This is a genomic window from Enterobacter sp. CRENT-193 (assembly GCF_002787395.1).
GTDB lineage: Bacteria > Pseudomonadota > Gammaproteobacteria > Enterobacterales > Enterobacteriaceae > Enterobacter > Enterobacter hormaechei_C.
This window is the reverse complement of record NZ_CP024812.1, coordinates 4,737,685-4,795,355: the sequence shown is the minus strand read 5'-3', so window position 1 is coordinate 4,795,355 and position 57,671 is coordinate 4,737,685. Positions and strand designations below refer to the sequence as shown.

General features: G+C 54.5%; 49 protein-coding genes (2 of these 49 only partly in view). 18 read left to right on the top strand and 31 right to left on the bottom strand.

Annotated features, from left to right (window positions below; all coding sequences use genetic code 11):
* Nucleotides 1-365, bottom strand: partial view of a dephospho-CoA kinase gene (gene coaE / locus CU081_RS23845; protein ID WP_022650398.1) — the 5' portion only. 256 nt of this gene lie to the left of the window's left edge; 365 of the gene's 621 nt are visible here — the first part of the coding sequence; its start codon is at nt 363-365; its stop codon lies off the left edge, out of view.
* Nucleotides 366-593: 228 nt separating this feature from the next.
* On the opposite strand from coaE, the gene CU081_RS23840 reads away from it, so the two are divergent.
* Nucleotides 594-1,637 carry a GMP reductase gene (locus CU081_RS23840; protein WP_003856327.1) on the top strand — a complete coding sequence of 348 codons (1,044 nt, stop codon included), beginning with the start codon at nt 594-596 and terminating at the stop codon, nt 1,635-1,637.
* Between the two features lie 33 nt (nt 1,638-1,670).
* Here CU081_RS23840 and hofC read toward each other — a convergent pair whose 3' ends face one another.
* From hofC to nadC, 4 genes are all read right to left on the bottom strand, one after another.
* A complete protein-coding gene (gene hofC / locus CU081_RS23835) occupies nt 1,671-2,855 on the bottom strand; it encodes a protein transport protein HofC (RefSeq protein ID WP_022650399.1) in 1,185 nt (394 codons plus the stop codon).
* Nucleotides 2,845-4,224, bottom strand: a complete 1,380-nt coding sequence (gene gspE, locus CU081_RS23830) for a type II secretion system protein GspE (RefSeq protein ID WP_003856325.1) — start codon at nt 4,222-4,224, stop codon at nt 2,845-2,847. Before gspE ends, hofC begins: the two co-directional genes overlap by 11 nt.
* 12 nt (nt 4,225-4,236) lie before the next feature.
* Nucleotides 4,237-4,674 carry a prepilin peptidase-dependent pilin gene (gene ppdD / locus CU081_RS23825; RefSeq protein ID WP_003856324.1) on the bottom strand — a complete coding sequence of 146 codons (438 nt, stop codon included), beginning with the start codon at nt 4,672-4,674 and terminating at the stop codon, nt 4,237-4,239.
* Nucleotides 4,675-4,847: 173 nt separating this feature from the next.
* Nucleotides 4,848-5,741, bottom strand: coding sequence for a carboxylating nicotinate-nucleotide diphosphorylase (gene nadC, locus CU081_RS23820; protein ID WP_022650401.1), 894 nt, complete (start codon nt 5,739-5,741; stop codon nt 4,848-4,850).
* Nucleotides 5,742-5,828: 87 nt separating this feature from the next.
* Here nadC and ampD point away from each other — a divergent pair, with 87 nt between their 5' ends.
* Together ampD and ampE are read left to right on the top strand one after the other, a co-directional pair.
* Complete coding sequence (gene ampD / locus CU081_RS23815; protein WP_003856321.1) at nt 5,829-6,392, top strand: 1,6-anhydro-N-acetylmuramyl-L-alanine amidase AmpD; 564 nt, start codon at nt 5,829-5,831, stop codon at nt 6,390-6,392.
* Complete coding sequence (gene ampE, locus CU081_RS23810) at nt 6,389-7,243, top strand: beta-lactamase regulator AmpE (protein ID WP_022650402.1); 855 nt, start codon at nt 6,389-6,391, stop codon at nt 7,241-7,243. Before ampD ends, ampE begins: the two co-directional genes overlap by 4 nt.
* An 18-nt stretch (nt 7,244-7,261) precedes the next feature.
* Here the strand turns inward: ampE and CU081_RS23805 are convergent, their stop codons facing one another.
* From CU081_RS23805 to aroP, 3 genes are all read right to left on the bottom strand, one after another.
* Nucleotides 7,262-8,212 (bottom strand): glycoside hydrolase family 43 protein, encoded by a 951-nt coding sequence (locus CU081_RS23805; protein ID WP_003856319.1) that lies wholly within the window; start codon nt 8,210-8,212, stop codon nt 7,262-7,264.
* 10 nt (nt 8,213-8,222) lie between these two features.
* Complete coding sequence (locus CU081_RS23800; RefSeq protein ID WP_003856318.1) at nt 8,223-9,620, bottom strand: glycoside-pentoside-hexuronide (GPH):cation symporter; 1,398 nt, start codon at nt 9,618-9,620, stop codon at nt 8,223-8,225.
* A 164-nt stretch (nt 9,621-9,784) separates the two neighbouring features.
* Complete coding sequence (aroP, locus tag CU081_RS23795; RefSeq protein WP_003856317.1) at nt 9,785-11,155, bottom strand: aromatic amino acid transporter AroP; 1,371 nt, start codon at nt 11,153-11,155, stop codon at nt 9,785-9,787.
* 537 nt (nt 11,156-11,692) lie between these two features.
* Here aroP and pdhR point away from each other — a divergent pair.
* The 4 genes from pdhR (at nt 11,693) to lpdA (ending at nt 18,751) form a co-directional block, all read left to right on the top strand.
* Nucleotides 11,693-12,457 (top strand): pyruvate dehydrogenase complex transcriptional repressor PdhR, encoded by a 765-nt coding sequence (gene pdhR / locus CU081_RS23790; RefSeq protein WP_003856316.1) that lies wholly within the window; start codon nt 11,693-11,695, stop codon nt 12,455-12,457.
* 123 nt (nt 12,458-12,580) lie between these two features.
* Nucleotides 12,581-15,244, top strand: coding sequence for a pyruvate dehydrogenase (acetyl-transferring), homodimeric type (gene aceE, locus CU081_RS23785; protein ID WP_003856315.1), 2,664 nt, complete (start codon nt 12,581-12,583; stop codon nt 15,242-15,244).
* Nucleotides 15,245-15,258: 14 nt separating this feature from the next.
* Entirely contained in the window at nt 15,259-17,151 is a 1,893-nt protein-coding gene (gene aceF, locus CU081_RS23780; protein ID WP_003856314.1) for a pyruvate dehydrogenase complex dihydrolipoyllysine-residue acetyltransferase, read from the top strand.
* A gap of 175 nt (nt 17,152-17,326) precedes the next feature.
* Nucleotides 17,327-18,751 carry a dihydrolipoyl dehydrogenase gene (gene lpdA, locus CU081_RS23775; RefSeq protein WP_003856313.1) on the top strand — a complete coding sequence of 475 codons (1,425 nt, stop codon included), beginning with the start codon at nt 17,327-17,329 and terminating at the stop codon, nt 18,749-18,751.
* A gap of 52 nt (nt 18,752-18,803) precedes the next feature.
* Here lpdA and CU081_RS23770 read toward each other — a convergent pair whose 3' ends face one another.
* Nucleotides 18,804-19,595, bottom strand: a complete 792-nt coding sequence (locus tag CU081_RS23770) for a DUF2950 family protein (RefSeq protein ID WP_100185518.1) — start codon at nt 19,593-19,595, stop codon at nt 18,804-18,806.
* 10 nt (nt 19,596-19,605) lie between these two features.
* Nucleotides 19,606-21,102, bottom strand: coding sequence for a DUF3300 domain-containing protein (locus tag CU081_RS23765; protein ID WP_003856311.1), 1,497 nt, complete (start codon nt 21,100-21,102; stop codon nt 19,606-19,608).
* Between the two features lie 449 nt (nt 21,103-21,551).
* Here CU081_RS23765 and acnB point away from each other — a divergent pair, with 449 nt between their 5' ends.
* Both acnB and yacL read left to right on the top strand, forming a co-directional pair.
* Complete coding sequence (acnB, locus tag CU081_RS23755; protein WP_003856310.1) at nt 21,552-24,149, top strand: bifunctional aconitate hydratase 2/2-methylisocitrate dehydratase; 2,598 nt, start codon at nt 21,552-21,554, stop codon at nt 24,147-24,149.
* Nucleotides 24,150-24,338: 189 nt separating this feature from the next.
* The gene (yacL, locus tag CU081_RS23750) at nt 24,339-24,701 is read left to right on the top strand and encodes a protein YacL (RefSeq protein ID WP_003856309.1); all 363 of its coding nucleotides are present in this window, start codon (nt 24,339-24,341) and stop codon (nt 24,699-24,701) included.
* A gap of 31 nt (nt 24,702-24,732) precedes the next feature.
* On the opposite strand, the gene speD is transcribed toward yacL, so the two are convergent.
* The 3 genes from speD to CU081_RS23735 all read right to left on the bottom strand — a co-directional run bounded on the left by speD (nt 24,733) and on the right by CU081_RS23735 (nt 26,846).
* Complete coding sequence (gene speD / locus CU081_RS23745) at nt 24,733-25,527, bottom strand: adenosylmethionine decarboxylase (protein ID WP_003856308.1); 795 nt, start codon at nt 25,525-25,527, stop codon at nt 24,733-24,735.
* On the bottom strand, nt 25,528-26,397 hold the full coding sequence (speE, locus tag CU081_RS23740) for a polyamine aminopropyltransferase (protein WP_003856307.1): 870 nt from the start codon (nt 26,395-26,397) through the stop codon (nt 25,528-25,530).
* Between the two features lie 101 nt (nt 26,398-26,498).
* Nucleotides 26,499-26,846 (bottom strand): YacC family pilotin-like protein, encoded by a 348-nt coding sequence (locus tag CU081_RS23735; RefSeq protein ID WP_003856306.1) that lies wholly within the window; start codon nt 26,844-26,846, stop codon nt 26,499-26,501.
* Between the two features lie 145 nt (nt 26,847-26,991).
* On the opposite strand from CU081_RS23735, the gene cueO reads away from it, so the two are divergent.
* Entirely contained in the window at nt 26,992-28,551 is a 1,560-nt protein-coding gene (gene cueO, locus CU081_RS23730) for a multicopper oxidase CueO (RefSeq protein ID WP_003856305.1), read from the top strand.
* An 86-nt stretch (nt 28,552-28,637) separates the two neighbouring features.
* Here the strand turns inward: cueO and CU081_RS23725 are convergent, their stop codons facing one another.
* On the bottom strand, nt 28,638-31,028 hold the full coding sequence (locus CU081_RS23725; protein WP_003856304.1) for a glucose/quinate/shikimate family membrane-bound PQQ-dependent dehydrogenase: 2,391 nt from the start codon (nt 31,026-31,028) through the stop codon (nt 28,638-28,640).
* Between the two features lie 206 nt (nt 31,029-31,234).
* On the opposite strand from CU081_RS23725, the gene hpt reads away from it, so the two are divergent.
* Nucleotides 31,235-31,771, top strand: coding sequence for a hypoxanthine phosphoribosyltransferase (gene hpt / locus CU081_RS23720; protein WP_003856303.1), 537 nt, complete (start codon nt 31,235-31,237; stop codon nt 31,769-31,771).
* Nucleotides 31,772-31,835: 64 nt separating this feature from the next.
* On the opposite strand, the gene can is transcribed toward hpt, so the two are convergent.
* A complete protein-coding gene (gene can / locus CU081_RS23715) occupies nt 31,836-32,498 on the bottom strand; it encodes a carbonate dehydratase (protein ID WP_003856301.1) in 663 nt (220 codons plus the stop codon).
* Between the two features lie 107 nt (nt 32,499-32,605).
* Between can and CU081_RS23710 the strand changes: the two genes are divergently transcribed.
* From CU081_RS23710 to CU081_RS23695, 4 genes are all read left to right on the top strand, one after another.
* Nucleotides 32,606-33,532 carry an ABC transporter ATP-binding protein gene (locus tag CU081_RS23710; protein WP_003856300.1) on the top strand — a complete coding sequence of 309 codons (927 nt, stop codon included), beginning with the start codon at nt 32,606-32,608 and terminating at the stop codon, nt 33,530-33,532.
* Entirely contained in the window at nt 33,529-34,299 is a 771-nt protein-coding gene (locus CU081_RS23705) for an ABC transporter permease (protein WP_003856297.1), read from the top strand. The genes CU081_RS23710 and CU081_RS23705 overlap by 4 nt, the downstream gene beginning before the upstream one ends.
* Before the next feature lie 112 nt (nt 34,300-34,411).
* The gene (locus CU081_RS23700) at nt 34,412-34,852 is read left to right on the top strand and encodes a PTS sugar transporter subunit IIA (protein WP_003856295.1); all 441 of its coding nucleotides are present in this window, start codon (nt 34,412-34,414) and stop codon (nt 34,850-34,852) included.
* Between the two features lie 63 nt (nt 34,853-34,915).
* The gene (locus CU081_RS23695) at nt 34,916-36,163 is read left to right on the top strand and encodes a polysaccharide deacetylase family protein (protein ID WP_003856293.1); all 1,248 of its coding nucleotides are present in this window, start codon (nt 34,916-34,918) and stop codon (nt 36,161-36,163) included.
* A gap of 1 nt (nt 36,164) precedes the next feature.
* Here the strand turns inward: CU081_RS23695 and CU081_RS23690 are convergent, their stop codons facing one another.
* From CU081_RS23690 to thpR, 16 genes are all read right to left on the bottom strand, one after another.
* Nucleotides 36,165-37,238 (bottom strand): fimbrial protein StkG, encoded by a 1,074-nt coding sequence (locus tag CU081_RS23690; protein ID WP_003856292.1) that lies wholly within the window; start codon nt 37,236-37,238, stop codon nt 36,165-36,167.
* 11 nt (nt 37,239-37,249) lie between these two features.
* Nucleotides 37,250-37,858, bottom strand: a complete 609-nt coding sequence (locus CU081_RS23685) for a fimbrial-like protein (RefSeq protein WP_022650406.1) — start codon at nt 37,856-37,858, stop codon at nt 37,250-37,252.
* 14 nt (nt 37,859-37,872) lie between these two features.
* Nucleotides 37,873-38,436: a hypothetical protein gene (locus CU081_RS23680; RefSeq protein WP_022650407.1), complete on the bottom strand. Its 564-nt coding sequence runs from the start codon at nt 38,434-38,436 to the stop codon at nt 37,873-37,875.
* A gap of 26 nt (nt 38,437-38,462) precedes the next feature.
* The gene (locus CU081_RS23675; protein ID WP_003856288.1) at nt 38,463-39,035 is read right to left on the bottom strand and encodes a fimbrial protein; all 573 of its coding nucleotides are present in this window, start codon (nt 39,033-39,035) and stop codon (nt 38,463-38,465) included.
* 28 nt (nt 39,036-39,063) lie between these two features.
* A complete protein-coding gene (locus CU081_RS23670; protein ID WP_022650408.1) occupies nt 39,064-41,655 on the bottom strand; it encodes an outer membrane usher protein in 2,592 nt (863 codons plus the stop codon).
* Between the two features lie 79 nt (nt 41,656-41,734).
* Nucleotides 41,735-42,478, bottom strand: a complete 744-nt coding sequence (locus CU081_RS23665; RefSeq protein WP_003856286.1) for a fimbrial chaperone — start codon at nt 42,476-42,478, stop codon at nt 41,735-41,737.
* 80 nt (nt 42,479-42,558) lie between these two features.
* Nucleotides 42,559-43,167 carry a fimbrial protein gene (locus CU081_RS23660; protein ID WP_022650409.1) on the bottom strand — a complete coding sequence of 203 codons (609 nt, stop codon included), beginning with the start codon at nt 43,165-43,167 and terminating at the stop codon, nt 42,559-42,561.
* Between the two features lie 276 nt (nt 43,168-43,443).
* Nucleotides 43,444-43,824 carry an aspartate 1-decarboxylase gene (panD, locus tag CU081_RS23655; protein ID WP_003856284.1) on the bottom strand — a complete coding sequence of 127 codons (381 nt, stop codon included), beginning with the start codon at nt 43,822-43,824 and terminating at the stop codon, nt 43,444-43,446.
* A 31-nt stretch (nt 43,825-43,855) separates the two neighbouring features.
* Entirely contained in the window at nt 43,856-44,707 is an 852-nt protein-coding gene (panC, locus tag CU081_RS23650) for a pantoate--beta-alanine ligase (protein WP_003856282.1), read from the bottom strand.
* Nucleotides 44,708-44,718: 11 nt separating this feature from the next.
* Entirely contained in the window at nt 44,719-45,510 is a 792-nt protein-coding gene (gene panB, locus CU081_RS23645; protein ID WP_003856280.1) for a 3-methyl-2-oxobutanoate hydroxymethyltransferase, read from the bottom strand.
* A gap of 123 nt (nt 45,511-45,633) precedes the next feature.
* A complete protein-coding gene (gene folK, locus CU081_RS23640) occupies nt 45,634-46,113 on the bottom strand; it encodes a 2-amino-4-hydroxy-6-hydroxymethyldihydropteridine diphosphokinase (RefSeq protein ID WP_003856278.1) in 480 nt (159 codons plus the stop codon).
* Complete coding sequence (gene pcnB, locus CU081_RS23635; RefSeq protein ID WP_071785222.1) at nt 46,110-47,507, bottom strand: polynucleotide adenylyltransferase PcnB; 1,398 nt, start codon at nt 47,505-47,507, stop codon at nt 46,110-46,112. The genes folK and pcnB overlap by 4 nt, the downstream gene beginning before the upstream one ends.
* 42 nt (nt 47,508-47,549) lie before the next feature.
* The gene (gene gluQRS, locus CU081_RS23630) at nt 47,550-48,440 is read right to left on the bottom strand and encodes a tRNA glutamyl-Q(34) synthetase GluQRS (RefSeq protein ID WP_003856273.1); all 891 of its coding nucleotides are present in this window, start codon (nt 48,438-48,440) and stop codon (nt 47,550-47,552) included.
* A gap of 59 nt (nt 48,441-48,499) precedes the next feature.
* On the bottom strand, nt 48,500-48,955 hold the full coding sequence (gene dksA, locus CU081_RS23625; protein WP_001155232.1) for an RNA polymerase-binding protein DksA: 456 nt from the start codon (nt 48,953-48,955) through the stop codon (nt 48,500-48,502).
* 176 nt (nt 48,956-49,131) lie between these two features.
* Nucleotides 49,132-49,836: a DNA/RNA nuclease SfsA gene (gene sfsA, locus CU081_RS23620; RefSeq protein ID WP_017694492.1), complete on the bottom strand. Its 705-nt coding sequence runs from the start codon at nt 49,834-49,836 to the stop codon at nt 49,132-49,134.
* Nucleotides 49,826-50,380, bottom strand: coding sequence for an RNA 2',3'-cyclic phosphodiesterase (gene thpR, locus CU081_RS23615; RefSeq protein WP_022650410.1), 555 nt, complete (start codon nt 50,378-50,380; stop codon nt 49,826-49,828). The genes sfsA and thpR overlap by 11 nt, the downstream gene beginning before the upstream one ends.
* 73 nt (nt 50,381-50,453) lie before the next feature.
* Here thpR and hrpB point away from each other — a divergent pair, with 73 nt between their 5' ends.
* The 3 genes from hrpB to fhuA form a co-directional block, all read left to right on the top strand.
* Nucleotides 50,454-52,883: an ATP-dependent helicase HrpB gene (gene hrpB / locus CU081_RS23610; protein ID WP_058647445.1), complete on the top strand. Its 2,430-nt coding sequence runs from the start codon at nt 50,454-50,456 to the stop codon at nt 52,881-52,883.
* 144 nt (nt 52,884-53,027) lie between these two features.
* A complete protein-coding gene (mrcB, locus tag CU081_RS23600) occupies nt 53,028-55,553 on the top strand; it encodes a bifunctional glycosyl transferase/transpeptidase (RefSeq protein ID WP_003856245.1) in 2,526 nt (841 codons plus the stop codon).
* A 237-nt stretch (nt 55,554-55,790) separates the two neighbouring features.
* Nucleotides 55,791-57,671: the 5' portion of a ferrichrome porin FhuA gene (fhuA, locus tag CU081_RS23595; protein ID WP_003856244.1), read on the top strand. Its footprint extends 330 nt past the window's final position; only the first 1,881 of its 2,211 coding nucleotides appear in the window; it begins with the start codon at nt 55,791-55,793; the stop codon falls past the right edge of the window.

The following is a 57,671-nucleotide window of genomic DNA, read 5'->3' as shown; positions in this document are numbered from 1 at the left end:
TTCTGAAGCTGATTTTCCACCAGTAACGGGACGACCCACAACACATAGGGCGAACGGGCTGCGGCAATTTGTCGCTGAGTTTCATGGTGGATAATGGGGTGGAGCAGGGCATTAAGCCAGGCTTTTTCCGCTGGATCGGAAAATATGCACTCACGCAGCTGCCGACGATTCAGGGTGCCGTCAGCCTGTATCACACGGCGACCAAAATGCGCTTCGATGGCGTTTAAGGCGGGTGTATTGGGTTCTACCACATGACGGGCAATGATATCGGCGTCGATAATCGTGATGCCGAGACGAGCAAACGCGTGCGCAACGGTGCTTTTACCACTACCGATGCCGCCGGTTAATGCGACGATATACCCCATTAAATCAGATCCTGGGAATTATTCAGTTTTAAAATCAGTTGCTTAAAATTCAAACTTACAACAGCCAATGTTTAGCTCTCTTTACCCGCTTTTTACCAGGTAAATTTATAGGATTGTAGCGTAAAAAAAGAGAATTTCGCAGTCTTGCGGAGCAGGTATTAGTGCGTATGATAGCGTCACTGGAGTTGTGCTTTTAATATATTTGCCTCTAACCCCAGGAATCCGCACATGCGTATCGAAGAAGATCTGAAGTTAGGTTTCAAAGACGTTCTTATCCGCCCTAAACGCTCTACACTGAAAAGTCGCTCAGACGTTGAACTCGAACGTCAATTCACCTTTAAGCATTCCGGTCAGACGTGGTCTGGCGTGCCGATTATCGCGGCCAACATGGACACCGTCGGGACCTTCGAGATGGCGACCGCACTGGCGCAATTCGACATCCTTACTGCGGTACACAAACACTACAGCGCTGAAGAGTGGGATGCGTTTGTCGCCTCCGCCTCGGCTGAAGTGGTGAAGCATGTGATGGTCTCGACCGGTACGTCTGATGCAGATTTCGAGAAAACCAAACAGATCCTGAACGCCAATCCGGCGCTGAATTTTGTCTGCATTGACGTGGCAAATGGTTATTCCGAACATTTCGTCCAGTTCGTCAGCAAGGCGCGTGAAGCCTGGCCAACCAAAACCATCATCGCGGGCAACGTGGTGACCGGTGAAATGTGTGAAGAGCTGATCCTCTCCGGAGCCGACATTGTGAAAGTAGGCATTGGCCCGGGCTCCGTTTGCACCACGCGCGTGAAAACCGGTGTGGGTTATCCGCAGCTGTCTGCGGTAATTGAATGCGCTGACGCTGCGCACGGTCTGGGCGGCCAGATCATCAGCGACGGTGGCTGCACCATGCCAGGCGATGTCGCGAAAGCCTTCGGCGGCGGCGCGGATTTCGTGATGCTCGGCGGCATGCTGGCAGGCCACGAAGAGAGCGGCGGTACCGTGGTGGAAGAGAACGGCGAGAAATTCATGCTATTCTACGGAATGAGCTCTGAATCCGCGATGACCCGTCACGTGGGTGGTGTCGCGAAATACCGTGCGGCGGAAGGCAAAACCGTTAAGCTACCACTGCGTGGTCCGGTCGAAAACACGGCGCGCGATATCCTCGGCGGACTGCGTTCTGCCTGCACCTACGTTGGGGCTTCCCGCCTGAAAGAGCTGACTAAACGCACGACGTTTATCCGCGTTCAGGAGCAGGAAAACCGCGTTTTCAATAGCCTCTGACGGCTACGGCTGGCGCGCGTCCGTGCGCCAGCGTTACCCCGCGCTCATTGCATCCCCCAGATGGAAAATCGGCAGATACATTGCCACCACCAGCGTGCCAATAATCAGACCTGTCACGACCAGTAGCAAAGGCTCAAGAAGCGCCGCCAGATTGTCTGCCTGCTGAAATGTCTGTTCCGTATGATGGCGGGCCAGATTCATCAGCATGACATCCAGTGAACCCGACACTTCTCCGGTGCGAATGAGCTGAATACACAGTGGCGTAAAAACAGAGGCCTTCTGGAAGGAGGACCACACGGGCATCCCCTGTTCGATATCGCTGCGTATCTCACGGAGTTTCTCCTGCCAGTAGCCACACTCAACGGTCTCCTCCACACTCTCCAGTCCTTGTAAAAAGGCAATTCCGGCCTGCTGGGTTAATGACAGCACGGTAAAAATTTGCCCCAGTTTTTGCCCACGCATCAGCGTGCCCATCACCGGTACATGTAACAGGACGTACTGCCAGCGCGGATGCCGCCGCAGCTTACAGGCGATGACAACCATTGCCACGAGCAGGGCCAAAAGGGTGAGGATATGCGCCTGAACCAAGGCCGCCAGCCCCATGACTGCCTGCGTGAGCAAAGGGAGCGGGGTGTTGAACGTTTTGTAGATTGCAGCAAACTCAGGCAAAACCAGCGTGACCATCGCCAGCACCACGAAAACGGCCAGCGTCAGGATGATCAGCGGATAGCGCAGCGCTTTCTTCACCTTTGCACTGAGCTGCTGCTGGGATTTTTGTTGCTGCGCAAGCTGACGGCAGCAGACTTCGAGCTTACCCGTCAGCTCACCCGTCTTCACCATCGAGACATAAAGGGGGCTAAACACCTCTGGCCATTTCTTCATGGCCTCTGACAGAGCGAAACCTTCGCTCAGGTCATCAGCAAGACTGTGCAGCAGCGCCTGCCAGTGCTGCAAAGGATGCTGTTCCGCCAGCATGTGCAGGCTTTGGGACAGCGTGAGTCCGGCCTGTAGCAGCGTGGCGAGCTGGCGAAAAATATCGTAGCAGTGCTGCACCTGCCATCGGTGGCGCTGCTGGCAGCGTTTTAGCGCCAGCGGGTGCAGCTGTTTAAGCACCAGAGCCGTGTAAGCTGCGTTACGGTCGATGGCCCAGAGGGTGCCGGTTTGCACCTCCCCCTCGGTGGTCAGGGCACGCCAGCGCCAGAGCGAATTAGCAGCCATCGGGCATTCCCAGGACGCGCAACAACTCTTCGAGCGTAGTCAGCCCTTGCTCTACGGCCATGCAGCCATGCTCAAACAAAGAGGTCATTCCCGCCTGACGAGCGCTGGACCCAATCACCTCCGTGCTTGCTCCGCTGGCGATGGCCTGCCGCAGCGTGTCGTCGATGACGAGCACTTCAAAAATGGCTACGCGACCATAAAAACCGTGGTAGCAGCGATCGCAGCCGGTGGGTTGCCAGCGAGGAAGCGGCCGGGGCCACAGCGTGCGGGGTAATTCGGTGTGGCGGCTGGCTTCCTGTCGGCAGTACGGGCATAAACGGCGCACCAGCCGCTGGGCAATCACCATCGAGAGCGCCGAAGAGATCATCCAGCGCGCGACGCCCATCTGTTGCAGCCGTACCAGCGTTTCAGTCGTCGAATTAGTATGGAGGGTGGACAGCACCAGATGCCCGGTTTGTGCCGCCTTAATGGCAATTTCTGCCGTTTCGCCGTCACGAATTTCACCTACCATAATGATGTCAGGATCCTGCCTGAGCAGGGCGCGCAGCACGCTCTGGAAGGTCAGCCCCGCACGCGGATTAATCTGCGTCTGGTTTAAGCCTGCAAGCGGGATTTCAACGGGATCTTCCACGCTGCAAATATTAACGTCAGGGGTATTTCGCGCCTGTAACGCGCTGTACAGCGTCACCGTTTTCCCGCTACCGGTCGGGCCGGTGACCAGAATCAACCCCTGAGGGCTGTTAAGCGCCCCGGCAAAACGGGCCTGCTGGTCTGCGCTCATCCCCAGCTGTTCAAGCTCCAGAGCCTGATGTACCTGGTGAAGCAGACGAAGCACGATTTTTTCTCCACCGCTACAGGGAAGGGTTGCGATACGAAAAGAGACGGGGACGCTTGCCAGCTCCACCGTAAACTGACCGTCCTGCGGCAGGCGGCGCTCCGCAATATCCAGTTGACCCAGCACCTTCAGGCGTGCGGCAAGCGTCGTCCCGAGGGCGGCAGAGATCGGCGGTTGAGGGTAGAGAACACCGTCGATTCGCAAACGGATCTGGTAACCGTGCTCCGTCGGTTCAATATGGATGTCAGAAGCCCGCTGGTTTACTGCCTGCTGCAAGGTTGTACTGAGCACGTCAGCGGCTGAGTTTGGCACGATGCCCGGCAGGTGTGATGATGAGAGGGACTGAAGCCGTTTTTCCATCCGTTCAGCCGTCCAGCACTCAATATCAATACGTTTCTGCGTGGCGAAGCGTAACGCTTCCATCAGCTCAGAGGCAGGATTACCCACCACCGCAATGCTGATCATCTCGGTGTCGCTTGCGAGTAGCAGTGCGTGATGGCGCTGACAGAGCGTCATAAGCTGCTCGGTATTCATTGTCCACTCCTGTCAGTTGTTGTCGAAGCGGAAAACATCTTCACAGGCTTGTCTGAGCGCCGTGTCGGACGCAATTTTGCAGTCACGCGTCCAGCCCGTCATACCGTTACCGTCGCTCCAGATCGGTGTCACGAGCACTTCAAGTCCGTTAAGGCTTTCCTGCCCTGTTAACGATACGATCCCCTTCGCCACGCTCATCGCTGAAACGTAACGTGTGGTTGTCGGGGAGGGGATGCCATTGGTGCCTGCGTCGCAGCGATCCACACCACCACGATCCAGGGCGCAAAGCTCAATGGCGGTGCGGTAGGGGATGAACGTTTGCAGCATATCGGTGAGCGCCGCTTTTCGCAGGTAGTTCTGATAGGCCGGGACGCCAATCGCGCTCAGGATGGCAATAATGCCAATGACCACCATTAGCTCAATCAGGGTAAATCCTTGTTGTCTGTTCATGTCTGCTCCTTATGTTAAGTGGCGCTACTGTGGCAGTGACTGCGCGCAGAAACGAGGGGCAAAAGCGTGAACGTGAAGGGGCTTTCAGGGAAATGATTCAGTGTTGCAGAGAAGGACAGCGTAATTGCGAGCGGTTTCGTATTTCCCCTCTCCGGGCGGAGAGGGGGGATAATTTATTTGAAGCGCATCGAGAGGTCGAGGGCGCGGACGTGCTTGGTCAGGGCGCCTACGGAGATGTAATCGACGCCGGTTTCAGCAAATTCGCGGAGGGTGTCGAACGTCACGTTGCCGGACACCTCAAGCTGCGCCTGGCCGTTTGTGCGTTTGACCGCTTCACGCATCTGCTCCGTGTCGAAGTTATCGAGCATGATGATGTCAGCCCCCGCTTTAATGGCCTCGTCCAGCTCCTCCAGCGTTTCCACTTCCACTTCGACGGGCACATCCGGATGCAGCCAGAAGGCTTTTTCCACGGCCTGACGCACCGAGCCAGAGGCAATAATGTGGTTCTCTTTGATCAGGAAGGCATCGGATAGCCCCAGACGATGGTTGGCGCCGCCACCGCAGAGTACCGCGTATTTCAGCGCGGTGCGCAGGCCCGGCAGGGTTTTACGGGTATCCAGCAGCTGCGTGCGGGTGCCTGCCAGCAGGTCAACGTAGCGGCGTACTTCACTGGCAACGCCAGAGAGCGTTTGCACAAAATTGAGCGCGGTGCGTTCACCAGTCAGCAAGACGCGGGACGGGCCGTCCAGTTCGAACAGTGGCTGATTCGCCGTGACCGCATCGCCGTCCTCAACGTGCCATGTTACCTGCACCTCGTCGCCCGCCAGCTGGGTAAAGACCTCCTCAACCCAGCGTTTGCCGCAGAAAACCCCTGCTTCACGGGTGATAACCACCGCATGCGAGCGTGTCTCTTTTGGCAACAATTGGGCGGTAATATCGTTATCGGCGCTGACGTCACCGCCGAGGTCTTCTCTCAGGGCATGGGCAACGCTTGCCGGGATATCACTATTAATACGTTCCAGAAGCGCGTCACGTCGGTGGTCGGGGTTATAGCGGCGAGGCGGCATGATAAAACTCCAAATTGGTAACGAATCATAATATTGAAACATGCTACTCTGAACCGAGTAACAGCACCATAGATAAGGAGTTCCAGCATGTTGTTAGAAAACGGATGGCTGGTGGACGCGCGGCATGTACCGTCGCCGCACCACGACTGCCGCCCGGAGGATGAAAAGCCCACACTGCTGGTGGTTCACAATATTAGTCTCCCGCCGGGTGAGTTTGGCGGTCCGTGGATCGATGCGTTATTCACTGGAACGATAGATCCCGATGCCCACCCCTTCTTTGCTGAGATTGCGCATCTGCGCGTATCGGCGCACTGTCTGATCCGACGTGATGGCGAAGTGGTTCAGTATGTTCCTTTTGATAAGCGTGCCTGGCATGCCGGCGTGTCGAAGTATCAGGGGCGCGAGCGGTGCAATGATTTCTCCATTGGAATTGAACTGGAAGGAACGGACACCACGCCTTACACCGATGCGCAATATGAGAAACTGGTTGCTGTAACGCAAACGTTAATCGGGCGCTATCCCGCCATTGCAGACAATATTACAGGGCACAGCGACATCGCTCCCGAAAGAAAAACCGACCCCGGCCCGGCGTTTGACTGGTCCCGGTTTCACGCCATGCTTACCACGTCGTCAGATAAGGAGATAACATGACGTTGTTTACCATGCTGCTGGTTATGATCGCTGAACGCCTGTTTAAGCTCGGCGAGCACTGGCATCTGGATCATCGGCTGGAGGTGTTATTCCGCCGCATCAGGCATTTTTCCATGCTGCGCACGCTGCTGATGGCGGCAGGCGTGATGGTGATTACGTTCCTGTTGCTGCGCTCGCTTTACGGCCTCTTTTTCAACGTGCCGCTGCTGGTGATGTGGATCCTGCTCGGCGTGTTGTGTATTGGCGCGGGCAAGGTGCGTTTGCACTATCACGCGTATCTGAAAGCCGCTTCCCGGGATGATGCCCACGCGCGCGGCGCGATGGCGAGCGAGCTGACGATGATCCACGGCGTACCGCCGGACTGCGATGAACGCGAGTTTCTGCGGGAGCTGCAAAACGCGCTGCTGTGGATTAACTTCCGTTACTACCTGGCGCCGCTGTTCTGGTTCGTGGTGGGCGGACCCTGGGGGCCGGTACTGCTGATGGGTTACGCGTTCCTGCGCGCCTGGCAGACCTGGCTTGCCCGCTATCTTACGCCGCATGAACGTCTACAGTCCGGCATTGATGCCATCCTGCACGTGCTCGACTGGCTTCCGGTACGTCTGGTAGGCGTGGTCTATGCCCTCATCGGTCACGGTGAAAAGGCGCTGCCCGCGTGGTTTGTCTCCCTTGCTGACCGTCATACCTCGCAGTATCAGGTTTTAACCCGACTGGCACAGTTCTCGCTGGCGCGTGAGCCGCACACGGACAAAGTCGCAACGCCAAAGGCTGCCGTCTCGATGGCGAAGAAAACGTCGTTTGTGGTGGTGGTGATTGTGGCGCTGCTGACGATTTACGGCACGCTGGTTTAAGCCAGCGCGCCGAAGCCGTTACGGTGTATCTGCGGGCGGGATGCCGAATTCAGGCATCCCGTTTTCGTTCCAGCGGATGAGTTTCAGGCGAGTATGGCGATTGGGATCGTAAAGCGGATCGCCTTCAATTTCAGTGTAGTTTCGCGCGTGGTAGACCAGCACATCTTCGCCCTCCGGCGTCTGCGTAAAGCTGTTATGGCCTGGCCCATACTGACGGTTTTCGTAGCTGGTGACGAACACCGGGCGCGGGGATTTATGCCAGTTAGCCGGGTTTTGCGGATCGGCATTCAGGTCTGCCCACAGTAATCCCATGCAGTAGTTCTCGTCGGTGGCGCTGGCGGAATAGCTGATAAACAGCTTATCGCCATGGAACAGCACCGCCGGGCCTTCATTGACCCAGAACCCGCGGCACTCCCAGTCATATTCCGGTTTACTGAGCATCACCGGCTCGCCTTTCAGCGTCCACGGATTTTCCATTTCACACAGGTAAAGATTCGAGTTACCGGAAATATCCGGGGCTTTTTGCGCCCACAGATACCAGCGTTTACCCTGATGAACAAAGGTGGTGGCATCCAGCGCGAAGGTGTCAAACGGGGTTTTGATTTGCCCTTTTTCTACCCACGTACCGGTGAGCGGATCGCGATCTGCGCATTCAATGGCAAACATGCGATGCTGGAACATCCCGAGCTGATCGAGCGCCTGGGTATGCGTGGCGGCAAAATAGATGTACCACCTACCGTCGATATGATGCAGTTCCGGTGCCCAGATCAGCTGGCTCATCGGGCCGGTGTCGGGCTTGCGCCAGACAACCACCTCTTCGGCATTGCGTAAACCTTCCAGCGAGTCCGCGCGGCGGATCGCCAGCCGATCGTACTCCGGTACGGAGGCGATAAAGTAATATTGCCCATCGTGACGCAGGATATACGGGTCGGCGCGTTGTTCAATAAACGGGTTTGGCCAGGTTTGCATTCGGCTTTCCTTATTTAGTCTCAGCGGCTTTGAGTTCCTGATAATCGTTCAGCTCGCGATAGTTGGTGCGACGCTTTTCCAGATCGGACTGGATCTGCTTCATGGTCTCACGGTCCACTTTCAGCAGACGTACTACGCCCGCGGTAATTAAGTATCCAATGCCAGGAATGACGGTAAAGAGCAGCACGATCCCGTTGATGGCATCCGCGCTCTGCGCTTTTGCGCCCGCATCGTAGCCGTACCAGGAGAGCAGGAAACCGACCATTGCCCCGGCAATCGCCAGACCCAGTTTCAGGAAGAAGATGTTGCCGGAGAAGCTGATCCCGGTGATACGTTTCCCGGTTTTCCATTCACCGTAGTCGTCCACGTCGGCCATCAGGGACCAGTGCAGCGGGGATGGGATCTGGTGCAGGATGTTCAGCAGGACGTAAAGCACAACAATGGTTGTCGTCGCTTTCGGGTCGAAGAAGTAGAAGGCGCAGGAGAAAATCGCCAGCGCGATGTTGGTCCAGAAGAAGACCTTCAGCTTGCACCAGCGGTCGGTCAGCACTTTCGCCAGCATACTGCCGAACATCATGCCGACAACGCCCAGGCTGATAAACAGCGTGGCGAAATGGGTGCTTTGCCCCATGACCCAGGTGACGTAATACATGGTGGCCGCCATGCGGATAAAGCCAGGGCAGACGTTGCACAGGGTTAACAGCAGGATCCGCACCCACTGGTCGTTCTTCCACACGTCTTTCAGGTCGTTTTTCAGTTCGTCATGGGTTTGCACCGCCGGACGCACACGCTCGCGCACCGTGGCGAAGCAGAACAGGAACATGCAGGTACCAATCAGCGCCAGCACGGTCATCGCCATCTGGTAGCCTTTGGCTTTGTTATCCCCACCGAACCAGTCGGCCATTGGCAGGAGCGTTAGCGACAGCAGCAGCGTGGCGATACCAACCATAACAAAACGGTAGGACTGGCAGGCAACGCGCTCTTTCGGGTCGTTGGTGATCACGCCGCCGAGCGAGCAGTACGGAATATTGATGGCGGTATAGGTCAGCGACAGCAGGAAGTAGGTGACAAAGGCATAGATAACTTTGCTGTTATAGCTCCACTCTGGCGTGGTGAACATCAGAATGCTGAACAGCGCATAGGGGAAGGCAATCCACAGCAGCCATGGACGAAACCGGCCATATTTGCTGCGGGTACGGTCAGCAATCGCGCCCATGATCGGGTCCGTTACGGCATCAATGACGCGCACGGACAGGAGTAAAACGCCAACCAGTGCAGGAGCCAGACCAAAAATATCCGTATAAAAATAGTTAACAAATAACATGATGGCGCCAAAGATAATGTTGCATCCGGCGTCACCCATGCCATAGCCGATCTTTTCTTTTACTGACAGTTTGTTGTTATTCATCGACAGCTCTCCGGGTTTCGGTATGGAGAGAATTATTCGCTGGCAAACGAATATATGCGTTGCAATATAAAGGCGGTGATATGGAGGATTTTGCTGTTGGCGCGAATTTGTGAGGAAGGTAACAAGACGCTGTACCCGCAACCGCGAGTACAGCGAGAAAACATTTAGTGCGCTTTCACCGTTTTGGCATTTTTCTGTTTCACCATATAACCCACGCCGAGGATCGCAATCCAGACCGGGATCAGGTAGACGGAAATCGCCATGCCTGGGGTGATGAGCATGATGACCAGTACAGCTGCCATGAACAGCAGGCAAACCCAGTTCCCCAGCGGATAGAGCAGGGCAGGGAAGCGCGTGGTTACGCCCTGCTGCTGCTTGGCGCGGCGGAACTTGATGTGCGCGAGGCTAATCATTGCCCAGTTAATCACCAGGGCGGAAACCACCAGCGCCATCAGCAGACCGAAGGCTGATTCCGGGGCCAGGTAGTTAATCAGCACGCACAGCGCCGTCACGACCGCCGACACGATGATGGTATTAACCGGTACGCCACGCTTATCAACGGTGAGCAGCGCTTTCGGTGCGTTGCCCTGTTGCGCCAGGCCGAACAGCATACGGCTGTTGCAGTAAACGCAGCTGTTATAAACGGAAAGCGCAGCGGTCAGCACCACGACGTTGAGCGCGTTCGCCACGAAGGTATCGCCCAGCTCGTGGAAGATGAGCACAAACGGGCTGGTATCCGCCGTGACGCGCGTCCATGGCAGCAGCGAGAGCAGCACCGCCAGGGAGCCCACATAGAAGATCAGGATGCGGTAGATAACCTGATTTGTGGCTTTCGGGATGCTCTGTTCCGGGTTGTCGGCTTCCGCGGCGGTGATGCCCACCAGCTCCAGACCGCCGAAGGAGAACATAATTATCGCCATCATCATCACCAGGCCGGTCATGCCGTGAGGCAAGAACCCGCCTTGCTCCCAAAGGTTGCGCACGGTGGCCTGCGGGCCGCCGTTGCCGCTGAACAGCAGCCAGCCGCCGAAGATGATCATCGCTACAACGGCAATCACTTTGATGATGGCAAACCAGAACTCCATCTCACCGAACACTTTTACGTTGGTGAGGTTAATGGCGTTAATCAGGACGAAGAAGGCCGCCGCAGACGCCCAGGTAGGGATCTCCGGGTACCAGAACTGAATGTATTTCCCGACGGCGGTCAGCTCGGCCATGGCAACCAGAACGTACAGAACCCAGTAGTTCCAGCCCGAGGCGAAACCTGCGAAGCTGCCCCAGTATTTATAGGCGAAGTGGCTGAATGAGCCTGCGACCGGCTCCTCAACAACCATTTCCCCTAACTGACGCATAATCAGAAATGCAATGAAACCCGCTATCGCGTACCCCAAAATAATGCCCGGACCGGCCGACTGGATAACCGATGCACTGCCCAGAAACAGGCCAGTACCAATAGCACCGCCCAGGGCGATGAGCTGTATATGGCGGTTTTTAAGGCCGCGCTTTAGCTGATCGCCATGCTGTTGAGCTTCCATTTGAAACCTCGTGTGTGGTTGTTATGTTCACGCTGTGCGTATGTAATTATGAAAGTCCATATTCTGTATTTATTTCTTTACGGTTAACGATACCGAAAAAAGCGGAGATGGCTTCCGTTAGCGCCAGAATAGTGGTAAGCGCCAGCGAATGCACCTGCTTTATGAAGGGGCGATGACGACTTGAATAAAAAGAAACCAATTGTAAATCGGTACGTTAACCCCTCATACCCCAACCTATAGAATAGAAATTCATCATAAGAGGGCGAATTTTCATTTTTTGCCTTGTTGAATCGCTTCAGATTGCAAAAAACCTCGTTTCATTATGGTTAAAACTGCCTCTTTGGTAGTAACCATTTCATTTGTGCAAAGTTACATTCCTGAAACGTTAGTTCTGTAAGGTTGTTAAAATGTGCCGGGTTTACTGATTTCAATCAAAACCAATATGGACAGAAGGTGAATACTTTGTTACTTTAGCGATACGAACATGAAATTGGTAAGACCAATTGACTCCGGGCAAAAAGGCGTAAGACAGGGAATATGGCCTACAGCAAAATTCGCCAACCAAAACTTTCCGATGTGATTGAGCAGCAGCTGGAGTTTTTAATTCTCGAAGGGACACTGCGCCCGGGCGAGAAGCTCCCGCCAGAACGCGAGCTGGCAAAACAGTTCGACGTTTCACGTCCCTCTCTGCGTGAGGCGATTCAACGTCTCGAAGCAAAGGGCCTGTTGCTCCGTCGCCAGGGTGGCGGAACCTTTGTGCAAAACAGCCTGTGGCAGAGCTTCAGCGACCCGCTGGTAGAACTTCTCTCTGACCACCCAGAATCCCAGTTTGATCTGCTTGAGACCCGTCACGCGCTGGAAGGTATCGCGGCCTATTACGCCGCCCTTCGCAGCACTGATGAAGACCGCATACGTATTCGCGAGCTGCATCAGGCCATTGAACGGGCACAGCAGTCCGGCGATTTAGACGCCGAGTCCAGCGCCGTCGTCCAGTATCAAATTGCCGTCACCGAAGCGGCGCACAACGTGGTGCTCCTCCATCTGCTACGCTGCATGGAGCCGATGCTGGCCCAGAACGTTCGTCAGAATTTTGAATTGTTGTATGCCCGTCGGGAGATGCTCCCGCTGGTAAGCAACCATCGCACCCGAGTATTCGAGGCGATAATAGCCGGGGAACCGGAGCAGGCGCGCGAAGCGTCGCACCGCCATCTGGCTTTCATTGAGGAAATCTTGCTGGACCGCAGCCGTGAACAATCGCGTCGCGAACGTTCATTACGCCGCATACAGCAACGAAAGGATTAAGCGCCAGGTACTTTTAGAGCGCGGCAACTAAACGCAGAACCTGTCTTATTGTGTTTTCTGGCGAAAATACAATGGGACAGGTTCCAGACAAATCAACGTATTAGATAGATAAGGAATACCCCCATGTCAGAACGTCTCCAAAATGACGTGGATCCGATCGAAACTCGCGACTGGCTACAGGCGATCGAATCGGTCATCCGTGAAGAAGGTGTTGAGCGCGCTCAGTATCTGATTGATCAGCTGCTTTCTGAAGCACGCAAAGGCGGCGTGAAAGTGGCTTCAGGTGCAGGGGCTAGCAACTACGTAAACACGATTGCCGTCGAAGACGAACCGGAATACCCGGGCAATCTGGATCTGGAACGCCGTATCCGTTCTGCTATCCGCTGGAACGCCATCATGACCGTTCTGCGCGCATCTAAGAAAGACCTGGAACTGGGTGGCCACATGGCGTCCTTCCAGTCTTCTGCGACCATTTACGAAGTGTGCTTCAACCACTTCTTCCGTGCAGCTAACGAGAAAGACGGCGGCGATCTGGTGTACTTCCAGGGCCACATCTCTCCGGGCATCTATGCACGTGCCTTCCTGGAAGGTCGTCTGACTGAAGAGCAGATGAACAACTTCCGTCAGGAAGTTCACGGTAAGGGTCTGTCTTCTTACCCGCACCCTAAACTGATGCCTGAGTTCTGGCAGTTCCCGACCGTATCTATGGGTCTGGGTCCAATCGGTGCGATCTATCAGGCTAAATTCCTGAAGTACCTGGAACACCGTGGTCTGAAAGACACCTCTGAGCAGACCGTTTACGCCTTCCTGGGCGACGGTGAAATGGATGAGCCAGAATCTAAAGGCGCGATCACCATCGCGACCCGTGAGAAGCTGGACAACCTGTGCTTCATCATCAACTGTAACCTGCAACGTCTGGATGGTCCGGTAACCGGTAACGGCAAGATCATCAACGAACTGGAAGGCATCTTCGCAGGTGCTGGCTGGAACGTGATCAAAGTGATGTGGGGCGGTCGTTGGGATGAACTGCTGCGTAAAGACACCAGCGGTAAACTGATCCAGCTGATGAACGAAACCGTTGACGGCGACTACCAGACCTTCAAATCCAAAGACGGTGCCTACGTTCGTGAGCACTTCTTCGGCAAATATCCTGAAACCGCAGCCCTGGTTGCAGACTGGACTGACGAGCAGATCTGGGCGCTGAACCGCGGTGGTCACGATCCGAAGAAAGTTTACGCTGCACTGAAAAAAGCGCGTGAAACCAAAGGTAAAGCGACTGTGATCCTGGCCCACACCATCAAAGGTTACGGCATGGGTGATACCGCAGAAGGTAAGAACATCGCTCACCAGGTTAAGAAAATGAACATGGACGGCGTGCGTTATATCCGCGACCGTTTCAACGTTCCAGTGACCGATGAGCAGGTAGAAAAACTGTCTTACATCACCTTCCCGGAAGGGTCTGAAGAACACAAGTACCTGCACGAACGTCGTCAGGCGCTGAAAGGCTACCTGCCTGCTCGTCAGCCTAACTTCACCGAGAAGCTGGAACTGCCAGCGCTGGAAGATTTCTCTCAGCTGCTGGAAGAGCAGAACAAAGAGATCTCTACCACTATCGCTTTCGTTCGTGCCCTGAACGTGATGCTGAAGAACAAGTCGATCAAAGATCGTCTGGTTCCAATCATCGCCGACGAAGCGCGTACTTTCGGTATGGAAGGTCTGTTCCGTCAGATCGGTATCTACAGCCCGAACGGCCAGCAGTACACCCCGCAGGACCGTGAGCAGGTTGCATACTACAAAGAAGACGAGAAAGGCCAGATCCTTCAGGAAGGTATCAACGAACTGGGTGCAGGCGCATCCTGGCTGGCCGCTGCGACCTCTTACAGCACCAACAACCTGCCGATGATCCCGTTCTACATTTACTACTCCATGTTCGGGTTCCAGCGTATCGGTGACCTGTGCTGGCAGGCAGGCGACCAGCAGGCTCGCGGCTTCCTGATCGGTGGTACTTCCGGTCGTACGACCCTGAACGGTGAAGGTCTACAGCACGAAGATGGTCATAGCCACATTCAGTCTCTGACTATCCCTAACTGTATCTCTTACGATCCGTCTTACGCGTACGAAGTGGCAGTCATCATGCATGACGGCTTGCAGCGCATGTACGGTGAAGCGCAAGAGAATATTTACTACTACATCACCACCCTGAACGAAAACTACCACATGCCGGCAATGCCAGCAGGTGCCGAGGAAGGTATCCGTAAAGGTATCTACAAACTCGAAACCATCGAAGGTAGCAAAGGTAAAGTTCAGCTGCTGGGCTCCGGTTCTATCCTGCGTCACGTTCGTGAAGCAGCGCAGATCCTGGCGAAAGACTACGGTGTGGGTTCCGATGTGTACTCTGTTACCTCCTTCACTGAACTGGCGCGTGATGGCCAGGATTGTGAGCGCTGGAACATGCTGCACCCAATGGAAACCCCACGCGTTCCGTACATCGCTCAGGTGATGAACGACGCGCCAGCGGTGGCGTCTACTGACTATATGAAACTGTTCGCTGAGCAGGTTCGTACTTACGTTCCAGCTGATGATTATCGCGTACTGGGTACTGACGGCTTCGGTCGTTCTGACAGCCGCGAAAACCTGCGTCACCACTTCGAAGTTGATGCTTCCTACGTGGTTGTAGCAGCACTGGGCGAACTGGCTAAACGTGGCGAAATCGATAAGAAAGTGGTTGCAGACGCAATTACTAAATTCAACATCGATGCAGATAAAGTTAACCCGCGTCTGGCGTAAGAGGTAAAAGAATAATGGCTATCGAAATCAATGTACCGGACATCGGGGCTGATGAAGTTGAAATCACCGAGATCCTGGTCAAAGTGGGCGACAAAGTTGAAGCTGAACAGTCGCTGATCACCGTAGAAGGCGACAAAGCTTCTATGGAAGTCCCGTCTCCTCAGGCTGGCATCGTTAAAGAGATCAAAGTCTCTGTTGGCGATAAAACCGAGACTGGCAAACTGATCATGATTTTCGATTCCGCCGACGGTGCAGCAGCTGCTGCACCTGCGCAGGAAGAGAAGAAAGAAGCCGCTCCTGCTGCTGCTCCAGCGGCGGCCGCGGCAGCGAAAGAAGTGAACGTGCCTGACATCGGCGGTGACGAAGTTGAAGTCACTGAAATCCTGGTGAAAGTGGGCGATACCGTTGCGGCTGAGCAGTCACTGATCACCGTAGAAGGCGATAAAGCCTCTATGGAAGTACCAGCGCCATTCGCCGGTACCGTTAAAGAGATCAAGATCAACACCGGTGACAAAGTGTCTACGGGTTCCCTGATCATGATTTTCGAAGTGGCGGGCTCTGAAGGCGCTGCGGCTCCAGCGAAAGCGGAAGCTGCTCCGGCTCCGGCTGCTGCACCAGCGGCTGCTGGCGGCGTGAAAGACGTTAACGTACCAGACATCGGCGGTGACGAAGTTGAAGTGACCGAAGTGATGGTGAAAGTGGGCGACAAAGTTGCCGCTGAACAGTCACTGATCACCGTTGAAGGCGACAAAGCTTCCATGGAAGTGCCTGCGCCGTTCGCGGGTACCGTTAAAGAGATCAAAATCAGCACCGGCGACAAAGTCTCTACCGGCTCTCTGATCATGGTCTTCGAAGTGGAAGGCGCTGCACCTGCCGCCGCTCCTGCTGCTGCTCCGGCACCGGCTGCTGCACCGGCTCAGGCTGCTAAACCGGCTGCTGCCCCTGCTGCTAAAGCAGAAAAATCTGAGTTCGCTGAAAACGACGCTTATGTCCACGCGACTCCGCTGATCCGTCGCCTGGCGCGCGAATTCGGCGTGAACCTGGCGAAAGTGAAGGGCACCGGCCGTAAAGGTCGTATCCTGCGCGAAGACGTTCAGGCTTACGTGAAAGACGCGGTGAAACGCGCCGAAGCTGCACCTGCGGCAGCCGCTGGCGGCGGTATCCCGGGTATGCTGCCATGGCCGAAAGTGGACTTCAGCAAGTTCGGCGAAATCGAAGAAGTGGAACTGGGCCGTATCCAGAAAATCTCCGGTGCTAACCTGAGCCGTAACTGGGTGATGATCCCGCACGTTACCCACTTCGATAAGACCGATATCACCGATCTGGAAGCGTTCCGTAAACAGCAGAACGCCGAAGCTGAGAAGCGTAAGCTGGACGTGAAGTTCACCCCAGTGGTCTTCATCATGAAAGCGGTTGCGGCGGCGCTGGAACAGATGCCACGCTTCAACAGCTCCCTGTCCGAAGACGGCCAGAAGCTGACGCTGAAGAAATACATCAACATCGGTGTTGCGGTTGATACGCCAAATGGTCTGGTTGTTCCGGTCTTCAAAGACGTGAACAAGAAGAGCGTCACAGAGCTGTCCCGTGAACTGACCACCATCTCCAAGAAAGCGCGTGATGGTAAGCTGACTGCCGGCGAAATGCAGGGCGGCTGCTTCACCATCTCCAGCATCGGCGGCCTGGGTACCACCCACTTCGCGCCGATTGTGAACGCGCCGGAAGTGGCTATCCTCGGTGTGTCCAAGTCCGCGATGGAGCCGGTGTGGAATGGCAAAGAGTTCGTACCGCGTCTGATGATGCCAATCTCTCTGTCCTTCGACCACCGCGTGATCGACGGGGCTGATGGTGCGCGTTTCATCACCATCATTAACAACATGCTGAGCGACATTCGCCGCCTGGTGATGTAATCGAAAAGCCGGCCAATCGGCCGGCTTTTTTCTGATAATCTCATGGGGTTTTTGAGGTTATTGGTGAAAGCGATAATTCGTGAGCCGTTTGTTGTTTCAAAATTGTTAACAATTTTGTAAAATACGGGCGGATAGAACGACCCGGTGGACGACGGGTATACATTAAGAGGTCATGATGAGCACAGAAATCAAAACTCAGGTCGTAGTACTTGGGGCAGGCCCGGCAGGTTACTCCGCAGCATTTCGCGCCGCGGATTTAGGTCTGGAAACCGTCATCGTAGAACGTTACAGCACCCTCGGCGGTGTTTGTCTGAACGTCGGCTGTATCCCTTCTAAAGCGCTGCTGCACGTAGCGAAAGTTATCGAAGAAGCCAAAGCGCTGGCTGAACACGGTATCGTCTTCGGCGAGCCGAAGACCGACATCGACAAAATTCGTACCTGGAAAGAGAAAGTTATCACTCAGCTGACCGGCGGTCTGGCGGGTATGGCCAAAGGCCGTAAAGTGAAAGTGGTAAACGGTCTGGGTAAATTCACCGGTGCGAACACCCTGGAAGTGGAAGGTGAAAACGGTAAAACCGTGATTAACTTCGACAACGCGATCATCGCGGCAGGCTCTCGCCCAATCGAACTGCCATTCATTCCACATGAAGATCCACGCGTGTGGGATTCCACCGATGCGCTGGAGCTGAAAACCGTTCCTAAGCGTCTGCTGGTTATGGGCGGCGGTATCATCGGTCTGGAAATGGGTACCGTGTACCATGCGCTGGGTTCAGAGATCGACGTGGTTGAAATGTTCGACCAGGTTATCCCGGCTGCCGACAAAGACATCGTTAAAGTCTTCACCAAACGCATCAGCAAGAAATTCAACCTGATGCTGGAAACCAAAGTGACTGCCGTTGAAGCGAAAGAAGACGGTATTTACGTTTCCATGGAAGGCAAAAAAGCCCCATCCGAACCACAGCGTTACGACGCCGTACTGGTGGCTATCGGCCGTGTGCCGAACGGTAAAAACCTCGACGCGGGCAAAGCTGGCGTGGAAGTGGACGACCGTGGCTTCATCCGCGTTGACAAACAGCTGCGTACCAACGTGCCGCACATCTTTGCTATCGGCGATATCGTCGGTCAGCCAATGCTGGCGCACAAAGGTGTTCACGAAGGTCACGTTGCCGCTGAAGTTATCGCCGGCATGAAGCACTACTTCGATCCGAAAGTGATCCCATCTATCGCCTACACCGAGCCAGAAGTTGCATGGGTTGGTCTGACTGAGAAAGAAGCGAAAGAGAAAGGCATCAGCTACGAAACCGCCACCTTCCCGTGGGCTGCTTCTGGCCGTGCTATCGCGTCCGACTGCGCAGACGGTATGACCAAACTGATCTTCGACAAAGAAACTCACCGTGTAATCGGTGGTGCGATTGTCGGTACCAACGGCGGCGAGCTGCTGGGTGAAATCGGTCTGGCTATCGAAATGGGCTGTGACGCGGAAGACATCGCGCTGACCATCCACGCTCACCCGACTCTGCACGAGTCCGTGGGCCTGGCGGCAGAAGTGTTTGAAGGTAGCATCACCGACCTGCCAAACGCGAAAGCGAAGAAGAAATAAGTTTCTTCAGATGAAAAAAGCGGCCTCAGGCCGCTTTTTTTATGCACTGCGTTCAGGGGATGACAGGCTGCCAGGTTTTATCCGGGTGGTATGCAGCGAGCGCCTGCGCTTTCTGCGCCGAATCGTTGCCGAGATTTGCCTGATAAACCTTGTCTTCCTGGTTAACGACAAAGCTCATTACCCCCGTCTGACCATAGCTTACGGGCCAGGCAACCATCGCAAAGCCATTTTTATCCGACAGAATGCGGAACCGATAGCCGTGATAGCCCATACCAGGCTCCGGCGGGCTAAAGGCGGGACCCAGCGGGCTTGGCGCTTCGCCCGGCGAGATGGGCCAGTACAGGCCGTCTTTTAGCCCTGGCGTGCTGACAATCTTCTGCGCATAGCGGTGGTTCATGGCGTTGTAGCTCCGCTGTGCGTCGACGTAGGCGTGCAGCGCTTCGATAGCCGCGAGTTCGTTGCGGCCGATTTCGCGGGTCAGGATCTCATCAGCCGCTTTCTGCATATCAAATTGCCAGCCCTCTTTTTTCTTCACTACCGGTATGGGGAGTTGCCAGCCGTTATCGCCAACTGACAGATGGGCAATATCGCCGCTGATTTCGGTACGATGGTTTATCTTCCAGTCACGCAGGAATCGAGCCACCGCCTCCGGATCAACCCCTTCAGGTGGCAGATAGTCGCGCCAGTTATCCCCCAGCAGGTCGGCCATCGCGCTCTCATTCTGCTCGCTGATGGCCTTCGTCAGGGCATTGGCCGCCTGCTCAGGTGTGGAGAAAGATTGCTGGGCGAAGGCGAAGGTGGATACCATCAACAACAGCATTCCACCGATCGGTTTCATGTTCATAGCGGCTCCCTTAACGACGGTGGAATTCATGGTGTTCGGTATGGTGTTCGGACAGCTGCTGGCGGAAGCTGGCACGCTGCTCACTGTTCAGCGACGCGTGCTGGCGGCTTTGCAGCCCGCGCTGGTGCTGGGCCTGCCAGCTGGCCGAACGGCTGTCGTTGCCGCTCAGGGCGTTTGCCCGCAGCGGCTGATGCTGAACCTGCGTCGGGCGTCTGGTTTGCGCAAGAGTATTATTCATCTGTTGTGCGTGGGGCCGCGCGCTGTCGTAGCCGCGATAGTTGCTGCGCTGAGAGAGCTGCTTCAGTTGCTGCGCGGACGCTGAATGTTGCGGGAAATGCGCGTCGCCATGCTGTAGCTGTGTGAGCGTTTTGCCCGTCGACTGCTGTACCTGCGCCATCGCGGCCTGCCGCTGGCTATCGCGGTTGACCGGCTGCTGCCGGGTAGCGCTCAACCCGCCCGGCACTGAAGTCTGATGATAGCGGCTGGCAAGCTGGCTATTGGCGTAGGGCACGCCGTTGCGGTAGGCCGGATTATGCTGCCAGACCTGGTGATTATCGGTACGGTGCTCGCCGGTGATCTTATTGAAGTTATTAACATTAATATTAATGTTATCGCCGTTATGCGAATAACCGCCGTGGTGATCGTCATCATGATCGTGATGATGATCGTCGTCATCGTCCCAGTCGATGTTACTGAACAGCGCATAGGTGGTGGCTACGCCGAGGCTATAGCCAAAGCCTCTGACAAAACTATTGGTAAACTGCTGGCCGGGAGACGGAGGCAGATACACCGGCGGATAGCTGGCATTTGGCCACGTGCCGTAAACGGTGGAAGGGTTGTAGGTAGGGACATAAACCACCTGTGGATCGGCTGGCTCAATTTTAATCACCGTCGGACTAGCCAACGTTGACGTCGCGGCTGTACTGGCGGAGGCTGGCGCAGATTTTTTCACGGTGGTGACGGTCTGCTGCGGGGTGGATTGCAATGTGCCTGTCTGCTGCGCCAGCAGGCGCAGACGCTGCACGGAATCCATCACATCCTTTGGCTGGGCCAGAAAGGCGTCGCCGAGGCTTTGTACCCACGACGGGTTTTCCCCCATCAGCGACATTAACTGCGGAAAGGCGACCAGCGATTTCACGCTGGCATCCCATGGCTGCCCGCTGACCGCCTGAATGGCGGCATCGCCCTGCATTTTAGGGTTGTCCTTTGACCACTGGGCGGCCTGAATCACGCTCGCCGGATAGGTTGAGGCCATCAGAATTTGCGACAGCAGCGCGTCGGGGTAGAGCGCAATGGGCGCGGTCCACTGATCGATCTGCGCGGCGGTATAGGCAGGGGTGGCCACCGGGGCAGGCTGTGCTGCCGGGTCGGGGAGCTGCGGGGCTACCGGCGCAGGTGCGGGAGCGGGTTCCGTTGCGCGGCTTTTAACGAACATGACGCCCGAGGCGGCAAACAGCCCCGCACTGCAAAGCAGAACAAGAAGATGTGGTTTAAAAGGCAACTTCATAGATTGACTCCAACGAGACGAGTGCAGTGCCGTGAGGCGTTGCTGTTGCCGCGAGTATCATTCACCCGTGTTTTACAGTTTTGACTTTTGTTGGGAAAAACTCTGAAGCATCCGGATAAAGAGTGTGAGTATTTATTACACAATTATATCGGATGGCTGAGCAGGCGACGGAAATTCAAAAGGCCGCTCTTGCGAGCGACCAGCAGCGCGTTGCCGGGGGGACGACAGACTTACGGAACTGCTTCCGGGCCCGGTGACGGGGTGCTACATCATGCTTAACGATTCAGCAAATTTTTTAATGTTGCTTTTTTGTAAACAGATTAACACTGTGCAGAAATCCTGCTATGCTGCCCGACGCGGTATCGGGCATTTACCCTACAAACTGCTGTCTCACAGGAGCGTGAAGAGAACGCCCGCCGCATATGACAATGAGAGCGAGGAGAACCGTCGTGCTAGAAGAATACCGTAAGCACGTAGCAGAACGTGCCGCCGAGGGAATTGTACCCAAACCGTTAGATGCAACCCAAATGGCCGCGCTCGTCGAGCTGCTGAAGAACCCGCCTGAGGGCGAAGAAGAATTCCTGTTAGATCTGCTGATCAACCGTGTACCGCCTGGCGTAGATGAAGCTGCCTACGTAAAAGCCGGATTCCTTGCCGCCGTTGCCAAAGGCGAAGCCACCTCCCCACTGGTTACTCCTGAAAAAGCGATTGAACTGCTCGGCACCATGCAGGGTGGCTATAACATTCATCCGCTGATTGACGCGCTGGATAACGACAAGCTGGCACCGATTGCCGCTAAAGCGCTCTCTTCAACGCTGCTGATGTTCGATAACTTCTACGATGTGGAAGAAAAAGCTAAAGCAGGCAACGTCTATGCGAAGCAGGTGATGCAGTCCTGGGCCGATGCCGAATGGTTCCTGAACCGCCCTCAGCTTGCTGAAAAAATTACCGTTACCGTCTTCAAAGTGACCGGTGAAACCAACACCGATGACCTCTCCCCGGCACCGGACGCGTGGTCTCGTCCTGATATCCCTCTGCACGCCCTGGCGATGCTGAAAAACGCCCGTGAAGGCATTGAGCCGGACCAGCCGGGCAGCGTTGGCCCGATCAAACAGATCGAAGCCCTGCAACAAAAAGGTTTCCCGCTGGCTTACGTGGGTGACGTTGTGGGTACCGGCTCTTCCCGTAAGTCCGCCACCAACTCCGTGCTGTGGTTCATGGGCGACGACATTCCGCACGTGCCAAACAAGCGCGGCGGCGGCCTGTGCCTCGGCGGCAAAATTGCACCAATCTTCTTTAACACCATGGAAGATGCTGGCGCGCTGCCGATCGAAGTGGATGTCTCTGACCTGAACATGGGCGACGTGATTGACGTTTACCCGTATAAAGGCGAAGTGCGTAATCACGAAACTAATGAGCTGCTGGCAAGCTTTGAGCTGAAAACCGACGTGCTGATCGACGAAGTACGTGCTGGTGGCCGCATTCCGTTGATCATCGGCCGTGGCCTGACCACCAAAGCGCGTGAAGCGCTGGGTCTGCCGCACAGCGACGTGTTCCGTCAGGCGAAAGACGTGGCGGAAAGCAACCGTGGCTTCTCGCTGGCACAAAAAATGGTCGGTCGCGCCTGCGGCGTCGCTGGTATCCGTCCTGGCGCGTACTGCGAGCCGAAGATGACCTCCGTCGGCTCTCAGGACACCACCGGTCCAATGACCCGTGATGAGCTGAAAGACCTGGCGTGCCTGGGCTTCTCTTCCGATCTGGTGATGCAGTCCTTCTGCCACACTGCGGCGTATCCGAAGCCGGTTGACGTGACCACGCACCACACGCTGCCAGATTTCATCATGAACCGCGGTGGCGTGTCTCTGCGTCCGGGCGACGGCGTTATCCACTCCTGGCTGAACCGCATGCTGCTGCCGGATACCGTCGGTACCGGCGGTGACTCCCATACCCGTTTCCCAATCGGTATCTCCTTCCCGGCGGGCTCCGGTCTGGTGGCGTTTGCTGCCGCGACCGGCGTGATGCCGCTGGATATGCCGGAATCGGTGCTGGTGCGCTTCAAAGGTAAAATGCAGCCGGGTATTACCCTGCGCGACCTGGTTCACGCGATCCCGCTGTATGCCATCAAACAGGGTCTGCTGACCGTTGAGAAGAAAGGGAAGAAAAACATCTTCTCTGGCCGCATTCTGGAAATTGAAGGTCTGCCGGATCTGAAAGTTGAGCAGGCGTTCGAGCTGACCGATGCCTCCGCCGAGCGTTCGGCTGCGGGCTGTACCATCAAGCTGAACAAAGAGCCGATTATTGAGTATCTGAACTCTAACATCGTGCTGCTGAAGTGGATGATTGCAGAAGGCTACGGCGACCGGCGTACGCTGGAGCGTCGTATCCAGGGCATGGAAAAATGGCTGGCCGATCCGCAGCTGCTGGAAGCCGATGCTGACGCAGAGTACGCGGCGGTGATCGACATCGATCTGGCGGATATCAAAGAGCCAATCCTGTGTGCACCGAACGATCCGGACGACGCGCGTCCGCTGTCCGAAGTTCAGGGCGAGAAGATCGACGAAGTGTTCATCGGTTCGTGCATGACCAACATCGGCCACTTCCGTGCAGCCGGCAAGCTGCTGGATACCCACAAAGGCCAGCTGCCAACCCGTCTGTGGGTGGCGCCGCCAACCCGTATGGACGCGGCTCAGCTGACCGAAGAGGGCTACTACAGCGTGTTTGGTAAGAGCGGTGCGCGTATCGAAATTCCTGGCTGTTCCCTGTGTATGGGCAACCAGGCGCGCGTAGCCGACGGCGCGACGGTGGTCTCCACCTCGACCCGTAACTTCCCGAACCGTTTAGGTACCGGTGCGAACGTCTTCCTGGCCTCTGCGGAACTGGCGGCGGTTGCGGCGCTGATTGGCAAACTGCCAACGCCGGAAGAGTACCAGACCTTTGTGGCTCAGGTGGATAAGACGGCGGTGGATACCTATCGCTACCTGAACTTCGACCAGCTCTCTCAGTACACCGAGAAGGCAGACGGGGTGATCTTCCAGACGGCGGTATAAACAGCAAAACCGTCTCTACGAGACGGTTTTTAGTGTTTGCACCCTCTCCCGTGGGAGAGGGACGGGGTGAGGGCATCAGGCCGCAGGTCTTGCTCTCACCTTTTTATTTTCATTCCTCCCACCTCCCACGCTTTTTTTCTTCCTCGCTGCTGCGATAATTACCTTAATGGCTTTGCAGAGGAAAACACTATGGATTACGAATTTCTGCGCGACATCACCGGCGTGGTGAAAGTGCGAATGTCGATGGGGCACGAAGCCGTTGGACACTGGTTTAACGAAGAGGTGAAAGAGAACCTCGCGCTGCTGGATGAAGTTGAGCAGGCGGCGGAAACGGTGAAAGGCAGTGAACGCTCCTGGCAACGCGCCGGGCACGAATACACCCTGTGGATGGATGGCGAAGAGGTGATGGTGCGCGCCAACCAGCTTGAGTTCTCGGGTGATGAAATGGAAGAGGGGATGAGCTACTACGACGAAGAGAGCCTGTCGCTGTGCGGCGTGGAAGACTTCCTGAGCGTGGTGAATGCCTACCGCGACTTTATGAAACAGAAGTAACTTCCCGAAGCGTCCCTGCTCCGGGTCACGTTTACACGGTCGGAATGTTACGGCCGTAGTAAATTTCGCGCATCTCTTTCCAGAGCAGGTCGGTAATGACCTTTCGCTCTTCCTCACTTAAATCTTCCGGCTTCGTGTGGAACATGTAGTGCTTAAGGTCGAATTCCTTAAGTAACATTTTGGTGTGGAAGATATTCTCCTGATAGACGTTCACATCCATCATGTCGTACAGCGACTTCATGTCCTCGGACATGAAGTTCTGAATGGAGTTGATCTCATGATCAATGAAGTGCTTCATGCCGTTGATATCACGGGTAAAACCGCGTACGCGATAATCAATGGTGACGATGTCCGATTCCAGCTGGTGGATTAAATAATTCAACGCATTCAGCGGTGAAATCACGCCGCAGGTGGACACTTCAATATCCGCGCGGAAGGTACACAGCCCGCCTTCCGGGTGGCTTTCCGGGTAGGTGTGCACGCAGATATGGCTTTTATCCAGGTGGGCGACAACCACTTCCGGCAGCGGGCCGGGGTGTTCGGTTTTGTCGATAAGCTGTGGGTCAACCGGCTCTTCACTCACCAGAATGGTGACGCTCGCCCCCTGAGGCTCATAATCCTGGCGCGCGATATTGAGGATGTTCGCGCCGATAATCGAGCAGGTCTCTGTCAGGATCTCGGTCAGACGGTTGGCGTTGTAGAGTTCATCGATATAGGCGATGTAACCATCGCGCTCTTCTGCTGTTTTGGCGTAGCAGATATCGTAAATACAAAAACTCAGGCTTTTGGTCAGATTGTTAAAGCCATGCAGTTTAAGCTTTTTCAATTAGTTCACCTCCTTTGAGGACAGCGCGTCTTGCAGATATTGAGGCAACGCAAAGGCTGCGGTGTGGATCGCCGGGTTGTAGTATCGGCACTGGAGCCCGGCCTGATGGAAGCGGGCCTGGATAATTTCGGTGGAGAGATGGCGCAGGACGTCGTTATCCGTCGCCCAGGCAAAGGTCATGATCCCGCCGTAGTAAGTGGGGATCGCCGCCTGGTAGAAGCTGACGTCAGCAAAATAGGTGCTCAGCTTACGGTGGCTATCAAGCGCTTCATCCTGTTGCAGGAAGCAAACGCCGTTTTGCGCCACAAAAATTCCGCCAGGCTTCAGGCAGCGCTTGCAGCCTTCGTAAAACGACGAGGTAAACAGCGACGCGCCCGGACCGATAGGGTCGGTACAGTCAGAGATAATGACATCAAACGTTTGCGTGGTCTGGTTAACAAAATTGACACCATCGTCGATAACCAGATTAAACCGCGGATCGTCATAGCTGCCGGCATTATGGTTGGGCAGATACTGGCGGCAGAACGACACCACACCGGCGTCGATTTCCACCATGGTAATGGTTTCGACATTCTGATGACGAGAGACTTCACGCAGCATCGCGCCGTCGCCGCCGCCAATAATCAGCACGTCCTTCGCGTGGCCATGGGCCAGCAGCGGGACGTGGGTCATCATTTCGTGATAGATAAACTCGTCGCGCTCGGTGGTTTGCACCACGCCGTCCAGCGCCATCACGCGGCCAAAAGCGGCGTTTTCGAATATTATCAAATCCTGATGATCGGTTTTCTCATGATAGAGCACGTTATCCACGGCAAAATACTGACCAAACTGGTCGTGCAGCGTTTCTTGCCATACCGTTTTTTCGGTCATGGGGAGCACCTCCTTCGTTAACATCCATTACATCCGGCAGATGGGCGCAACACAACACCGCCGTGAGGCGGTTAGCGGGTCAACAAGGGGCGTCGGGAAGGTTACTTCACGTAGGCGAGCAGGCTGAGTGAATCGCGAGCCAGCGCTTTGCATTTTTTAGCAGTGGGAATGCCAATACCGCTTAAATCACGGTAGCTGTCTTCACCGAGCGCCTTCATGTCGAAGCTGTCGTAGTTGCTGAGGTCCCATTGATTCTGCTGGGCAAAAAAGACCAGTGCGCGACGAATTTGCCCATTGGGTAAATTCTGGTAACCACAATCGTTTTTCAGAAAAACAAAAACTGCCGTCAGATCGGCCATATCTTCCGCTTCGTTTTCACTTAGCGCGTAACTGTTCGCACACATCGCCATCAGGCTGGCGAACAAAATTGTTCTGAAAAACGTCTTCATTGCCTTTACCACTGCATCACGGAAAATTAACGTTAGCATACTTGATGCCAGGCCGACGATCTTTATTATTGCCGCCGTGCTTGACCTTCCGGTAAGGGGAGGGTTTATGCTCAAAAGATCGCCTGCTGGAAATAAGGAAATGCACATGCAACGTCGTGATTTTTTAAAATTTTCTGCCGCGCTGGGGGTTGCCAGCGCGATACCTCTCTGGAGCCGCGCCGTTTTTGCCGCCGACAGAACGGCTTTACCCATTCCTGAGTTACTCGCCCCAGATGCCCGCAGCCGCATTCAGCTTGTGGTGCAGGCCGGTAAAACCACGTTCGGTCAGCACGCCGCCACGACGTGGGGGTATAACGGCAATCTGCTCGGCCCGGCGTTGCAGTTACGCAAAGGGAAGGCGGTGACGGTAGACATTCATAACACGCTTGCGGAAGAGACCACGCTGCACTGGCACGGGCTGGAAGTCCCGGGCGAAGTGGATGGGGGGCCTCAGGGCGTCATCAGGCCTGGTGGTAAACGCAGCGTAACCTTTACCCCGGAACAACGCGCGGCGACCTGCTGGTTCCACCCGCATCAGCATGGCAAAACGGGCCATCAGGTGGCGATGGGGCTGGCCGGGCTGGTGCTGATTGAAGACGATGAAAGCCGCCTGCTGCGCCTGCCGAAACAGTGGGGTATCGACGATGTCCCGGTGATTGTGCAGGACAAAAAATTCAGCGCTGACGGGCAAATTGACTATCAGCTGGACGTAATGAGCGCGGCGGTAGGCTGGTTTGGCGATACGCTGCTGACCAACGGCGCGATCTACCCGCAGCATGCCGCGCCAAAAGGCTGGCTGCGCTTACGTCTGCTTAACGGCTGTAACGCCCGCTCCCTGAACTTCGCCACCAGCGATAAACGCCCGCTTTATGTAGTGGCAAGCGACGGCGGCCTGCTGCCGGAGCCGGTGAAGGTGAGCGAGCTGCCGATGCTGATGGGCGAGCGCTTCGAGGTGTTGGTGGATATCAGCGATGGCAAAGCGTTTGACCTGGTGACCCTGCCGGTCAGCCAGATGGGGATGGCCGTCGCGCCGTTTGATAAGCCGCATCCGGTCCTGCGCATTCAGCCGCTACAGATCACCGCCTCCGGTACGCTGCCGGAGACCCTCACCACGCTGCCAGCACTCCCGTCGCTGGACGGGCTTACGCAGCGTAAACTTAAGCTTTCCATGGACCCGATGCTCGACATGATGGGCATGCAGGCGCTGATGAAGAAGTACGGCAATCAGGCCATGGCGGGAATGCATCACGGCCAGATGGTGGGCCATATGAATATGGACCACGGCAATATGGGCGGCATGGATCACGGCGGCCATGGTTTCGATTTCCACAATGCCAACCGCATCAACGGCAAAGCGTTCGATATGAACACGCCCATGTTCGCCGCCACGAAAGGGCAGTTTGAACGCTGGGTGATTTCAGGCGAAGGGGACATGATGCTGCACCCGTTCCATATCCACGGCACGCAGTTCCGTATTCTGTCTGAAAATGGTAAAGCGCCGGAGCCGCATCGCGCGGGCTGGAAAGATACGGTGAGGGTGGAAGGCGGCGTCAGCGAGGTGCTGGTGAAGTTCGACCACGAGGCACCGAAAGAGTTTGCCTATATGGCCCACTGTCATCTGCTGGAGCATGAAGATACGGGGATGATGCTCGGTTTTACCGTATAAAAAAAGCCGGGTGGCGGCTTCGCCTTACCCGGCCTACATATGGAAATCGTAGGCCCGGTAAGCGTTAGCGCCACCGGGCTTTTTCGTTACTTAGCGTCGTCAGGCAGTGCATACGCGACAATATAGTCGCCCATCTTCGTGCCAAACGAACCGTGACCACCCGCGGAGATGACAACATACTGTTTGCCATTCACTTCATAGGTCATCGGCGTTGCCTGTCCACCGGCTGGCAGACGGCCTTGCCACAGTTTTTCACCGTTGGTCATGTTGTACGCGCGCAGGTAGTTATCTGCGGTTGCCGCGATAAACAGCACGTTACCGGCGGTGGAGATTGGGCCACCCAGCATTGGCATACCCATATTGAACGGCACTGGAACAGGCATCGGGAACGGCATGCTGTCCTGTGGCGTACCAATACGTTTTTTCCAGACGATCTTATTGGTCTTCAGATCCAGACCGGAGATATAACCCCAGGCAGGCTGTTTACACGGCAGACCGAACGGAGAAAGGAACGGATTCAGAGTCACACCATAAGGAACGCCATACTGCGGCTGGATACCGGCTTCGGTACCGCTGCCTTTCGCATCTTTCGGCTGCTCCATTGGGTTACCCGGACCGCGTGGGATCAGACGGGAAACGAACGGCAGCGCCATTGGGTTAGCGATGGCGACCTGACGGTTAGGGTCAACGGAGATCCCACCCCACTCGAACATCCCCAGGTTACCCGGGAAGACCAGCGTGCCCTGCTCTGAAGGCGGCGTGAAGATGCCTTCATAGCGCAGTTGATGGAACATCACGCGGCACACCAGCTGGTCAAACATGGTGGCACCCCACATGTCTGCACCGCTGAGATCTTTCTTCGGACGGAAGCTCAGGTCAGAGAACGGCTGCGTTTTGGTGACGTAGTCGCCTTTGGCCGCGCCCTGCGGAACCGGTTTTTCTGGCGCAGGAACAACCAGCTTACCGTTGCTGCGATCCAGCACGAAGATGTTGCCGGTTTTGGCCGGGGCGTAAATCACCGGAACGGTTTTACCGTTAACGGTAATGTCCGCCAGCGTCGGCTGGGACGGCATATCCATATCCCACAGATCGTGGTGAACGGTCTGGTAGCTCCATGCCAGTTTACCGGTCGTTGCGTTCAGCGCCACGATGGAGCTGGCGTAACGTTCCTGCTCCGGCGTGCGGTTACCGCCCCAGATATCCGGCGTGGTCACGCCCATCGGCAGGTAAACCAGGTCCAGCTTCGCGTCATACGCTGCCGGTGCCCAGGAGTTCGGTGAGTTAAAGGTAAAGGTGTGTTCATCGGATGGGATCGCGTTAGGATCTTTCGCGCCCGGGTCGAAGGCCCACAGCAGTTTACCGGTGTTCACGTCGAAACCACGGATAACGCCGGAGGTTTCGCGGGTAGAGAAGTTATCCGTTACCGAACCGGCAATCACGATGGTTTTATCAGTGATGATTGGCGGGGAGGTCGGCTCATACAGACCCGGCGTAGTGTCCGGCATGTTGGTCTGAAGATTCAGAATGCCTTTGTTAGCGAAGGTTTCGCACAGCTTACCGGTCTCAGCGTTGATGGCAAACAGGCGGCCATCGTTCACCGGCAGCATAATGCGGCGAGGACAGTCGGCAATGACTTCCGGGCTGGCATTATCTGCGCGCGCTTCGTGGTAAGAGACGCCGCGGCAGGTGATGTGCTGGAACGACGGGTTGGAGTTCAGCTGTGGATCAAAGTGCCATTTCTCTTTACCGGTGGCCGCGTCGAGCGCGAACAGGCGCTGGTGCGCCGTACACAGGTAGAGCATGTTGCCCACTTTAATCGGGGTCACTTCGTTGGTCAGCTCACCCGGATCGTTTGGCATCTTCAGGTCGCCGGTACGGAATACCCAGGCTTCCTTCAGGTTTTTCACGTTGTCCGCGTTGATCTGCTTCAGCGGGGAGTAGCGTTGACCTTCCTGGTTACGACCATAAGCAGGCCAGTCACCGTCCGCCACCTGCGAAATAGCCGCAGCCGGCGTGGATTCCGCGTTCAGCGTGCCATTGATCTCCTGCGGGTCGTTAAAACCGGCCCAGGTCAGGATGCCGCCACTAATCAGCAGAGCAACGACCAGACCGGCCACGGCGCCACTGGAAGGGACAATCAGACGACGCCAGACAAACGGCAGGATCAGCCAGATACCGAAGAAGACCAGAATGTCGCTGCGCGGCGTCAGCGCCCAGAAGTCGAACCCGACTTCCCAGACGCCCCAGATCATGGTTGCGAGCAGTAACGCTGCGTACAACCACAGAGCAGATTGTTTTCTGCGTAAAAGCAGGACGGTTACGCCAACCATAACCAGACCCGCAATCGGGTAGTACCAGGAGCCGCCAATCGCGACCAGCCATACGCCACCGATTAACAAATACAGCGCGCAGAATGCGGCAAACGCGGCTGTTAATGTCACCAGTAGACGCGGCTGTTTAGTTTTTGTTTCAGCCATAGAAAAGTACTCGTCAGTTTTGTTAATTATTTGCTAGCAATTAATTATAGGTATTAACAACTGTGATCGGAATCACAAATATTGCTTTTTATAACTCATACGCCAGGCTTATCCATTTACTGGTATAATGGCTGGCTTGCGTATCGATGCCGGAGCGAGAGTCATCCGCATTGAGAGATTTTCACTAAAATCATTTGGTTAGTAATATGAAACATACTGTTGAAGTGATGATCCCGGAAGCCGAGATCAAAGCGCGTATCGCCGAACTGGGTCGTCAAATCACCGAACATTACAAGGACAGCGGCAGCGAAATGGTGCTGGTCGGTTTGTTGCGTGGCTCTTTCATGTTCATGGCAGACCTGTGCCGTGAAGTGCAGGTGCCGCACGAGGTCGATTTTATGACCGCCTCCAGTTACGGCAGCGGCATGTCCACAACCCGTGATGTGAAAATCCTGAAAGATCTGGATGAAGATATTCGTGGCAAAGATGTGTTGATTGTTGAGGACATCATCGACTCCGGCAACACGCTCTCTAAAGTGCGTGAGATCCTGAGCCTGCGTGAACCTAAATCACTGGCGATTTGTACTCTGCTGGATAAGCCTGAGCGCCGTGAAGTGCAGGTGCCGGTGGAGTTCGTTGGTTTCTCCATCCCGGATGAGTTCGTGGTGGGTTATGGCATTGATTACGCACAGCGTTATCGCCATCTGCCGTATGTTGGGAAAGTGGTGATTCTGGACGAATAATTGCGGGCTGATGCCCTCACCCCAGCCCTCTCCCACAGGGAGAGGGTGAAAACCCCCGGCTTTGTTATTTATGGTTAACGTGCTTAAGCTTGAGGTTGGCAATTCCCGAGCGGTAACGCTGTTCCAGCGTTTCGCGGTTGGTGGCGGTCACTTCCAGATTGCGCAGTAGGCCGTCGTGAATACCGTACGCCCAGCCGTGGATAGAGACCTTCTGCCCGCGTTTCCAGGCAGACTGCATAATCGTCGAATGGCCCAGGTTATACACCTGCTCCATCACGTTCAGCTCACACAGCGTGTCGAGACGGCGCTCCTGCGGCATTTCGCCCAGCAGTGAGCTATGTTTGAACCAGATATCACGAATGTGCAGCAGCCAGTTATCGATTAACCCCAGCTCTGTATTTTCGACTGCCGCCTGCACGCCGCCGCAGCCGTAGTGACCACAAATAATGATGTGCTCAACCTCAAGAACGTCGACGGCATACTGAACAACCGAAAGGCAGTTGAGATCGGTATGAATAACCAGGTTAGCCACATTGCGGTGAACAAACAGTTCGCCAGGTTCAAGACCAGTCAGACGTTCGGCGGGGACGCGGCTGTCGGAACATCCAATCCAGAGAAAGCGCGGGTTCTGCGCTTGCGCGAGTTTTCCAAAAAATCCGGGGTCTTCCTCCACCAGCATTTTTGACCATAGTGCATTGTTGCTGATGAGTGTATCAATGTCGTTCATGGAGGTTAGCGACCTGTAACCAAGTGATTGCGTTGCGCTACTATAGGGTAACCCGACTTTTAATGAAACCACACAACGTGTGTCAGAACTTAAGGTAAGTTGAATTCATGGCGATTGCACTGGAGCTTGAACAGCTCAAAAAAACCTACCCGGGGGGCGTTCAGGCGCTGCGCGGGATAGATCTTAAAGTCGAAGCGGGAGATTTCTACGCGCTTCTGGGGCCGAACGGGGCAGGGAAATCCACCACCATCGGGATCATCAGTTCACTGGTCAATAAAACCTCGGGCCGCGTCAGCGTGTTTGGCTACGATCTGCAAAAAGATGTGGTCAACGCCAAGCGCCAGTTGGGGCTGGTGCCGCAGGAGTTCAACTTTAACCCGTTTGAGACGGTACAGCAGATTGTTGTTAACCAGGCGGGTTACTATGGCGTGGAGCGCAAAGAGGCGCTTGAGCGCAGCGAAAAGTACCTGAAACAGCTTGATCTGTGGGAGAAACGTAACGAGCGCGCGCGGATGTTGTCCGGAGGGATGAAGCGCCGCCTGATGATTGCCCGCGCGCTGATGCACGAGCCAAAGCTGCTTATCCTTGATGAGCCGACCGCTGGTGTGGATATTGAACTGCGTCGCTCCATGTGGGGTTTCCTGAAAGATCTGAACGACAAAGGCACCACCATCATTCTGACCACGCACTACCTGGAAGAGGCGGAAATGCTGTGCCGCAATATCGGCATCATTCAGCACGGTGAGCTGGTGGAAAACACCTCGATGAAGAATCTGCTCTCCAAGCTCAAATCAGAGACCTTTATCCTCGATCTGGCGGCGAAAAGCGCGCTGCCGAAACTGGAGGGCTACAACTATCGCCTGGTCGATACCTCGACGCTGGAGGTAGAAGTGCTGCGCGAGCAGGGTATTAACAGCGTGTTCTCACAGTTGAGTGCGCAGGGCATTCAGGTATTAAGCATGCGTAACAAAGCAAACCGACTGGAAGAGCTGTTTGTCTCTCTGGTGCACGACAAACAAGGAGACAAGGCATGACGCATCTTTACTGGGTCGCGCTGAAAAGCATCTGGGCGAAAGAGATTAACCGCTTTATGCGTATCTGGGTGCAAACCCTGGTGCCGCCGGTGATCACCATGACGCTCTACTTCATCATTTTCGGCAACCTTATTGGCTCCCGCATTGGTGAGATGCACGGCTTCACCTATATGCAGTTTATCGTGCCGGGCCTGATCATGATGGCGGTGATCACCAACGCCTACGCGAACGTGGCGTCCTCATTCTTCAGCGCCAAGTTCCAGCGCAACATTGAAGAGCTGCTGGTGGCGCCGGTGCCAACGCACGTCATCATCGCCGGTTACGTGGGCGGCGGCGTGGCGCGCGGGCTGTGCGTGGGTATCCTGGTAACGGCCATTTCGCTGTTCTTCGTGCCGTTTCAGGTTCACTCCTGGCTTTTCGTGGCGCTGACGCTGCTGCTCACCGCGATTCTGTTCTCGCTGGCCGGCTTGCTGAATGCGGTGTTCGCTAAAACCTTTGACGACATCAGCCTGATCCCGACCTTTGTGCTGACGCCGCTGACCTATCTGGGCGGGGTGTTTTACTCCCTGACGCTGCTGCCGCCGTTCTGGCAGGCGCTGTCGCACCTGAACCCGATTGTCTATATGATCAGCGGCTTCCGCTTTGGTTTCCTCGGCATCACCGACGTGCCGCTGTTCACCACCGTCGTCGTGCTGGTGGTGTTTATCGTGGCGTTCTACCTGCTGTGTTGGTATTTGATCCAGCGTGGCCGTGGGCTGCGCAGCTAATCCTCTGCCTTCTGCCCGGCGACGTACCGTCTGCCGGGCGCTTTCTTTGACAGTTATCACCGTAAACTAACCTTCACTTCGGTAAACTACTCGCCTGCTAAGGAGAGACGTTATGCTGGGATGGGTGATCACCTGCCACGATGAAGTGGCGCAGGAAATGCTGCTGAAGCTGGAGGCCCGGTTTGGTCCCCTGGCGCAATGCCGTGCTGTAAATTACTGGCGAGGGTTAAGCACCAACATGCTCAGCCGGATGATGTGCGACGCGCTGCATGAAACCGACACCGGTGATGGCGTGATTTTTCTCACCGACAAATCGGGCGCGGCGCCTTACCGTTCAGCGGCGTTAATGAGCCATAAGCATGATAATTGTGAAGTGATCTCCGGTATCAGCCTGCCTTTACTCGAAGCGATGTATCCGCTGCGCGCAACGTTGAGCAGCGCTGAGTTTCGCCACGCCATTGTGGCGCAGGGCTCCCCGGGCGTGAGCAGCCTGTGGCACCAGCAGCAGAAGAACCCGCCTTTCGTTCTGCTTCACGATCTGTATAAGCATTAAACATTGGTATTGATGTCGCTTTTGCTACAATGGCGACTGATTTTCCGTATCGATTTATATCCCATGCTCATGCGCGTTATCTTTATCCTTCTGCTGCTGGTTTCCGGTGGTGCGTCTGCCAGCCTGACCAGTCAGCAAGGCCTTCCTGCCCAATATATGCAAACCACCGAAGATGCGGCCATCTGGGCGCAGGTGGGAAATGCCGTCGTGAATGTAGGGAATGTTCGCGCCGGGCAGATCCTCGCTGTCTTTCCGGCCGCGGCGGATTACTATGAATTTCGTTTCGGATTCGGTACGGGGTTTATTGATAAAGACCACCTTGAAAAAGTTCAGGGCAAACAACGCGTTGAGGATAGCCTGGGTGACTTGAACAAGCCGCTCAGTAATCAAAACCTCATTACCTGGAAAGACACGCCGGTGTATAACGCCCCCAGCAGCGGAAGCGCGCCCTTTGGCACCTTAAGCGCCAATCTTCGCTATCCGATTCTGAATAAGCTGAAAGACCGCCTGAACCAGACATGGTTTCAGATCCGTATCGGTAATCGTCTGGCGTGGATCAGCAGCCTCGATGCACAGGAAGATAACGGGCTACCGGTTCTGACTTACCATCATATTTTGCGTGATGAAGAGAACACCCGTTTTCGACATACCTCCACGACGACCAGCGTACGTGCGTTTAATAATCAGATGGCCTGGTTACGCGATCAAGGCTATACCACGCTGACGATGTACCAGCTTGAAGGGTACGTGCGTAACAAGATGAACCTACCCGCGAAAGCAGTGGTGATCACCTTTGATGATGGTCTCAAATCGGTGAGCCGCTACGCGTACCCTGTTCTGAAAGAATATGGCTTCAACGCGACGGCGTTTATAATTTCATCACGTATCAAAGGCCATCCGCAGAAGTGGGATCCAAAATCGCTACAGTTTATGAGCGTTCAGGAAATCAAGGGCATCCAGGATGTGTTCGACATTCAGTCTCACACCCATTTCCTGCATCGCGTGGATGGCTATAAACACCCCATCCTGTTGAGCCGTAGCTATCACGTGATCCTGTTTGATTTTGAACGATCACGTCGTGCACTGGCGCAGTTCAACCCGCGCGTGTTGTATGTGTCGTATCCGTTTGGCGGCTATGACAATAAAGCGATTAAAGCGGCGAACGATGCGGGGTTTCATCTGGCGGTGACCACGGTGAAAGGGAAGGTGAAGCCGGGGGATAATCCGTTCTTACTGAAACGTCTGTATATTTTAAGAACGGATTCGCTGGAGACCATGTCGCGGCTGATCAGTAATCAGCCGCAGGGGTAGGTTATTCGTACGTGGTCTGAATGGTCACGGTGGTGCCGAAAACACCGACGGTTACCGGATCGCTGCCGATCTTAACCAGTTTGGCCCAAATTGATTTGTCTAAAATACTCACGGGATCGCCGTACACTTCACCCACCGCGATGACGTGCTTGCTGCCATTCGCTGGCACAGGATAATTATCATTCTGGCTATCCAGAATCATAACGCCAACGCCACCTGCCGCAGTCACACCACCTGAACTCTCCACGGTATTGGTAAAATATTTCTTATCTGCGGTGGTGTGCGTGGAGGATAGCGTATAGTAAACGCCGATGGTATTCACGCATGTACCCGTCACATGGAACTCGACTTTGCTGGTATTCCCGCTTTCGACCTCCGCGGGATACCAGTCACCAAGGTTTACCGTTGTGGGCGCACGTAAGGCACAGGTCGGGCGATTTAATGGAATACTGAACGACATCTGAGACATATTCACCAGAGGGCGAGGGTGATCTTCTACTGTCGTTCCATTTGGATTACCGAGGATAATTTGACCGATTGGACCACTGCTTGCGGTCAGGAAGTCTTCGTCGTTGGGAACACCGGTGAATCCGTTTGTCTGCCAGAACTCCATACGAACGTGCCAGGTTTTTCCTTTTACAGCATCTTCGTTATCATGATCGTTACCCGTGAGATAAAACTCATTTGGATTGGGTGGGAACCAGGCCGTTACACCATTGCCATCAGGATAGAATGCCAGCGTGTAAACAATCCCGGGGATGTTTGTACGAAAAGTGGCTTTGCCATCGATCTCCCCCCAAAGCATTGCATTGTTCGTCATCTGGTAAACATTTTCACCATCGTCACCAACTTCGCAACTTGATGTTAATGCTGGGGTTGTTTCCATAATTATAGTGTTACTGATCTGCACGGGTGTCGTTACCGTACCAACAGGCAGAGGTGTAATGACCGGCTGTGTGCCCGGAGACATAATGAGCAGCGTATCATTACTGTTAAATTTACATTCTAACGCGGAATGCGCTGCGCCAGACAGCCCGAACGCCGCTAACGCTAATATAGTAAGATATTTTTTCATCCTAAATCCCTTTATTCATAGCTTACGTTAACCAGAACATTACTCATCACAGCGCCGCTGGTGATAGTTCCAACGTTCTGATAACGCGCGTAAAATCCATAATCCTTTATATAGTTCTCGCTACTTCCACTGACATCGTAAATAACGTTTGATGTCCCGTCGCTGTTCAGGACGTTAGTTTTGAACGCATCTGAAAAAATAACGATACCCACATTTTCAGCCGCACCGGCTGTGGCATCGTTTTTAAAGACCTGGTTGTGATTACTCCAGAAACCATTTTGCGGAGCAAAACTAAATTTCAGTTTGTTAATCGTTGCGCCTTCTGTACTGCTCGCGTAGCAGTCATCTACGTGGATCGTAAAAGGCGTTCCTGCTTCATCATCGGTTGGCGATAGACGATCGCTCTTGTCGCTGTTATAAAACCAGTCTCGTGTCACGGTCGGCAAAGTGATCTCTCCGCCGTTTTCGACGCTTAGCCGACAGGTATTATTAACAATATTTGCTGTCAGGTTTACATCCACACCTGAACCTGCCTGGCATATGCCAGGCAGAGTGCTACCAGCCAGACCGATAAGCAACACAAGACCGGGCTGGTGTAAATTAAACGGTGATTGTTGCATGATGGTACCTGGAATTATTGATAGGTGACGGTAAACGTTACCGGAGCGGTAACCGCACCTGTGCCAACATCACTAATCGCCATGCCTTGGCCTATGACAATACGAGAGTTCATCGGGAATTCACCCGCGCCGTCAGTAATGGTGACTTCCTGAGCCGCCGGAGGCGTGTTACAGCTCATCAACAAGCCTGTATCGACAGTGCCGGACCAGATTTCAAAGCCCGTTGCTAAGCCGCCAGAGAAAGAGTCACCATTTTTGCCTATACCACTACATTCTCCGCCAGCGCCTTTCGCGGCAGCGACCGTTGCCTTCGTTACCCCAGAACAGTTAGTGAAGCTTATTTTGAGCGGCTCGACGCGGGTTTTATTCACCAGATCCGATTTGTATACATCGCCAAATGCAATTTCAGTGGATGCAGTACCTGCGCCGTTGAGCACTTTTGCTGTACAGGTGCCTGAAACTACCTTTGTTTGAATCGTCATACTGACACTATCGGTGCCTGTAATTGCAGCGCTTACCACTCCAGAGAAGAGAAGGGTAGAAACGGACAGGGCGATTAAAGTTGATTTAAATTTCATAATATTGCTCCGTTTTCCTGCGCCAATTACTCGTAGCTAAACTCGAAAGTTGCCACGGCCTGGAAATCACCAACTGTCATGCTGTTAGCTTTGGTTTCACGCAATGTGGCTACCAATTGAACTTCTTTATTCTGGATTTCTGTAGGGGTCCAGACCAGGCGCTCCGAATCGTCTTTGGAGTTAATGATAAACGGGGCATCCGGTGTGCTGGCTCTGGCAATTTCAACAGCAGAGTAGTCTGCGCCTCCGGCGGTTTTTAATATTGAGTTAACAAGGCCGGAGAATAAATAACCAGAGCGTGTTCCCGATACTGTGGTTTTCAATGAGGTCAGAGATGCCGGGCACTCAACGATCACGATTTTGAAATTGGCATTTGCGGTGCCAGCTTTGACATCGTCAAGGCGCACCTGACCGCCACCGATTTTCAGCGTTTGCTGAGTATCGGAACCCTCACCACCAACCAGTTTCATATCACAAGTGGTTTCACGGATATTAGCCGTGAAGTTAACATCGAGATTCGTGCCCTCGGCGAGCGCTGCACCTGATAACGCCAGCATCGTCATGGCAACGGCTGACAGGCTATAAAGATTTTTTTTCATACAAACTCTCGTCTATTTTCCCGAATAATTACATCTGGCACACTTGATTGCTGAGTACCGTTGTAAGTCCTACTTTTTGAGCATGTGATGAGACGTTATAATGCACGTCACACTTACTGTCTTTATCGCTTCCCCAGACAACATGAAGCGTGCCTTCATCTTCAACGCCGCGGACATAGGCTTGCCCCGCCTGCCCTACGGTGCCAATTGATTCATTTTTTTCATTTAAAACATCAGCGCCTAAAGGAATAAATCCGTTATCGGTGCGCTTAAGTTCTAAAATTAATGAACGACCTTCATCGGTTACAAAATCAACCAGCACAACGGAACCACTGCGGGGAACCGTAATTTCACTGGTGTTTTTAATTTCAACATCGTTTTCCAGCGTGCTGATATCAAGGTATACGCGGTTTTCACGGTAGGCAGACATATAAGGCAGAATGCCATAGCCGGAACTGCCTATTTCACTGTTACCAAAGCCGATACCGGCACCTTTCGCGCCACTCGCTTTGACCAGCGCCAGCGCATCGTTGTCACCAATACTCCCTGGCGCAAATGCGATGCCCCCTGAATGCAATACCATGCCACCGCTATAGGAGGCAGAATATTGTTTACTGTTGTCATCGCCAAAAGAGGCAGATAAACCCAGCGGGCCATATTCACTGTTATAGGACCCGTAGCCGCTTATCTGATTCAGGTCACCATAATTACCGCTGTTTGACGAGGCGCTAACGGAATAACTCACCTTATTATCTTGCGTATTTCCACCCGCGGACGTGTTAAAGCTTGTGCCGCCTTTAAGGTCGGAACGTAATCCCATGTTAATGTTCGAGAATCCACCAGAATTCCCTCTATCTTTTGAGAATACACTTAATGGAATGCTCAGGCTTAAATAAACGCTGTCGTCTTTCTTGCCGTTCTGATCATAGGTTCGCTGTAATGACAGGCTGTAGCTGCCATAGGTGAAGCTATTGTTATAACCAATATTATAATTGGAAGTTGAGCCCGTAGCGTTCCAGTAATCCTGCCAGGTGCCGCTTACATACAGGGAGCCATAATTGTCCTCTCCGGATGTTAGCGGTTGGTTAAGACTAATTTGCACCTGATTTTTGGTGCGCTGGTAGTCTGCATATAACGCTTCGTTTGAGTCATAGCTACGGTTTGAGTATTTCTGGTGCTTAATACTGTCCTGAAGTTGCGCCGCATCGTTAAGCGTCAGGTAGTCTTCCGTCGAGAAACGATAAGCCGCAACGTTAAAGGAAGTATTCGTCGACTCAATCATTTTACTGTACGTTAAACGATAACTTTGACCGCTTAATTTATCCAGCCCCTCAATATCTGCGTATGATTGCGTAACGTCGAATGCAAACGCACCAACAGGGGTATTCATTGCCACGCCGAGAATACCGGCATAAAAATCCATATCGGTATATTGTGCGCCAATATAACCCGTGAACGTATTATTCAGGCCATAGTAAAGGGTACCGTAACCCACTTTAGGCGCATCAATCAGTGAATCGTCATTTAATTCACCTAAACCGACGTCCCAGCGAGAGGCTCCCGGACGGAGCATCTGAGTAACGGATGAAAAGGGTACGGTAAAAGAGCGTTTGCTGCCGTCCGCTTCTTCAATCGTTACCAGTAAATCATTACCGTAACCTGTGGTACTCAGGTCGTTTATTTCAAACGCGCCTGGTGGCACCGAGGTTTCATAGATCTTATTGCCGCTCTGCGTGACGCTGACCTTCGCGTTACTGTTCGCGACACCCCGGATGACAGGAGCGTAGCCTGTGGACCCCATTGGCAACATGCGATCGTCACTGTACATGCGTGCACCGCGAAGGCTCATAGAGTTAAATACCTCGCCACGCGTGTAAGAGTCGCCGATGACAAACTGGGCGCTCAACGGTGTAATATCGCGCTGCAAATAGACATCCTGACTGGAATATTTTGTGCCACTATCTTTGTCCCAGTTAAAATTGCCACGCGAGCGCAGACGCCATGGCCCCATATTCAGACCATAGCGTAATCCTACATATGCACTTTCTGATGTACTGCCGTTGTTCTCGCTACGCCACCCGTTCATGTCATAAGAGAGCAGAGCGGCAGGGATCCCATTATCCCACAACGATGGATCGACATAGCCTGCCGGGCGTTTCAGCACATAAATCTGCGGAAAATTAAAATCCATTGCCTGCTTGCCACTGTCATAGCTAACCGTAGCGCCAGGGAAGGATTTTTTAATATCGACGCAGGTTTCATCGTCTTCCGGTCCGTCAGGCAATGTGCTGGTGTCGACACCCGATTGTGACAGCAGCAGTTTTGTTATGCACGGTGTCGCACGAGGTGTTCCGTTATCTTTAAACGTGACCTCCACGGTAGACTTCAGTTTACCGTTCAGGTTGATCTTAGTGCGATAGGTCCCCGGTAAAACCGGGTTGCCATGTGAAAAACGATTAATATCAATACTAGCACTGCCATTTAAAAGAAATTGATCGTTAAACTCGACCTCTTCTTCATTATCAGGCAGATCTTTTGCTGGCGTGATATTTTCTGCGCAAGCATAAAAAGGCAATGCTGCGCTTATCGCAAGACATAAAAGAGAACGTTTAAATAACATGGCACATCCACTTAATCAGTGTAGAGAGAACTCTCCACAGAGTTAATGCTATCAATTATTATGTGTATTAAAGCGTGTTCTATTTAAGTCCAGCTTCGTGATGGTCTGTGCCGCCATAATCATTAATGGTATCAAACTCGACTTTACCATTTACGGCAGAAGCTAAGCCTTTCACCGTCATTGTGGTATCACTAAACGGTGGAACGGCCTTATGATCAACGTCGTATGTTTTTTGACTGGCTTTAATGGTGACCGCTGAAACGGAGACGTTATAGGGTGAGTTATTATGGGCAACAAGCTTAACTGCGTTCCCCTCTTTTTTCTGCGTCCATGTCAAATGCTCAGCGGCTTCACCTGCCGAGCCTTTTAACCCGTCTGGTCGGTAAAAGAATTTAATACGCGTTCTGAATGCCAGCTGAAGCTGGTTAAGATTCTCTTTATCCGCAGCTTTTGATTTTGGCGGAATCTCCAGGACATTGAACCAGAAAAGCGATTCACGATCCTGTGGTAAAGGTATACCTGTGTAGGTAATACGTACGGATTGGCCTTTTTTCGGGTCAATGCGGGATACCGGAGGGGTAATGATAAAAGGAAGCTTCAACTCTTCCGGGTTTACGCCATCACGCCCATCATCAAGCCAGGTTTGAACCAAAAGCGGTTTGGTTCCATGGTTATCGAGATTAACGACGACATCCTTCGATGACTGTGGGTAGATAATACGGGTGCCGGAAATAACAATGTCCGCACTTGCATTCGATGCGGCCAAAAAAGCAGTTGCGAGCAATGCGGCTTTAAAATTTTTAATAAAGATTGAATGAGACATTTTTCCACTTCCTTTTGGAATTACACAAGCAATCCCTCATTTATCATGAAGGATTGCTTAATTTAAAGTTTACGAATCTCTTATTCGTAAATCATGGTGAAGGCAACCTGTGCCTGCACGGTACCAGCAGATACTGGGTTGCTTGTTGCATTCCAGCCCTGACCCTGGGTGTATGCTACGCGGTAGTACAGGTTTCCTGCGCCAGAAGTCGCATCAATAGTTGCTTTCTGAGTGTTGTTGGTCTGGTCAATTTTAATCTGATCGGTAGCTGAGTTACCGTCGTTTGACAGCACCAGGTTAACGTTCTTAGCAGAACCCTGTGCATTGCTTGGTGGCACCAGCAGACCGCCTTCTGTAGAAGAAGAACCCGCCCATGAAGAGAACTGGGCAGACGCTTTCTTCGCAGTCTCGGTATCACAACCGGTCAGAGAAAGGGAGAATTTCTTTTCACCCAAGGTGCTGGTGGTACCCAGTGCGGTTGAAAAATCACGTACAAATACAGTGTCCAGGGTTACGTCAAAATCGTTACCGTTTTGATCGATTTTCTGGTCAAGGGAGACCTGGCAAGTATTGTTAGAAACCATGCCGTGGAAAGTAATAGTCCCGGTGTCAGAATCTGCTGCTACCGCTGAACCCGCAGCCAGAACGCTTGCTAGTGCAATTGACAAACCATATTTTTTAGAAATCATTTCAATATCCATATTCGTTGAGTAAATAATAAGTGCCTGTAAAGCTTTTATTTGAAATTAAATTTCGTGGCGAATTATATTGTTAATCTCAATGAAATGTAGATATTGTGCGTGATTTAAACTAAAAGAATAGTTTAGTAAATTTAAAGTTATTTGTTATCAATATGGTGTGTTTGTCTGGTGGGGCGGGAAGAGCTGGATATTAATTCAATAAATGCTTTTTAAAGACCCATTCATTTAATAAATGCACAAGAATGGGTCGTGGGATAAATATTATCAGGCAACCTGCACCGGAATCGCCTTCGCGGTACGTTTCATCTCATTATCGCCTTCAAAGTAGGCCACTTTAGGCTGCCAGCGACGTGCTTCTTCGTCAGACATCATCACAAAGCTGGCAATAATGACGATATCGCCTACGTCCGCGCAGTGCGCTGCTGCCCCATTAACGGAGATGATTTTAGATCCGCGTTCAGCGGCAATCGCGTACGTTGAAAAGCGTTTGCCGTTATTAACGTTCCAGATATCAATAGCTTCGTTTTCGAGAATACCCGCCGCGTCGAGAAAATCCTGGTCAATCGCGCAGGAGCCTTCATAGTGCAGGTCGGCCTGGGTGACTTTCACACGGTGAAGCTTACCTTGTAGCATTTTGCGAATCATTACGTTTACCTTTCACTTCCGGGTAGTAAAACTACGCCAGTTCAACCACTTTGTTATCGATAAGGCGGGCCTGGCCGAGCCATGCCGCCACCAGAATTACCGCACGTTTGCTGGTCTCTGTAAGCGCCAGAAGCGTATCGGCATCCCGAATTTGAACGTCGTCAGCACGAAGACCTTTCTCGTTCAGCGCCTGTTCAGCCAGAGCGATAATTTCTTCTGCGGTTAACTCTTTTGCCAGCAGTTGCTCTGCCATGGTATTCATGACTTTGCTTAAACCCGGCGCAATTTTACGCTGTTCGGCGGTCAGATAGCCGTTACGGGAGCTGAGCGCCAGGCCATCTTTCGCACGCACAATCGGTACGCCGACTATCTCAATGTCGTAGCCCATATCGGCAACCATTTTGCGGATCAGCGCCAGCTGCTGGAAATCTTTCTCGCCAAAACAGGCGATGTCCGGCTGCACCAGGTTAAACAGCTTGCTGACGATGGTAGAAACGCCACGGAAATGGCCCGGGCGGCTGGCGCCCTCCAGCATGGTCGAAATACCCGGCACATCGACGTAGGTCGATTCAGTGGTGCCCTGGGGATATACATCTGCGGGGGCCGGAGCGAAGACGATATCCGCATGACGTTTTTTGAGCTTCTCGCAATCTTCCTGCAAGGTACGTGGGTAGCGCGCCAGATCGTCTTCGCGATCGAACTGCATCGGGTTAACGAAGATACTGACTACCACAATATCTGCACGGGCTCTCGCTTCATCGACCAGCTTCATATGGCCGTCGTGCAGGTTGCCCATGGTTGGAACAAGGGCGATACGTTTACCTTCCTGACGTGCACGGCGGATATGCTGGCGCAGCAGCGGCAGAGTTTCTATGATTAGCACGCCTGGACTCCTTAATGGAAACTGTGTTCTTCGCCCGGATAAACGCCGGACTCAACCTCGGCAATATACTGCCGCACAGCAGCACGCATGTCGCCTGCTTCTGTCAGGAAATTTTTAGCAAATTTTGGAATGTGGCCGCCGGTGATCCCGAAGGCGTCGTGCATGACCAGAATCTGGCCATCGGTGACGTTGCCCGCGCCGATGCCGATCACCGGAATCGACAGCGCCTCAGTGATACGCTTAGCCAGCTCAACCGGCACACACTCCAGCACCAGCAGCTGTGCGCCCGCGGCTTCCAGCGCCACGGCATCATCAAACAGCGTCTGCGCCGCATCGCCTCGGCCCTGCACCTTATATCCGCCAAAGATGTTGACAGACTGCGGCGTTAGCCCCAAATGACCACAAACCGGCACGGCGCGTTCGGTAAGCATTTTTACCGTATCGACCAGCCAGGCGCCGCCTTCGATTTTGACCATATTGGCGCCAGCACGCATCACTGTCGCCGCATTTTCAAAGGCCTGTTCCGGGGTGGCATACGCCATAAACGGCAGATCGGAAAGCAGCAGGCAGGCGGGCGCACCCCGGCGCACGGCGCGGGTATGGTAAGCAATATCCTCGACCGTGACCGGCAGCGTGGAATCATGTCCTTGTACCGTCATCCCTAACGAGTCCCCGACCAGCATGACGTTGATCCCTTCTTCGGCAAACAGTTTTGCGAAGCTGTAATCATACGCGGTGATAGTGGCGAAGCGTTTTTTTTCCTGTTTGCATTTCTGCAATAAGGAGATGGTGGTTGGTTTCATACTGTTTCCTGATGGCCCAATAGCGAATCTTTGCGCATTCTAACAGTAACATTCGAGGGAACAATGATTTTAGGCAATCGATTAACCGCAAATAAGGAATGGTTAATCGATGCAGAGGCGGGATTACCAGCGGGCCGGTTTATCCGCGTTGAGATTTTGCAGAACGGCTTGCAGCGAGGCGCCGTCAGGGAAGGTGAGATCGGGCGCGACTTCAAACAGCGGCCAGAGCATAAACCCGCGGTTTTTCATGTCGTAATGCGGAACGGTGAGGCGTTCGGTGTTAATCACCTCGTGGCCGAAAAGCATAATATCGAGATCGAGGGTGCGCGGTCCCCAGCGTTCGGCTTTGCGGACGCGACCCTGCTGTAGCTCAATACGCTGGGTATTATCCAGCAGCGTTTCTGCGTCAAGGGTCGTTTCCAGCACCACGGCGGCGTTCAGATAATCAGGCTGATCCTGCGGGCCGAGCGGCGGCGTACGGTAAAATGAGGACAGCGCGACGATGCGGCTTTGCGGGATCTCCCCCAGCGCCTGCACGGCAGCGTTAACCTGCTCCATTGGAGAGGCCAGATTGCTGCCGATGGCGATATACGCAAGGGTCATGCCGTGCCTTCACGACGCGGTGCGCGTTTGCGCGGGCGACGGTGACGACGGCGCGGTGCCGGCTCATCATCGAGATCCGTAAGCATATCTTTCTGCTCTGGTGGTGCAGAGACCTGAAATTCTCCCCACCACTGCGCCAGGCGCTGTAGCTCCTGGTTTCTTTCGACTTCAGCACGCAGAGAGAGCAAATCGAACGCGGCGCGGAACTTAGGATGCTCCATCAGCTTCCAGGCGCGTTTACCCTGACGGCGGGACATACGCAGCTGAAGCTGCCAGATATCACGCACCAGCGTGGTAATACGTTTCGGGATCGCCAGCGTGCGACAGCCTTCGTCCAGCACGTCGTTTGCCGCCAGCGCGAACGCATCATAATAGGCGAGACCGCTCTCCTGAGTGATGCGCTGCGCCGTTTCCAGCAGCGGATACCAGAACATGGCCGCGAACAGGAACGCCGGATTCACGCGCATATCGTTATGAATACGGGTATCCGTGTTCTTCAGCACCTGTGCAATCATCCGCTCCATTGCGCTGTCACCGTTTTCGGTGAAGTAGCGGGTAATGGTCGGGAACAGCGGCTGGAACAGGTTGTATTCACGCAGCAAATTGTAGGTTTCAAACCCGTAGCCTGCCTGGAGCAGCTTTAACGACTCCTCAAACAGACGGGCAGGGGGGACGTCGTTAATCAGCGTCGCCAGGCGCGGGATCGGCTCTGCGGTTTCCGGACTGATACGCATGTTCAGCTTGGCGGCGAAACGCACGGCGCGCAGCATTCGGACCGGATCTTCGCGATAGCGCGTTTCCGGCGTGCCGATCAGGCGAATCAGGCCGTCTTTCAGATCCTGCATACCGCCGACGTAATCGCGCACGGTAAAATCCGCCACGCTGTAGTAAAGGCTGTTGATGGTGAAATCGCGACGCTGAGCATCTTCTTCAATAGAGCCGAAGATGTTGTCGCGCAGCAGCATGCCATTTTGGCCGCGCTGGGAAGTCGTGCGATCGTTGACGCCCGCTTCGTGGTGACCGCGGAAGGTCGCCACTTCAATAATTTCCGGTCCAAACATCACGTGCGCCAGACGGAAACGGCGGCCAACCAGACGGCAGTTGCGGAATAATTTACGCACCTGCTCAGGCGTGGCGCTGGTCGTCACGTCGAAATCTTTTGGTTTTTTGCCCAGCAGTAAATCGCGCACCCCGCCGCCGACGAGATAGGCCTCGTAGCCTGCTTTATTCAGACGATAGAGCACCTTGAGGGCATTTTCACTGATATCTTTGCGGGAAATATTGTGCTGCTCACGCGGAATGACCGACATGTGTGGCTGTGCAATAGCGTCGTTCGCCATGCTCTCTTCGCGGCTCAGCACTTTACGGCAAAAATTAGCGACTCGGGTAAAAATAGTACACCTCGTAGTGTGTTTTGTTATCAAAAAAGCGGCTAATCATAGCTCAGCGCAACGCATTTGAGAATGCTGGATTTTTGGCACGGCGATAAGCGCCCAGTCAGCAATGGCCGTTTTCAGCAATTCATCCAGACTCAGATCCTGCCATTCCTGCGTTACATTCTGGTTGAGAAATCGCAGCGCGTCGATCAAAACCGGGCGCGGATCGCCGTCAGGCAGCGCCGGGGCATGATTCTGTTTCGACAGCTTATTTCCCTGTTCATTGACCGCCAGCGGCAGATGGATGTAATCCGGCACCGTCCAGCCAAACTGCTGGTAAAGCGATATTTGCCGCACGGTAGGCTCAACCAGATCCGCCCCGCGCACGATTTCCGTGACGCCCTGGAAATGGTCATCGACAACCACCGCCAGGTTATAGGCAAACAAACCATCACGACGGTGAATAATAAAATCTTCACGCGCCAGGCGTTCATCCGCCTGAATGGTTCCTGAGAGAACGTCGGTAAACTGCGTCACCGGAGAACGCTGTATCAGCCGTACGGCAGCATTCTCAGGACCGTTGTGCCGCGTACGACAGTGGCCGTCGTAAACGCCACCCACGCTTTGAATTCGCGCCCGCGTGCAGGTGCAGTTATAGGAAAGGCCCCATTCAGCAAGCCACGCCAGACGTTCACGGTAGGCATCATGGCGTTGAGACTGCCAGAGTACGTCGCCGTCCCAGTGAAGACCGTAATGTTCCAGCTGACGCAGAATAGTTTCTGCTGCACCGGGAACTTCACGCGGAGGATCGATATCTTCAATGCGGACCAGCCATTGACCCTGACGGGCGCGAGCCTGTAGGTAGCTGCCAAGCGCGGCAATTAATGAGCCGAAGTGTAATTCACCGGAGGGAGATGGCGCAAAGCGCCCGATATAGTGAGATTCAGACATATCAACGGTAACAAGGCGGGAGAGACTCCCGCCTTAGCAGAGTAGTGAGAGGGCAGGCGTTAGCCAGCCATCTGTTTTTCGCGGATTTCTGCCAGCGTTTTACAGTCGATGCACAGATCGGCTGTTGGACGCGCTTCCAGGCGACGAATACCGATTTCAACACCGCAGGATTCGCAGTAGCCAAAATCTTCGTCCTCGACCTTCTTCAGCGTTTTTTCGATCTTTTTGATCAGTTTGCGCTCGCGGTCACGGTTACGCAGTTCGAGGCTGAACTCTTCTTCCTGAGCGGCACGGTCGACCGGGTCCGGGAAGTTAGCAGCTTCGTCCTGCATATGTGTAACGGTGCGATCGACTTCATCCCTGAGTTGATTACGCCATGCTTCAAGAATACGCTTGAAGTGCGACAGCTGGGCTTCGTTCATATACTCTTCGCCCGGCTTCTCTTGATACGGCTCCACCCCAGCGATGGCGAGAATACTCAGGGACGATGTTTTACGGTTTTGCCCTTCTTGCATGTTGCTTCTCCTTAACACGCACTATCGATCCCCGTGTTGGGGGAAAAATCAGGTCGCTATAAATAGCAGATGCTTTTCCGTATGGCAATTATCTAAACGTAACACTTGACAACCCTGTGAGGAAAAGCGTATTTGCGCACGCGGCCAGAACACTTATTAGTCAATCGTCTAATCCCTTATAAGACAATGGGAAGAGAGGATCTCAGAGTCATATTATCGGCAGAAAGTTCCGCTTTATAAGCGAAAATCTCTACCCCCTGCTTTTGTGCCTCATTCAACAATTGCGCGTATTTAGGATCAATATGACGGGCCGGGGAAAACCGTTCAATGGCTGAATGCAGAACCGCAAACAGCAACACGGCGCGCTTGCCCGCCGCCGCTACACTCATTAGCTCTCGCAGATGCTTCTGGCCACGTAGCGTTACCGCATCCGGAAAGAAGCCGTTTTCCTGTTCCGCTAACGTCACTGATTTCACTTCAATATAGCACTCAGGGCGGTCTTCCGCCTGTAACATAAAATCAATTCTGCTGCCTTCATCGCCATATTTCACTTCGCTTTTTTGCGTGCCGTAACCCACCAGTTCAGGAAGCATTCCATTTGTCAGAGCTTCCTTAACCAGCTGATTTGCGCGCAGGGTATTAACGCAAATAAATGCCCCGCTTTGCGTCTCGGTCATTTCCCAGGTATGGGGATATTTGCGTTTAGTATTTTCTGATGTGGAATACCAGACCGTGTCACCCGGCGTGGCGCAACCGGTCATGGCGCCGGTGTTAGGGCAGTGCAGCGTGAGCGTTTCGCCCTCAGGGGTGATCACATCAGCGAGAAAGCGTTTGTAACGCTGGATCAGCGTGGCGGGCTGGAGTGCAGGACTAAACTTCATCAGGATTCCTTAACGTGTCGCCCAGCGTCCAGCGCTGGAGCGGAGTATAGCGGGTGCGTCCTTGTACAAAGGCAGATTCGTACAGCGCAAATTCATTCACCTGAAAGGACCAGTGAAAGCCCGGTGGCGGGATGGCAACGGCCTGACCCGCATCGCGCAGCAGGGTAATGTGGGGACGAAACGGCTGCGGGCTCTGATAACAGCCGCTGCGCGCGGCCTGCGCCCGCAGCATGTTGGCGAGCTGTAGCAGTCCGCGAGGGGGCTGCCGCGTCCCCAGCCAGACCACCCGAGAGCGCAGCCATTGCCCGGCATCGTCAAGATGCAGCGTAAACCCCGGCTGCGAAATGCGTCCGGCCATTGCGCTTAACGCGCGCTGCTTTTCAGCGCTTACTTCACCAAGAAAGGCTAACGTCAGGTGCATATTGGCGGCGACGACGGGGCGGCCCGCTTCCGCGGGGAAGTGGCTGGCGCGCCAGCGAACAATCTGCCGTTGAAGCGTGGTGGGTAATTCAATGGCGAAGAATAGCCGTTTAGACTCAGACATGCGCAAGACTCGGTAATGATATGCGCCGATGCTACAATGTACGCCGATTAATGTTAACCCTCTGGAGCCGTAAGTGTCCTCTTTGCCCGTCGCCGTCGTCCTTACTGAGCTTCTCGCAGCCTTAGAACATGCGCCACAGGTTTTGCTCAGCGCGCCCACCGGAGCGGGTAAATCCACCTGGCTGCCCCTGCAAATTCTGCGCGATGGGAACATCAGCGGGAAAATTATCCTGCTGGAGCCGCGCAGGCTGGCGGCGCGCAATGTGGCGCAGCGCCTGGCGGAACTGCTGAATGAAAAACCGGGTGAAACGGTAGGGTACCGGATGCGCGCCGAAACCTGCGTTGGACCATCCACGCGGCTGGAAGTGGTCACCGAAGGTATTCTTACCCGTATGTTGCAAAACGATCCGGAGCTGACCGGCGTCGGGCTGGTGATCCTTGATGAATTTCACGAGCGCAGCCTCCAGGCCGATCTGGCCCTTGCGCTGCTGCTCGACGTTCAGCAGGGGCTGCGCGACGACCTTCGGCTGCTGATTATGTCGGCGACGCTGGATAACGAGCGGCTCCGGCAGACGCTCCCTGACGCGCCGATGATCTCCTCTGAAGGGCGTGCGTTCCCGGTCGAGCGCCGCTATCAGCCGCTGCCTGCCCATCAGCGTTTTGACGAAGCGGTTGCCATCGCCACCGCCGAATTGCTCCGCCAGGAGCCCGGCTCGCTGCTGCTGTTTTTACCCGGCGTAGGCGAAATCCAGCGCGTACAGGAGCAGCTGGCATCCCGGGTGAACAGTGACGTTATGCTGTGCCCGCTCTACGGCGCGCTGCCGTTGGCTGACCAGCGCAAGGCAATCCTTCCCGCACCGGCGGGGCAGCGCAAAGTGGTGCTGGCAACCAATATCGCGGAAACCAGTTTGACCATCGAAGGCATTCGCCTGGTGGTGGACAGTACGCTGGAGAGGGTGGCCAGTTTTGATCCGCGTACCGTGCTGACCAGGCTGCTGACGCAGCGCATCAGCCAGGCCTCAATGGTGCAGCGCGCAGGGCGAGCAGGGCGTCTTGAGCCGGGTATTTGCCTGCATTTAACCAGCGCCGAGCAGGCGGAGCGTGCGGCATTCCAGAGCACGCCTGAGATTTTACAAAGCGATCTCTCCGGACTGGTGATGGATCTGATGCAGTGGGGCTGTCCGGACCCTGACCAGCTCACCTGGCTTAATCCTCCGCCTGTCGTCAACCTTTCCGCCGCGTGCAGTCTGCTGACCCAGCTTGGCGCGCTGGAAGGCGAGCGACTGACGGCGCGCGGCCAGAAAATGGCGGCGCTGGGCAACGATCCACGTCTGGCGGCAATGCTGGTAGCAGCACAGGGCGACGATGAAATTGCCACGGCGGCAAAACTGGCGGCTATTCTTGAGGAGCCGCCGCGCGGTGGCGGCAGCGATCTGGGACAGGCCTTTTCACGCCATCAGGGAAGCTGGCAACAGCGGGCGCAGCAGCTGTGTAAACGCCTGAATTGCCGGGGCGGTTCGCCTGACAGCGATAAAGTTATCCCTCTGCTGGCCCAGGCCTTCCCGGACAGAATCGCGCGCCGTCGCGGGCTGGATGGTCGCTATCAGCTGGCAAATGGGATGGGCGCGATGCTGGACAGCGATGACGCCCAGATGCGTCATGAATGGCTGATCGCGCCGCTCTTACTCCAGGGCAGCCACTCCCCGGACGCGCGTATTTTACAGGCGGTTGCCGTGGATATTGACCTCCTGACGCGTGCCTGCCCGCAGTTGCTTCAGCAATCTGACATCGTGGAATGGGATGATACCCAGGGCACGCTGAAGGCGTTCCGTCGTAGCCAGATTGGCAAACTGACGCTCGGGACGAAACCGCTGGCGAAGCCGTCGGAGGAAGAGTTACACCAGGCGATGCTGAATGGCATTCGGGAAAAAGGGCTGAGCGTACTGAACTGGACGCCGGAGGCTGAACAATATCGTATTCGTCTGCACTGCGCCGCGAAGTGGCTGCCGGAACAGGGGTGGCCAGCGGTGGATGATGAGATGCTGCTCGCGATGCTTGAACAGTGGCTGTTGCCGCAGATGAGCGGCGTACACTCCCTGCGCGCCCTGAAGGCGCTTGATGTTAAGGCAGCGTTACAGAATTTACTGGACTGGTCGTTACGTCAACGTCTGGATAGTGAACTGCCTGGGCATTACACTGTGCCAACCGGGAGCCGGATTGCCATTCGTTATCATGAGGATAATCCGCCGGCGCTGGCGGTTCGGATGCAGGAGATGTTTGGTGAGGCCACCACGCCGTCCATTGCTGAAGGCCGTGTGCCGTTAGTGCTTGAGCTGCTTTCGCCTGCGCATCGTCCCTTGCAGATCACCCGCGACTTGGGAGCGTTCTGGGCGGGGAGCTATCGTGAAGTGCAGAAAGAGATGAAAGGGCGATATCCCAAACACGTCTGGCCGGACGATCCGGCGAATACCGCGCCGACACGGCGCACGAAAAAATATTCGTAATGGGGAAAGTGCGGGCTGATGCCCTCACCCCGGCCCTCTCCCACAGGGAGAGGGAGAAACAAACTTTGAGAGATTTCTTCTTTCACTGACCTGTGCAAGATAAGAAAATCTGGCCTTTGCGCCTGAATGTTGCGGAGAAAAAGCATGGCGGGGAATGACCGCGAGCCAATAGGACGTAAGGGAAAGCCGACGCGTCCGGCGAAAGAAAAGGTAAGCCGTCGTCGCCTCAGAGATGAGGAGTATGACGATGACTATGAAGACGATTATGAGGATGAAGAACCGATGCCGCGTAAAGGGAAAGGCAAAGGGCGTAAGCCTCGTGGTAAGCGCGGCTGGTTCTGGCTGCTGCTGAAGCTGTTCATTGTTTTTGTTGTCCTGATCGCGATTTACGGCGTTTATCTGGATCAGAAGATCCGCAGCCGTATTGACGGGAAAGTCTGGCAATTGCCTGCGGCAGTGTACGGCCGCATGGTGAACCTTGAGCCGGACATGTCCATCAGCAAGAACGAGATGGTGAAGCTGCTGCAAGCCACGCAGTATCGTCAGGTCACGAAAATGACCCGTCCAGGCGAATTTACCGTCCAGGCGAAAAGTATTGAGATGATCCGCCGTCCGTTCGACTTCCCGGACAGTAAAGAAGGGCAGGTTCGCGCGCGTCTGACCTTTGACGGCGATCGTCTTGAAACCATTGAGAACATGGATAACGATCGCCAGTTCGGTTTCTTCCGTCTCGATCCGCGTCTCATCACCATGCTGTCGTCCGCAAACGGCGAACAGCGGCTGTTCGTGGCGCGTAACGGCTTCCCGGATTTGCTGGTGGATACCCTGCTGGCAACCGAAGATCGCCACTTCTACGAGCACGACGGTATCAGCCTTTACTCCATTGGTCGTGCGGTACTGGCGAACCTGACCGCCGGGCGTACGGTGCAGGGGGCGAGTACCCTGACCCAGCAGCTGGTGAAAAACCTGTTCCTCTCCAGCGAGCGCTCTTACTGGCGTAAAGCCAACGAAGCGTACATGGCTGTGCTGATGGATGCGCGCTACAGCAAGGATCGTATTCTTGAGCTGTACATGAACGAGGTGTACCTCGGTCAGAGCGGCGATAACGAGATCCGCGGCTTCCCGCTGGCGAGCCTGTACTACTTTGGCCGTCCGGTAGAAGAGCTGAGCCTTGACCAGCAGGCGCTGCTGGTGGGCATGGTGAAAGGCGCGTCGATCTACAACCCGTGGCGTAACCCGAAACTGGCGCTGGAGCGTCGTAACCTGGTGCTGCGTCTGCTGCAACAACAGCAGGTGATTGACCAGGAGCTGTACGACATGCTGAGCGCGCGTCCGCTGGGCGTTCAGCCGCGCGGTGGGGTGATCTCTCCGCAGCCTGCCTTTATGCAGATGGTGCGTCAGGAGTTGCAGTCTAAGCTCGGAGATAAAGTGAAAGATCTCTCAGGCGTGAAGATCTTTACCACCTTTGATTCCGTGGCGCAGGATGCGGCAGAAAAAGCGGCGGTAGAAGGTATTCCGGCGCTGAAAAAGCAGCGTAAGCTGAGCGATCTGGAAACCGCGATGGTAGTGGTTGACCGTAACACCGGCGAAGTTCGTGCCATGGTGGGCGGTGCTGAGCCGCAGTATGCGGGCTATAACCGCGCAATGCAGGCGCGTCGTTCGATTGGTTCTCTGGCAAAACCGGCAACCTACCTGACCGCGCTGAGCCAGCCGAACCTCTATCGACTGAACACCTGGATTGCCGATGCGCCAATCTCCCTGCGCCAGCCTAACGGCCAGGTATGGTCACCGCAGAACGATGACAGACAGTTCAGCGGTCAGGTGATGCTGGTGGATGCGTTAACCCGCTCGATGAACGTGCCAACGGTTAACCTCGGGATGGCGCTGGGCCTGCCAGCCATCACCGACACCTGGCAGAAGCTGGGCGTACCGAAAGATCAGCTGCACCCTGTGCCAGCGATGATTCTGGGGGCGCTTAACCTGACGCCAATCGAAGTGGCGCAGGCGTTCCAGACCATCGCCAGCGGCGGTAACCGAGCGCCGCTCTCCGCTCTGCGTTCGGTGATTGCCGAAGATGGCTCCGTGCTGTATCAGAGCTTCCCGCAGGCGGAGCGCGCTGTTCCGGCACAGGCGGCCTATATGACGCTGTGGACCATGCAGCAGGTGGTTCAGCGCGGTACCGGTCGTCAGCTGGGGGCGAAGTATCCTGGTCTGCATCTGGCGGGTAAAACCGGGACCACCAACAACAATGTCGATACCTGGTTCGCCGGTATTGATGGTCGTGAAGTGGTCATCACCTGGGTGGGGCGCGATAACAACCAGCCGACCAAACTGTATGGCGCGAGCGGTGCTATGTCGATTTACCAGCGCTACCTCGCGAATCAGTCTCCGGTGCCGCTGAACCTCGTTGCTCCGGAAGATATCGTCGATATGGGCGTGGACAGCTCGGGTAACTTCATTTGCGGCGGTGGCGTGCGTACGCTGCCGGTCTGGACGACCAACCCGGATGCGCTGTGCCAGCAAAGCCAGCCAGAAGAACCGACAGGTAACCCGTTCGATCAGTCTTCTCAACCTCAGCAGCCGCAGCAGCAACAGCCGCAGCAGCAGGAAGAGAAGAAAGACAGCGACGGCGTCGCCGGCTGGATCAAGGATATGTTCGGCGGGAACTAACCCTACTGATACCCCCTTCTCAGGAAGGGGGTATTTTTTCACCTCAGTAACTCATTTCCTTAACCCTGTTTACAATCCTTATTAACGACCCATTTTCCGTTGATTATTTCTTAAACCCTCAATTCTTGTAGGGCCGCATATCGCTTGCTATGCCGTCAGCGTTTCGCATATTATTCTGCGGTCATAATAATAATTCTCGTTTACGTTATCATTCACCTTTTCCATCAGAGATCCATCATGGCGCTTTCCAATACTGCTCAGCCAATTAACACGTCGCTGCGTAAACTCGCAGTCGTCGTAGCCACAGCGGTTGCCGGCATGTCTGCTTACGCACAGGCCGCTGAAACCCCCAAGAAAGAAGAAACCATCACCGTGACTGCCGCACCGGCTGCACAGGAAAGTGCCTGGGGTCCTGCACCGACGATTGCAGCAAAGCGCACTGCAACGGCGACGAAAACCGATACACCGATCGAGAAAACCCCGCAGTCTATTTCCGTGGTTACACGTGAAGAGATGGACATGAAACAGCCGGGAACGGTTAAACAGGCGCTGGCCTATACCCCAAGCGTTTTCGCAACGCGCGGCGCATCAACAACTTACGATGTGGTTTCGATTCGTGGTTTCACGACCTCCAGCACCGTGAATACCAACCAGTATCTGGATGGTATGAAGTTGCAGGGAGACAACTACTCTGAAGCGTCCATGGACCCGTACTTCCTTGAGCGCGTAGAGCTGCTGCGTGGCCCGACGTCTGTACTGTATGGCAAAAGCCATCCTGGCGGCGTAGTGAGTATGGTCAGCAAGCGTCCAACCACGGAACCGTTGAAAGAAATTCAGTTCAAAATGGGGACGGATAACCTCTGGCAGACCGGTTTTGATTTCAGCGACGCGATTGACGATGACGGCGTGTGGTCCTACCGTCTGACCGGTCTGGGGCGCAGTGAAAATGCGCAGCAGGAAATGGTGAAGTCTACTCGTTACGCGATTGCGCCGTCTTTCAGCTGGCGCCCTGATGATAAAACCGATTTCACTTTCCTGAGCAACTTCCAGAGCGATCCGGATGCGGGTTACTACGGCTGGCTGCCGCGTGAAGGTACCGTTGTGCCTTACTATGATGCTAACGGAAAAGCGCACAAACTGCCGACCGACTTCAACGAAGGCGATGAAGACAATAAGATCTCCCGTCGTCAAAAAATGGTGGGTTACAGCTTCGCGCATGAATTCAACGACACCTTCACCGTGCGTCAGAACCTGCGTTATACCAAAATCAACACGCTTTACCGTTCAGTTTACGGTAACGGCTATATCGCCCCGGCCCAGATCAGCCGCGCGTACGTGCGCTCAGATGAAGACCTCAACTCGTTCACGGTTGATACACAGCTCCAGTCGAAATTCGCGACCGGCGCCGTTGACCATACCCTGCTGACAGGTGTGGATTACCTTCGTATGCGCAATGACATTGATGCTGACTACGGTACCGCCGATCCGATCAGTATGAACAATCCGCAGCACGGCAATGCGAACGTTAATGTGAACTTCCCGTATGCCATGCTCAATCGCCAGGAGCAGACCGGGCTCTATGCGCAGGATCAGGCGGAATGGGATAAGTGGGTACTCACCCTGGGTGGCCGCTATGACTTTGCGAAAACGTCTGCCTTTAACCGTAATAACGGAACCACCGCGGAAATTAACGATCAGGCATTTACCTGGCGCGGGGGGATTAACTACCTGTTCGACAACGGGATTACACCATACTTCAGCTACAGTGAATCTTTCGAACCGCTCTCTGGCACTACTCAGGGTGGTAAACCGTTCGATCCGGCACGCGGCAAGCAATATGAAGCGGGCGTGAAGTATGTTCCAAAAGATCTGCCTGTTGTGGTGACGGCAGCGGTATACCAGCTGACCAAGAACAATAACCTGACCGCCGATCCGGCGAACCCGACCAGCGGCTTCAGCGTGCAGGGCGGTGAAATTCGCTCCCGTGGCTTTGAGCTGGAAGCGAAAGCGGCGGTGTCGGCTAACGTGAACGTGACGGCGGCCTACAGCTACACCGATGCGGAATACACCCACGATACCTGGTATGAAGGTCGTCGTCCGGCAGAAGTACCGCGCAAC

What these genes read in the sequence shown, in the direction of transcription:
- CU081_RS23840 (WP_003856327.1), top strand. Translation starts at nt 594, where the DNA reads ATGCGTATCGAAGAAGATCTGAAGTTAGGTTTCAAAGACGTTCTTATC.
- hofC (WP_022650399.1), bottom strand. Translation starts at nt 2,855, where the DNA reads ATGGCTGCTAATTCGCTCTGGCGCTGGCGTGCCCTGACCACCGAGGGG.
- gspE (WP_003856325.1), bottom strand. Translation starts at nt 4,224, where the DNA reads ATGAATACCGAGCAGCTTATGACGCTCTGTCAGCGCCATCACGCACTG.
- ppdD (WP_003856324.1), bottom strand. Translation starts at nt 4,674, where the DNA reads ATGAACAGACAACAAGGATTTACCCTGATTGAGCTAATGGTGGTCATT.
- nadC (WP_022650401.1), bottom strand. Translation starts at nt 5,741, where the DNA reads ATGCCGCCTCGCCGCTATAACCCCGACCACCGACGTGACGCGCTTCTG.
- ampD (WP_003856321.1), top strand. Translation starts at nt 5,829, where the DNA reads ATGTTGTTAGAAAACGGATGGCTGGTGGACGCGCGGCATGTACCGTCG.
- ampE (WP_022650402.1), top strand. Translation starts at nt 6,389, where the DNA reads ATGACGTTGTTTACCATGCTGCTGGTTATGATCGCTGAACGCCTGTTT.
- CU081_RS23805 (WP_003856319.1), bottom strand. Translation starts at nt 8,212, where the DNA reads ATGCAAACCTGGCCAAACCCGTTTATTGAACAACGCGCCGACCCGTAT.
- CU081_RS23800 (WP_003856318.1), bottom strand. Translation starts at nt 9,620, where the DNA reads ATGAATAACAACAAACTGTCAGTAAAAGAAAAGATCGGCTATGGCATG.
- aroP (WP_003856317.1), bottom strand. Translation starts at nt 11,155, where the DNA reads ATGGAAGCTCAACAGCATGGCGATCAGCTAAAGCGCGGCCTTAAAAAC.
- pdhR (WP_003856316.1), top strand. Translation starts at nt 11,693, where the DNA reads ATGGCCTACAGCAAAATTCGCCAACCAAAACTTTCCGATGTGATTGAG.
- aceE (WP_003856315.1), top strand. Translation starts at nt 12,581, where the DNA reads ATGTCAGAACGTCTCCAAAATGACGTGGATCCGATCGAAACTCGCGAC.
- aceF (WP_003856314.1), top strand. Translation starts at nt 15,259, where the DNA reads ATGGCTATCGAAATCAATGTACCGGACATCGGGGCTGATGAAGTTGAA.
- lpdA (WP_003856313.1), top strand. Translation starts at nt 17,327, where the DNA reads ATGAGCACAGAAATCAAAACTCAGGTCGTAGTACTTGGGGCAGGCCCG.
- CU081_RS23770 (WP_100185518.1), bottom strand. Translation starts at nt 19,595, where the DNA reads ATGAACATGAAACCGATCGGTGGAATGCTGTTGTTGATGGTATCCACC.
- CU081_RS23765 (WP_003856311.1), bottom strand. Translation starts at nt 21,102, where the DNA reads ATGAAGTTGCCTTTTAAACCACATCTTCTTGTTCTGCTTTGCAGTGCG.
- yacL (WP_003856309.1), top strand. Translation starts at nt 24,339, where the DNA reads ATGGATTACGAATTTCTGCGCGACATCACCGGCGTGGTGAAAGTGCGA.
- speE (WP_003856307.1), bottom strand. Translation starts at nt 26,397, where the DNA reads ATGACCGAAAAAACGGTATGGCAAGAAACGCTGCACGACCAGTTTGGT.
- CU081_RS23735 (WP_003856306.1), bottom strand. Translation starts at nt 26,846, where the DNA reads ATGAAGACGTTTTTCAGAACAATTTTGTTCGCCAGCCTGATGGCGATG.
- cueO (WP_003856305.1), top strand. Translation starts at nt 26,992, where the DNA reads ATGCAACGTCGTGATTTTTTAAAATTTTCTGCCGCGCTGGGGGTTGCC.
- CU081_RS23725 (WP_003856304.1), bottom strand. Translation starts at nt 31,028, where the DNA reads ATGGCTGAAACAAAAACTAAACAGCCGCGTCTACTGGTGACATTAACA.
- hpt (WP_003856303.1), top strand. Translation starts at nt 31,235, where the DNA reads ATGAAACATACTGTTGAAGTGATGATCCCGGAAGCCGAGATCAAAGCG.
- can (WP_003856301.1), bottom strand. Translation starts at nt 32,498, where the DNA reads ATGAACGACATTGATACACTCATCAGCAACAATGCACTATGGTCAAAA.
- CU081_RS23710 (WP_003856300.1), top strand. Translation starts at nt 32,606, where the DNA reads ATGGCGATTGCACTGGAGCTTGAACAGCTCAAAAAAACCTACCCGGGG.
- CU081_RS23705 (WP_003856297.1), top strand. Translation starts at nt 33,529, where the DNA reads ATGACGCATCTTTACTGGGTCGCGCTGAAAAGCATCTGGGCGAAAGAG.
- CU081_RS23700 (WP_003856295.1), top strand. Translation starts at nt 34,412, where the DNA reads ATGCTGGGATGGGTGATCACCTGCCACGATGAAGTGGCGCAGGAAATG.
- CU081_RS23695 (WP_003856293.1), top strand. Translation starts at nt 34,916, where the DNA reads ATGCTCATGCGCGTTATCTTTATCCTTCTGCTGCTGGTTTCCGGTGGT.
- CU081_RS23690 (WP_003856292.1), bottom strand. Translation starts at nt 37,238, where the DNA reads ATGAAAAAATATCTTACTATATTAGCGTTAGCGGCGTTCGGGCTGTCT.
- CU081_RS23685 (WP_022650406.1), bottom strand. Translation starts at nt 37,858, where the DNA reads ATGCAACAATCACCGTTTAATTTACACCAGCCCGGTCTTGTGTTGCTT.
- CU081_RS23680 (WP_022650407.1), bottom strand. Translation starts at nt 38,436, where the DNA reads ATGAAATTTAAATCAACTTTAATCGCCCTGTCCGTTTCTACCCTTCTC.
- CU081_RS23675 (WP_003856288.1), bottom strand. Translation starts at nt 39,035, where the DNA reads ATGAAAAAAAATCTTTATAGCCTGTCAGCCGTTGCCATGACGATGCTG.
- CU081_RS23670 (WP_022650408.1), bottom strand. Translation starts at nt 41,655, where the DNA reads ATGTTATTTAAACGTTCTCTTTTATGTCTTGCGATAAGCGCAGCATTG.
- CU081_RS23665 (WP_003856286.1), bottom strand. Translation starts at nt 42,478, where the DNA reads ATGTCTCATTCAATCTTTATTAAAAATTTTAAAGCCGCATTGCTCGCA.
- CU081_RS23660 (WP_022650409.1), bottom strand. Translation starts at nt 43,167, where the DNA reads ATGATTTCTAAAAAATATGGTTTGTCAATTGCACTAGCAAGCGTTCTG.
- panD (WP_003856284.1), bottom strand. Translation starts at nt 43,824, where the DNA reads ATGATTCGCAAAATGCTACAAGGTAAGCTTCACCGTGTGAAAGTCACC.
- panB (WP_003856280.1), bottom strand. Translation starts at nt 45,510, where the DNA reads ATGAAACCAACCACCATCTCCTTATTGCAGAAATGCAAACAGGAAAAA.
- folK (WP_003856278.1), bottom strand. Translation starts at nt 46,113, where the DNA reads ATGACCCTTGCGTATATCGCCATCGGCAGCAATCTGGCCTCTCCAATG.
- gluQRS (WP_003856273.1), bottom strand. Translation starts at nt 48,440, where the DNA reads ATGTCTGAATCTCACTATATCGGGCGCTTTGCGCCATCTCCCTCCGGT.
- dksA (WP_001155232.1), bottom strand. Translation starts at nt 48,955, where the DNA reads ATGCAAGAAGGGCAAAACCGTAAAACATCGTCCCTGAGTATTCTCGCC.
- sfsA (WP_017694492.1), bottom strand. Translation starts at nt 49,836, where the DNA reads ATGAAGTTTAGTCCTGCACTCCAGCCCGCCACGCTGATCCAGCGTTAC.
- thpR (WP_022650410.1), bottom strand. Translation starts at nt 50,380, where the DNA reads ATGTCTGAGTCTAAACGGCTATTCTTCGCCATTGAATTACCCACCACG.
- mrcB (WP_003856245.1), top strand. Translation starts at nt 53,028, where the DNA reads ATGGCGGGGAATGACCGCGAGCCAATAGGACGTAAGGGAAAGCCGACG.